At 63.2% G+C, this 52,392-nt stretch carries 46 protein-coding genes (1 of these 46 cut by a window edge); 27 read left to right on the top strand and 19 right to left on the bottom strand.

All coding sequences use genetic code 11. The features are described 5' to 3' along the window. Both J5M71_RS12160 and J5M71_RS12165 read left to right on the top strand, forming a co-directional pair. On the top strand, positions 1 to 376 hold the 3' portion of the coding sequence (locus J5M71_RS12160) for an MBL fold metallo-hydrolase (RefSeq protein ID WP_063911253.1). It extends 269 nt beyond the left edge of the window; 376 of the gene's 645 nt are visible here — the last part of the coding sequence; its start codon lies beyond the left edge, outside the window; it ends in the stop codon at positions 374 to 376. 108 nt (positions 377 to 484) lie between these two features. Beyond that, a complete protein-coding gene (locus J5M71_RS12165) occupies positions 485 to 1,204 on the top strand; it encodes an OmpA family protein (protein WP_087503383.1) in 720 nt (239 codons plus the stop codon). Positions 1,205 to 1,329: 125 nt separating this feature from the next. Here the strand turns inward: J5M71_RS12165 and pta are convergent, their stop codons facing one another. Together pta and J5M71_RS12175 are read right to left on the bottom strand one after the other, a co-directional pair. Beyond that, the gene (gene pta, locus J5M71_RS12170; protein ID WP_207832467.1) at positions 1,330 to 3,417 is read right to left on the bottom strand and encodes a phosphate acetyltransferase; all 2,088 of its coding nucleotides are present in this window, start codon (positions 3,415 to 3,417) and stop codon (positions 1,330 to 1,332) included. Between the two features lie 31 nt (positions 3,418 to 3,448). Next, positions 3,449 to 3,751 (bottom strand): DUF3565 domain-containing protein, encoded by a 303-nt coding sequence (locus J5M71_RS12175; protein ID WP_207832469.1) that lies wholly within the window; start codon positions 3,749 to 3,751, stop codon positions 3,449 to 3,451. On the opposite strand from J5M71_RS12175, the gene J5M71_RS12180 reads away from it, so the two are divergent. Further along, complete coding sequence (locus tag J5M71_RS12180; protein WP_003259610.1) at positions 3,750 to 4,235, top strand: peptidylprolyl isomerase; 486 nt, start codon at positions 3,750 to 3,752, stop codon at positions 4,233 to 4,235. The two genes, J5M71_RS12175 and J5M71_RS12180, sit on opposite strands and share 2 nt — an antisense overlap. Positions 4,236 to 4,379: 144 nt before the next feature. After that, positions 4,380 to 4,862 (top strand): glutathione peroxidase, encoded by a 483-nt coding sequence (locus J5M71_RS12185; protein ID WP_207832471.1) that lies wholly within the window; start codon positions 4,380 to 4,382, stop codon positions 4,860 to 4,862. 312 nt (positions 4,863 to 5,174) lie between these two features. Here J5M71_RS12185 and J5M71_RS12190 read toward each other — a convergent pair whose 3' ends face one another. Next, positions 5,175 to 6,365, bottom strand: a complete 1,191-nt coding sequence (locus J5M71_RS12190) for a glycosyltransferase family 1 protein (RefSeq protein ID WP_207832473.1) — start codon at positions 6,363 to 6,365, stop codon at positions 5,175 to 5,177. A gap of 177 nt (positions 6,366 to 6,542) precedes the next feature. Between J5M71_RS12190 and J5M71_RS12195 the strand changes: the two genes are divergently transcribed. From J5M71_RS12195 to J5M71_RS12205, 3 genes are all read left to right on the top strand, one after another. After that, positions 6,543 to 7,859, top strand: a complete 1,317-nt coding sequence (locus J5M71_RS12195) for a PAS domain-containing methyl-accepting chemotaxis protein (RefSeq protein WP_207832475.1) — start codon at positions 6,543 to 6,545, stop codon at positions 7,857 to 7,859. A 226-nt stretch (positions 7,860 to 8,085) separates the two neighbouring features. After that, positions 8,086 to 9,429, top strand: a complete 1,344-nt coding sequence (locus J5M71_RS12200) for a DUF6861 domain-containing protein (RefSeq protein WP_207832477.1) — start codon at positions 8,086 to 8,088, stop codon at positions 9,427 to 9,429. A gap of 18 nt (positions 9,430 to 9,447) precedes the next feature. Next, positions 9,448 to 10,065, top strand: a complete 618-nt coding sequence (locus J5M71_RS12205) for a GAD-like domain-containing protein (protein ID WP_039613812.1) — start codon at positions 9,448 to 9,450, stop codon at positions 10,063 to 10,065. 45 nt (positions 10,066 to 10,110) lie between these two features. On the opposite strand, the gene cysZ is transcribed toward J5M71_RS12205, so the two are convergent. Then, positions 10,111 to 10,839, bottom strand: coding sequence for a sulfate transporter CysZ (gene cysZ, locus J5M71_RS12210; protein WP_207832479.1), 729 nt, complete (start codon positions 10,837 to 10,839; stop codon positions 10,111 to 10,113). A 329-nt stretch (positions 10,840 to 11,168) separates the two neighbouring features. On the opposite strand from cysZ, the gene trxB reads away from it, so the two are divergent. Continuing rightward, positions 11,169 to 12,131, top strand: a complete 963-nt coding sequence (gene trxB / locus J5M71_RS12215; protein WP_025337720.1) for a thioredoxin-disulfide reductase — start codon at positions 11,169 to 11,171, stop codon at positions 12,129 to 12,131. A 176-nt stretch (positions 12,132 to 12,307) separates the two neighbouring features. Here trxB and nadC read toward each other — a convergent pair whose 3' ends face one another. Then, entirely contained in the window at positions 12,308 to 13,156 is an 849-nt protein-coding gene (nadC, locus tag J5M71_RS12220) for a carboxylating nicotinate-nucleotide diphosphorylase (RefSeq protein ID WP_025337721.1), read from the bottom strand. A 241-nt stretch (positions 13,157 to 13,397) separates the two neighbouring features. On the opposite strand from nadC, the gene J5M71_RS12225 reads away from it, so the two are divergent. The 3 genes from J5M71_RS12225 (at position 13,398) to ampE (ending at position 17,136) form a co-directional block, all read left to right on the top strand. Further along, positions 13,398 to 15,527, top strand: coding sequence for a DUF1631 domain-containing protein (locus J5M71_RS12225; RefSeq protein WP_207832481.1), 2,130 nt, complete (start codon positions 13,398 to 13,400; stop codon positions 15,525 to 15,527). Positions 15,528 to 15,736: 209 nt separating this feature from the next. Next, entirely contained in the window at positions 15,737 to 16,309 is a 573-nt protein-coding gene (gene ampD / locus J5M71_RS12230; RefSeq protein ID WP_207832483.1) for a 1,6-anhydro-N-acetylmuramyl-L-alanine amidase AmpD, read from the top strand. After that, positions 16,306 to 17,136 carry a regulatory signaling modulator protein AmpE gene (gene ampE / locus J5M71_RS12235; protein WP_207832484.1) on the top strand — a complete coding sequence of 277 codons (831 nt, stop codon included), beginning with the start codon at positions 16,306 to 16,308 and terminating at the stop codon, positions 17,134 to 17,136. Before ampD ends, ampE begins: the two co-directional genes overlap by 4 nt. A gap of 153 nt (positions 17,137 to 17,289) precedes the next feature. On the opposite strand, the gene J5M71_RS12240 is transcribed toward ampE, so the two are convergent. After that, on the bottom strand, positions 17,290 to 18,066 hold the full coding sequence (locus tag J5M71_RS12240) for a TatD family hydrolase (RefSeq protein WP_207832486.1): 777 nt from the start codon (positions 18,064 to 18,066) through the stop codon (positions 17,290 to 17,292). 2 nt (positions 18,067 to 18,068) lie between these two features. Beyond that, positions 18,069 to 19,064: a catabolite repressor/activator gene (gene cra / locus J5M71_RS12245; protein WP_207832488.1), complete on the bottom strand. Its 996-nt coding sequence runs from the start codon at positions 19,062 to 19,064 to the stop codon at positions 18,069 to 18,071. Between the two features lie 284 nt (positions 19,065 to 19,348). Between cra and ptsP the strand changes: the two genes are divergently transcribed. The 3 genes from ptsP to J5M71_RS12260 are packed head-to-tail and all read left to right on the top strand — an operon-like array spanning position 19,349 to position 24,885. Continuing rightward, a complete protein-coding gene (ptsP, locus tag J5M71_RS12250; protein WP_207832490.1) occupies positions 19,349 to 22,201 on the top strand; it encodes a phosphoenolpyruvate--protein phosphotransferase in 2,853 nt (950 codons plus the stop codon). Continuing rightward, positions 22,202 to 23,149: a 1-phosphofructokinase gene (pfkB, locus tag J5M71_RS12255; RefSeq protein WP_207832492.1), complete on the top strand. Its 948-nt coding sequence runs from the start codon at positions 22,202 to 22,204 to the stop codon at positions 23,147 to 23,149. It abuts the gene before it with no gap. After that, positions 23,146 to 24,885, top strand: coding sequence for a PTS fructose-like transporter subunit IIB (locus tag J5M71_RS12260; protein WP_207832494.1), 1,740 nt, complete (start codon positions 23,146 to 23,148; stop codon positions 24,883 to 24,885). The genes pfkB and J5M71_RS12260 overlap by 4 nt, the downstream gene beginning before the upstream one ends. 121 nt (positions 24,886 to 25,006) lie before the next feature. Here J5M71_RS12260 and J5M71_RS12265 read toward each other — a convergent pair whose 3' ends face one another. Then, on the bottom strand, positions 25,007 to 25,228 hold the full coding sequence (locus J5M71_RS12265; RefSeq protein WP_015268980.1) for a DUF3820 family protein: 222 nt from the start codon (positions 25,226 to 25,228) through the stop codon (positions 25,007 to 25,009). 203 nt (positions 25,229 to 25,431) lie between these two features. Here J5M71_RS12265 and J5M71_RS12270 point away from each other — a divergent pair, with 203 nt between their 5' ends. Continuing rightward, a complete protein-coding gene (locus J5M71_RS12270) occupies positions 25,432 to 25,908 on the top strand; it encodes a PA2169 family four-helix-bundle protein (protein ID WP_207832496.1) in 477 nt (158 codons plus the stop codon). Here the strand turns inward: J5M71_RS12270 and J5M71_RS12275 are convergent. The 11 genes from J5M71_RS12275 to norR form a co-directional block, all read right to left on the bottom strand. Next, entirely contained in the window at positions 25,905 to 27,395 is a 1,491-nt protein-coding gene (locus J5M71_RS12275; protein ID WP_207832497.1) for a GGDEF domain-containing protein, read from the bottom strand. The two genes, J5M71_RS12270 and J5M71_RS12275, sit on opposite strands and share 4 nt — an antisense overlap. Positions 27,396 to 27,630: 235 nt before the next feature. Then, positions 27,631 to 28,965 carry an OprD family porin gene (locus tag J5M71_RS12280; protein WP_207832499.1) on the bottom strand — a complete coding sequence of 445 codons (1,335 nt, stop codon included), beginning with the start codon at positions 28,963 to 28,965 and terminating at the stop codon, positions 27,631 to 27,633. 205 nt (positions 28,966 to 29,170) lie between these two features. After that, positions 29,171 to 29,395 carry a hypothetical protein gene (locus J5M71_RS12285; protein ID WP_207832502.1) on the bottom strand — a complete coding sequence of 75 codons (225 nt, stop codon included), beginning with the start codon at positions 29,393 to 29,395 and terminating at the stop codon, positions 29,171 to 29,173. A 202-nt stretch (positions 29,396 to 29,597) separates the two neighbouring features. Then, on the bottom strand, positions 29,598 to 30,986 hold the full coding sequence (locus tag J5M71_RS12290; RefSeq protein ID WP_207832504.1) for a heavy metal sensor histidine kinase: 1,389 nt from the start codon (positions 30,984 to 30,986) through the stop codon (positions 29,598 to 29,600). Beyond that, on the bottom strand, positions 30,961 to 31,635 hold the full coding sequence (locus J5M71_RS12295) for a heavy metal response regulator transcription factor (RefSeq protein ID WP_063911272.1): 675 nt from the start codon (positions 31,633 to 31,635) through the stop codon (positions 30,961 to 30,963). The genes J5M71_RS12290 and J5M71_RS12295 overlap by 26 nt, the downstream gene beginning before the upstream one ends. Before the next feature lie 9 nt (positions 31,636 to 31,644). Next, complete coding sequence (locus J5M71_RS12300) at positions 31,645 to 34,737, bottom strand: multidrug efflux RND transporter permease subunit (RefSeq protein WP_207832506.1); 3,093 nt, start codon at positions 34,735 to 34,737, stop codon at positions 31,645 to 31,647. Then, a complete protein-coding gene (locus J5M71_RS12305) occupies positions 34,734 to 35,897 on the bottom strand; it encodes an efflux RND transporter periplasmic adaptor subunit (RefSeq protein ID WP_207832508.1) in 1,164 nt (387 codons plus the stop codon). The genes J5M71_RS12300 and J5M71_RS12305 overlap by 4 nt, the downstream gene beginning before the upstream one ends. Before the next feature lie 440 nt (positions 35,898 to 36,337). Beyond that, positions 36,338 to 37,072 carry a YkgJ family cysteine cluster protein gene (locus J5M71_RS12310; protein WP_207832510.1) on the bottom strand — a complete coding sequence of 245 codons (735 nt, stop codon included), beginning with the start codon at positions 37,070 to 37,072 and terminating at the stop codon, positions 36,338 to 36,340. After that, the gene (locus J5M71_RS12315) at positions 37,069 to 37,380 is read right to left on the bottom strand and encodes a hypothetical protein (protein ID WP_025337739.1); all 312 of its coding nucleotides are present in this window, start codon (positions 37,378 to 37,380) and stop codon (positions 37,069 to 37,071) included. Before J5M71_RS12315 ends, J5M71_RS12310 begins: the two co-directional genes overlap by 4 nt. Before the next feature lie 88 nt (positions 37,381 to 37,468). Beyond that, positions 37,469 to 38,368: a chemotaxis protein gene (locus J5M71_RS12320; protein ID WP_207832512.1), complete on the bottom strand. Its 900-nt coding sequence runs from the start codon at positions 38,366 to 38,368 to the stop codon at positions 37,469 to 37,471. 272 nt (positions 38,369 to 38,640) lie between these two features. After that, positions 38,641 to 40,194: a nitric oxide reductase transcriptional regulator NorR gene (gene norR, locus J5M71_RS12325; RefSeq protein ID WP_207832514.1), complete on the bottom strand. Its 1,554-nt coding sequence runs from the start codon at positions 40,192 to 40,194 to the stop codon at positions 38,641 to 38,643. Positions 40,195 to 40,348: 154 nt separating this feature from the next. On the opposite strand from norR, the gene hmpA reads away from it, so the two are divergent. From hmpA to J5M71_RS12385, 12 genes are all read left to right on the top strand, one after another. Continuing rightward, a complete protein-coding gene (gene hmpA, locus J5M71_RS12330) occupies positions 40,349 to 41,527 on the top strand; it encodes an NO-inducible flavohemoprotein (RefSeq protein WP_207832516.1) in 1,179 nt (392 codons plus the stop codon). Between the two features lie 456 nt (positions 41,528 to 41,983). Further along, a complete protein-coding gene (locus J5M71_RS12335) occupies positions 41,984 to 42,490 on the top strand; it encodes a disulfide bond formation protein B (protein WP_207832518.1) in 507 nt (168 codons plus the stop codon). 559 nt (positions 42,491 to 43,049) lie between these two features. Beyond that, positions 43,050 to 43,994, top strand: coding sequence for a ubiquinol oxidase subunit II (gene cyoA, locus J5M71_RS12340; protein WP_015268993.1), 945 nt, complete (start codon positions 43,050 to 43,052; stop codon positions 43,992 to 43,994). A 3-nt stretch (positions 43,995 to 43,997) separates the two neighbouring features. Then, positions 43,998 to 46,016, top strand: coding sequence for a cytochrome o ubiquinol oxidase subunit I (gene cyoB, locus J5M71_RS12345; RefSeq protein WP_207832521.1), 2,019 nt, complete (start codon positions 43,998 to 44,000; stop codon positions 46,014 to 46,016). Positions 46,017 to 46,019: 3 nt separating this feature from the next. After that, positions 46,020 to 46,643, top strand: coding sequence for a cytochrome o ubiquinol oxidase subunit III (gene cyoC, locus J5M71_RS12350; protein WP_063911281.1), 624 nt, complete (start codon positions 46,020 to 46,022; stop codon positions 46,641 to 46,643). Then, the gene (gene cyoD, locus J5M71_RS12355; protein WP_025337746.1) at positions 46,643 to 46,975 is read left to right on the top strand and encodes a cytochrome o ubiquinol oxidase subunit IV; all 333 of its coding nucleotides are present in this window, start codon (positions 46,643 to 46,645) and stop codon (positions 46,973 to 46,975) included. The genes cyoC and cyoD overlap by 1 nt, the downstream gene beginning before the upstream one ends. Before the next feature lie 11 nt (positions 46,976 to 46,986). Continuing rightward, positions 46,987 to 47,874, top strand: a complete 888-nt coding sequence (gene cyoE / locus J5M71_RS12360) for a heme o synthase (RefSeq protein ID WP_016484944.1) — start codon at positions 46,987 to 46,989, stop codon at positions 47,872 to 47,874. Between the two features lie 335 nt (positions 47,875 to 48,209). Continuing rightward, entirely contained in the window at positions 48,210 to 49,418 is a 1,209-nt protein-coding gene (alaC, locus tag J5M71_RS12365) for an alanine transaminase (RefSeq protein ID WP_087503060.1), read from the top strand. Positions 49,419 to 49,633: 215 nt separating this feature from the next. Beyond that, the gene (locus J5M71_RS12370) at positions 49,634 to 50,761 is read left to right on the top strand and encodes a hypothetical protein (RefSeq protein ID WP_207832523.1); all 1,128 of its coding nucleotides are present in this window, start codon (positions 49,634 to 49,636) and stop codon (positions 50,759 to 50,761) included. Between the two features lie 159 nt (positions 50,762 to 50,920). Then, a complete protein-coding gene (locus tag J5M71_RS12375) occupies positions 50,921 to 51,304 on the top strand; it encodes a YkgJ family cysteine cluster protein (RefSeq protein ID WP_063911285.1) in 384 nt (127 codons plus the stop codon). Positions 51,305 to 51,541: 237 nt separating this feature from the next. Next, complete coding sequence (locus J5M71_RS12380; RefSeq protein ID WP_207832528.1) at positions 51,542 to 51,763, top strand: hypothetical protein; 222 nt, start codon at positions 51,542 to 51,544, stop codon at positions 51,761 to 51,763. Next, a complete protein-coding gene (locus J5M71_RS12385) occupies positions 51,760 to 52,011 on the top strand; it encodes a DUF3077 domain-containing protein (RefSeq protein WP_207832525.1) in 252 nt (83 codons plus the stop codon). Before J5M71_RS12380 ends, J5M71_RS12385 begins: the two co-directional genes overlap by 4 nt. Positions 52,012 to 52,392: the final 381 nt, after the last annotated feature.

Here is a 52,392-nt window from a genome sequence, read left to right on the forward strand (position 1 = left end):
GGCGCTATGGGACAACCTGGAAATGCAATGCCAGATGTTCGGCGTGCCGTACACCCCGGTACCTGCGCCAGACCGTTGGCTGGGGGATGACGAGGAGCTGGCCTGCGGCTGTGGCGTGGCCCTGCATACGCCAGGCCACACGCCGGGCTCGATGAGCTTCTGGTTTGCCGATGCGAAGCTGCTGATCGCCGGCGATACCCTGTTCCGCCGTGGCATTGGCCGTACCGATCTGTGGGGCGGCGACCAGCGGGCTATCGTACGTTCCATCAAGGAGCGGCTGTACCGGCTGGACGAGGAGGCCATCGTGGTGACCGGCCACGGGCCCGATACCCGCCTGGGCGACGAAATGCGCGAAAACCCCTTCGTGCGTGCCTGATGGCACATGAAGGCACTTTCATGGAATTTTTCGTTGCCGATGCAATCCAAGGCTGGCATAGATCCCGTTATGATCTGCCGCATTCATGAATTCAGTAGGAGCTTGTCCATGTTCACCATGCGTCGTCTGATTATCGTCGCAACCGCCGCTGCCCTGATGACCGGCTGTGCCGGCCAGAACCCTTATGACAGCCAGGGCCAGGCGCAGGGCTCCACGGGGATGAGCAAGACCGCCAAGTACGGCGGCCTGGGCGCGCTGGCCGGTGCTATCGCCGGTGCCGCCATCGACCACAACAACCGTGGCAAGGGTGCACTGATCGGCGCCGCCGCCGTAGGTGCCGCTGCAGCCGGTTATGGCTACTACGCCGACAAGCAGGAAGCCGAGCTGCGCGCACAGATGGCCAACACCGGTGTGGAAGTGCAGCGCCAGGGTGACCAGATCAAGCTGATCATGCCGGGCAACATCACCTTCGCCACCGATTCGGCCAACATCGCGCCAAGCTTCTACTCGCCGCTGAACAACCTGGCCGGCTCGTTCAAGCAGTTCAACCAGAACACCATCGAAGTGGTTGGCTTCACCGACAGCACTGGCAGCCGCCAGCACAACATGGACCTGTCCCAGCGCCGTGCGCAGGCGGTCAGCACCTACCTGACCTCGCAGGGTGTGGATGCCTCGCGTATCTCGGTACGTGGCATGGGCCCGGATCAGCCGATCGCCAGCAACGCTGACGCCAATGGCCGCGCGCAGAACCGTCGTGTGGAAGTGAACCTGAAGCCGATCCCGGGGCAGCAGTATGACCAGCAAGGTCAGGTTCAGCAGTATCCCTGATCGATCAGAGTGACCCTGTGGGAGCGGGTTCACCCGCGAACACCGGCGTAGCCGGTGCCAAACACCGCGTCGCATTCTTCGCGGGTGAACCCGCTCCCACAGGGGCTGCAAGGCAGCCCCTGTTTTTAGCCCGCCACGCTCGCCTGAATCGCCGTCAGGGCAATGGTATGCACGATATCGTCAACCTGCGCCCCGCGCGGCAAGTCGTTCACCGGCTTGCGCAACCCTTGCAGCATCGGCCCCAGGCTGACCCCGTCGGTGCTGCGCTGCACCGCCTTGTGGGTCGTGTTGCCGGTATTCAGGTCCGGGAACACGAACACCGTTGCACGCCCGGCCACCGGGCTGTTCGGCGCCAGTTCTCGTGCAATCGCCGGGTTGGCCGCCGCGTCATACTGCAATGGCCCGTCGATCAGCAGCTCCTGCGCCGCACCCTGTGCCAGGCGGGTTGCTTCACGCACTTTCCCGACCTCTTCATCGCTGGCCGAATCGCTTGAGTAACTGATCATCGCCACCCGCGGCGCGATGCCGAAGGCCTGCGCAGATTCGGCACTCTGCCGGGCGATCTCGGCCAGTTCGGCAGCGCTCGGGTGCGGGTTCATCACGCAGTCGCCGTACACCAGCACCTGCTCGGGGAACAGCATGAAGAATACCGACGACACCAGGCTTGAGCCCGGTGCGGTCTTGATCAGCTGCAGGGCCGGGCGGATGGTGTTGGCAGTGGAGTGCACCAGGCCCGAGACCAGGCCGTCCACTTCGTCCAGGGCCAGCATCATGGTGCCGATCACCACCGGGTCTTCCAGTTGCTGCTCGGCCATTGGCGCGTTGAGGTTCTTGCTCTTGCGCAGCTCGACCATCGGCTCCACATAGCGCCCGCGAATCAGCTCGGGGTCGAGAATCTCCAGGCCCGGCGGCAAGGTGATGCCTTGGGCGCGGGCCACGGCGTCGACATCCTCGGGCTTGGCCAGTAGCACGCAGCGGGCAATGCCGCGGGCCTGGCAGATGGCCGCAGCCTGCACCAGCAGCGGCTCGGCGCCTTCCGGCAGGACGATGCGCTTGTTGGCCTGCTGTGCCCGCTGGATCAGCTGGTAGCGGAACACTGCCGGCGACAGGCGCAGTTCGCGTGGGGTGCCGCAACGCTGGTGCAGCCAGGCGGCGTCGAGGTGGCTGGCGACGAAGTCGGTGATGAATTCGGCGCGCTCGCGGTCGTCCACCGGGATTTCGCGGTTCAGCGAATTGAGCTGGTTGGCGGTGTCGTACGAGCCGGTACTGACCGACAGGATCGGCAGGCCGGCCTGCAGGGCACCACGGCACAGACCAAGGATGCGTGCGTCAGGTTTGCTGTCGCTGGTCAGCAGCAGGCCGGCCAGTGGGACGCCGTTGATCGCTGCGAGGCTGACGGCGAGGATGATGTCGTCGCGGTCGCCCGGGGTCACCACCAGCGTGCCCGAGGTGAGCAGTGGCACCGTGTTGGCCACGGTGCGCGCGCAGATGATGATCTTGCTCATGCGCCGCTGCTCGTAGTCACCGGCATTGAGCACCTGGGCACCGAGCAGGTCGGCCACGTCGCGGGTGCGCGGGGCGTTCAGTTCGGGCTGGTAGGGGATGCAGCCGAGCAGGCGGAAGTCGTTGCCGCGCAGCAGTGGCGAGTGCTCGCGCAGGCGGGTGGAAAAGTCCGCCATGCTTTCGTCGGTGCGCACTTTGTTGAGGATGACCCCGAGCACCTTCGGGTCGCGTGGGCCGCCGAACAGCTGGGCCTGCAGTTCGACCCGCCCGGACAGTTCACTGAGCACTTCGTTTTCCGGTGCCGACACCAGGATCACCTCGGCATCCAGGCTCTTGGCCAGGTGCAGGTTGACCCGCGCGGCGTAGCTGGCATGGCGCGTGGGCACCATGCCCTCGACCACCACCACGTCGTTACCGATGCAGGCTTGCTGGTAAAGACGGATGATTTCTTCGAGCAACTCGTCCAGCTGGCCATCGCCAAGCATGCGCTCGACGTGGGCCAGGCTCAGCGGCACGGGGGGCTTGATGCCGTGGGTGCGGGCGACCAGCTCGGTGGAGCGCTCGGGGCCGGTGTCACCCGGGTGGGGCTGGGCGATCGGCTTGAAGAAACCGACCTTCAGTCCGGCGCGCTCCAGGGTGCGCACCAGGCCCAGGCTGATGGAGGTCAGGCCGACACCGAAGTCGGTCGGCGCAATGAAAAATGTCTGCATGCGTGCTTCTCGAAATAAGCGGTGCAAGAAATTAACGGCCAAGGGTAGCGCTATCGGCCCCCTGTGCGCACCAGCCGCAAGCGAAAGGCTGGCCGATGCGCTGCGCGCGCCGGGCCGGGTCGAGCACCCAGGGGCGTGTCTGCCACGGCGGCTGGTGGCGCAGGTGCTGGGTGTGGCCGCAGGACAGTTCGGCCACCCAGTGGCCCTCTTCGTCCTGGTGGAAGCCGGTGATCCGACTGATGGGCCGTTGCTCGTCCGCGGTGCGTTCGCATTCGGGCGATGGCTTGGTTACACTTGTCCGCTCTACATACTTTTGCAAAAGGTCTTGCCCCATGCTGATCGCCGCCAACAAGGCTGTCTCCATCGACTATACCCTGACCAACGACGCCGGGGAGACCATCGACAGCTCCGCTGGCGGTGCACCGCTGGTTTACCTGCACGGTGCCGGCAACATCATCCCGGGCCTGGAAAAAGCCCTGGAAGGCAAGCAGGCCGGTGACGAGCTGAACGTTTCCATCGAGCCGGAAGATGCCTACGGCGAATACCTGGCCGAGCTGGTCAGCACCCTGAACCGCAGCCTGTTCGAAGGCGTCGACGAGCTGGAAGTGGGCATGCAGTTCCACGCTTCGGCACCGGATGGCCAGATGCAGATCGTCACCATCCGCGACATCGACGGCGACGACGTGACTGTTGACGGCAACCACCCGCTGGCCGGTCAGCGCCTGACCTTCCAGGTCAAGGTAGTCAACGTGCGTGACGCCAGCGACGAAGAAATCGCTCACCGCCACATCCACGGTGAAGGTGGCCATCACCACTGATTTTCTGCGCTAAGCTCAGAAAGTCGCCAGGCGCTCGGGCAAGCCGATTTGCCTTCCTACGGGAGGTGGACGGTTTGGACGAGCGCCTTTTTAGTGGGCGGATTTCGCCTGCGCGGCAACCGGGAACCTGAGAGGGGATTCATCATGAGTGCATTTCACGACCTGAAACTGGACGCGTTGAACGGCGGGGAGCTGCCCCTCGCACCGTTCAAGGGCCAAGTGGTGCTGGTGGTCAACGTTGCCTCCAAGTGTGGGCTCACGCCGCAATACAAGGCCCTGGAAAACCTCTACCAGGTTTACAAGGACAAGGGCTTCAACGTGCTTGGCCTGCCGTGCAACCAGTTTGCCGGCCAGGAGCCGGGCAGCGAAAAGGAAATCCGGGAGTTCTGCAGCCTCAACTACGGGGTGAGCTTCCCGCTGGGTGCCAAGCTGGAGGTCAACGGGCCGGGGCGTCACTCGCTGTACCGCCTGCTGGCGGGCGAGGGGGCAGAGTTTCCGGGTGACATAACCTGGAACTTCGAGAAGTTTCTGGTCGGCAAGGACGGGCGGGTGCTGGCGCGTTTCTCGCCGCGCACGGCGCCGGATGATCCGGCGGTGGTGCAGGCTATCGAGAAGGCGTTGGGCTGAGTAGCTGGGGACGTATCAAGGCTGCCAGGTGATTGTCGCAATATGTGCAGCGCCTGTGAAATCGAGCGCCGCCCGCGCGGCGCTTCGCGGGACAAGCCCGCTCCCACATTTGTTGCAACGTGCCGAACCTGTCAAGCCATGGTTGCCTGTCTTGGTGCATGTCTTGAGACTGGTGAGGTGGCGGTAGCGCCAGCCGAGAAATTGAGTCAGGCCAACTAAGGCTGACAACCATGGCCTAACAGACATGGCCACGTTGCAACAAATGTGGGAGCGGGCTTGTCCCGCGAAGCGCCGCGCGGGCGGCGCTCGGTCTTACAGGCGCTGCACATATTGCGTCGAACGCTCAGCCGCCCCCCCGGGATGTCGACAAGCGCTATACAGATACCCCTCAAACTGCTCGACAATCGCCGGCCAGCCCTGGCGGCTGGCATGCCGCCGCGCATTCAGGCGCACCCGGCGTAACGTCTCTTCTTCTTCCAGCAGCCAGCAGGCAGAGTCGATGAACGCTGCCTGATCCCCCGGCATGGCCAGTGCACCGCTATGGCCATGGCGAATATGCTGCGCAGCGGCCGCCTCGTCATACGCGACCACCGCCAGGCCCGAGGCCATGGCTTCGAGCACCACATTGCCAAAGGTTTCGGTCAGGCTCGGAAACAGGAACAGGTCACCGCTGGCATAGTGTTCGGCCAGCACCTCGCCACGCTGGGCACCGCAGAACACGGCATCCGGTACCTGCTGTTCCAGGGCGGTACGCTGCGGGCCGTCACCTACCATGATCAGGCGCAGGCGTTTGTGTGGATAAGTTTTCTGCAGGGCCTCCAGGCAGGGGCGCAGCAAGCCCAGGTTCTTTTCTGCCGCCAGCCGACCGACGTGCAGCACGGCGATGTCATCCGGGCCAAGCCCCCAGCTTTCCCGTAATGCAGGGCTGCGCCGGGCCGGGTTGAACAGGCAGGCATCGACCCCCCGGGCCAGCAGTTCCAGGCGTTCGAAGCCGCGGCGCTCAAGCTCCTGGCGCTGGCTGAGGCTGGGCACCAGGGTGATCGCCGTGCGCCGATGGAACCAGCGCAGGTAGTGGGTGAGCAGGCGCGTCAGCAGGCCCAGCCCGTATTGGCCGGAGTACTGCGGGAAGTTGGTATGGAAACCACTGACCACTGCCACCCCCAGGCGCCGGGCCGCGCGCAGTGCGCTGAGCCCCAGCGGCCCCTCGGTGGCGATGTACAGCACATCCGGGCGCTGCCGGCGCCAGCGGCGCAACAGCTTGTGCATCGACACCTCGCCCCACTGCAACCCCGGGTAACCAGGCAGGGGCCAGCCACGGCACAGCATCAGGTTCGGGTCGTTGTGCAGCGGGGCTTCACCGGCCTGGCGCGGGCGCACCACTTCGATCTCGTGGCCGCGTTGGCGCAACCCTTCGCTGAGGCGGCCAAGGGTATTGGCCACGCCGTTGATCTCGGGTGGGAAGGTTTCGCTGACCAAGGTAATGCGTAGGGCGGGTGTGTTCATGAAAAAAAGTTTCCGCCTGCTGGGTTGCGCCAATGTGACTGCCATGTGACGTACTGATGACGCCTGATTGCCGACGCTTTTCGCTTTGTGAATTTTTCCTTGCAGGCCGCTCAAGAGGGGGCACCGACAGCCGATGCAGATGCATTCGACTACCTGATGCGCTCCAGGAGAGCGGTGATGTTCAACAACAAGCTCAAGCAAGAAATCCGGCAGCTACGCGAAGACCTGATGTCCATCGAACAGGTCAAGAGTAGCCTCGACAGCGAGATGCTGGTACTGCAACTCGACCCTCAGGGACGGATCGAGATGGTCAACGGCAACTTCGAGAGCGAGATGCTCTACCGTGCCGAACAATTGCTTGGACGCAACATCGAGGACATCGTCCCTGCCCATGTGAAGACGCTGGATTTCTACCAGCGCATGAAGGGCGCCATCAGCCGCGGTGAACACCTGAACGGTGCATTCCGCCTGCTGCGCGGCAATGGCCAGGAAGCCTGGTTACGGTCGATCCTGCAGCCGGTCAAGAACAGCGAGGGGCGCATCAAGTATTTCACGCTGCACTCCAGCGATCTTACCCGCACCATCGAGACATCCCGCGAGCACGAAAGCCTGATCAAGGCCCTGATGCGCTCCACCGCCGTGATCGAATTCGACCTCGACGGCAACATCCTAACCGCCAACGATCGATTCCTGACCACCGTCGGTTACCGCCTGGAACAGATCCGTGGCAAGCATCACCGCATTTTCTGCGAGCCGGAGGAGGCAAATTCGGCCGGCTATCAGGCGTTCTGGGACAAGCTGCGCCGTGGCGAGTACGTTGCCGAGCGCTTCAAGCGTATCGATGCCCATGGCCGGGTGGTCTGGCTGGAAGCTTCGTACAACCCCATCTTCGATGCCCATGACGTGCTGTACAAGGTGGTCAAGTTCGCCACTGTCATCACCGAGCAGGTCAACCAGGAGCAGGCGGTGGCCGAGGCGGCGGATGTCGCCTACAACACCTCGCTGGGTACCGATGCCAGCGCCCGCAAGGCCACCGATGTGGTCACCCAGAGCGTCAGCGTGATGCGCGGGCTGGAAGCTTCGATGCAAGAGGCGGCAGAGGGCATCCAGGCGCTGGATACCCAGTCGCGGGTGATCGGCTCGATCATCAAGACCATCAGCGACATTGCCGGGCAGACCAACTTGCTGGCGCTGAACGCGGCCATCGAAGCGGCCCGCGCCGGCGAGCAGGGGCGGGGGTTTGCCGTGGTTGCCGATGAAGTGCGCCAGCTGGCCTCGCGCACCAGCACCGCCACCGAGGAAATCGCCCGGGTGGTGCAGCAGAACGAGCAACTGGCCCAGGCGGCAGTGGCGATCATCGACACCAGCAAGCGCCAGGCCGAGCAGGGGCTGGCACTGGCGGACGAGACCGGGAGCGTGATTGTCGAGATCCAGGACGGGGCAAAGCGGGTGGTGGATGTGGTGGGGCAGTTTTCCAGCCGGTTGAGTCTTTGATATGGCCTGGGGTTTGTAGCGCCTATGGAATCGAGCCCTCGCCCGGGTGGGGCTCGATCTCAGGAACGACAAAGAACCCCAGCCCTGTCCATGATGTCGGCTGAACAGCTCAACTTCGCTGAACCTGCTGTAAACGAAGTCGCATTTTCCTACAACTGACTCAGAAACCTCCGATCCGAATCCATGACGGGATTTCCCCCTGCACACGCTGTCAGGGAGACACCTCATGTACCTGGATTACCTCGTGCCCTCGTGGTTCGAGATCGAATCACGCATTACCGATGAAATGGGCTATCAGGGACGCGCCCAATTTCGTACCTACCTCAATGAACCGGCCGCCTCACTGGCCCTCAACCTGCGTCGGGTCAGGGCTGTCCAGTCGGCCTTCAACCAGGCCGAGTGGCAGGCCGGCAGTATCCTGCACCAACGCTTTGCCGACCTGGAAATCGCCAGCATCCTCAACGAACTGCTCAAGGTCGTGAGGGAGATGGCGATGATCGTCGTCGGCAGCACCCTCACCGGCGGCGCCATTGGCGCTGGCATCGGGGCATTTGGCGCAGGTGCAGGGGCCATTCCCTTGGCCGGCGCTGGCGCGGCGATGGGCCTCAAGGTCAGCGGCTGGATACTTGGCGTACTGGGACTTGCCTCCATTGCCGAGTTCTTTATCGAAGGCCTGCCCCGCATCGGCGAGTACTACCTCGATGGCATTCGCATAGCCTGGGAGGGCACGCGGGACGAAAGTGATGACCCGTTCGGGCGGGACGATCTGCATGCGATTTCCAGGGCTGCCCACCACATCGCCATGGGCCATGTGGAAGTGGTGGTGCTGCTGTTGGGGGCGATCGTCTCGTACCTCACCCGCGGGCGCGGCGATGCCCGGATGCTGGCGCAGGAGATGGCGGCCAGCCGCAAAGGTGTGCGGCTGGGGCAATGGATGCTCAAGCATGAAGAGGGGCTGAAGAAACGACCGGACCTGCAGGTGCCGGAGCGGCGCAAGGGGGCAGCGAATGAGCCGCAACCGGTGCAGCCGAATCGGCCGGCGGGAAAAGACAAGGAGCCCTCGACGGGGAAGCCCGGTAGCATGCCGTTGCATACGGTGGCGTGTTTCAAGGCAGACAAATTGCCAGTATCCAAGCATGGCGAGTTTGAACGGCAGTTGAAGGGACAGCAGGATGGGCTAAACCGGCTTACGGTTGAAGAGTTTCTTGAAAATCTTACTCATCCAGTCAAGCGGGATCCGAACATTGCCAGGAAAGCAAGGAAGAAACTGTATGATAAATTGAAAGATAGAACTCAGAAAAATTTGATGAAAAGTATGAGCCCTATTGAAGCTAAAAAACTTTCAGTGAGGCAAGCAAAGGAAACCATGTCATCGCTTGCGGCATTGCATAATCCAGATTTGAGCGCGGGTGGTAGGGACGCTATTTCTGACTTCGGCGACAGACAAGTCAACTCTACTATAGGTCCGCAGTGGAAAAATAGAGTGGGAGGATTAAAGCAAGCTGCTGAAGAGCTATCCAGGTCGGGTGGTGCATCAAGCCTTTTGAATGTCAGGTTGCATAAATGCTAATAGTTAGAGGTTTTTAATATGGATGAATTCTTTTCAATTTTTATAGAGGAAATGGGTAATCCTGTATTCCGGCAAGAGGTTCCGCCTTCGAGCATACAGCGTTATAGTGGAAAATTGCCGGAAAAATTATTGGAATATTGGGCTGAGCACGGATGGTGTGGATACGGCGACGGGATATTCTGGACTGTCAACCCACAGGATTACGAGGGGGTGGTCGCTTCATTCATTGAAGGTACTGCATTAGAGGGGCGTGATACGTATCATCTAGTCGCTCGCGGTGCCTTTGGTGATCTCTATCTATGGGGTGAAAATTCCGGGTTTTCATTGGACATCATAGCCTACGCGTCACGTTATTCTGGCAATGACCATGAATTAGCGACAGCTGATATCGATAGGGAAGTCCAAGGTTTTTTCCTGGGCATGGAGAAGGAATCCAATGATTTCGGCGACCTATTCGAGCCAGCAAAGAGAAAATTAGGCATGCTAAAGCACGATGAAATGTATGGTTTTGTTCCGGCCTTGGCGTTCGGTGGGCCAAGTGAACTTGCTAATATCGAAAAGGTTAAGGCAGTGGAACATTTGATATTGCTTTCTCAGATTTCTACTCTAGAACCCTACAGCTTCTCTGACTTCTAGAAACGCAATCTGCGGAAAGGGGCTGGCCTGCAGCCCCTCGCTCCCTCAGTTCCGCTCCCGCACCCAGAACAACGTAGCCCCGGCCACCGCCGCCGGCATCATCAGCACGTTCACCAGCGGAATCATCAGAGCCAGGTAGGTGATGCCACCAAACCCCAACGACTGCCAGCGCTTCTGCCGCAGCCAGGCCAGCATGTCCTGCCAGCTCATCTTGTTGTTGTCCGCCGGGTAGTCGATGTACTGGATAGCCATCATCCACACCCCGAAGATCAGCCATAGCGGCGCCGCCACCACGTTGACCACCGGGATCAGCGACAGGATGAACAGACCGATGGCCCGCGGCAGGAAGTAGCCCAGCTTGCGCATTTCACGGCCGAATGTACGTGGCACCATGGCCACCAGTTCGCCCCAGCTGAACGCCGGGAAGTTGTCCTGGCCACGCACCACCACCTCGACCTTTTCCGCCAGAAAGCCATTGAACGGCGCGGCAATGATGTTGGCCACCAGGGTGAAGGTGAAGAACACCATCAGCACCACCAGGGCGACGAACAGCGGCCAGAGGATGTAGGTGAGAAAGCTCAGCCAGCTCGGCAAGGTTGGCATCAGGGCGTCCACCCACAGGCTGAACTGGTGGCCGGCGAAGTAGATCAGGCCGCCAAACAGCAGCAGGTTGACCGCCAGCGGCAGCAGCACGAACAACCGCAGATTGGGGCTCAGCACCAGTTTCAGGCCTTCGCGCAGGTATTGGGGGCCAGAGAGTACAGGGGCTTGCATCGAGAGACTCCGCAGAGAAGGAAAACGCGCTGACCTTACCGAGTTTGCTGCGCCGACGAAAGGCGGGCAGCGGGCGGGAAACGGGCTGTAACAAAAGCAGCAGGGCTTGGCTATCGATGAATTCGCTGAATAGACGATGGCTATGAGGTGGATTGTCGAAGGATATTTCCTTAATCTTTGCGACCTCGCTACAGTGCGCTCAACTTTCCGCTTTATGGGCCTGCGCGTTGTAGCCTTCCCCAAGTGCTGCGTGGGTCCTTTTTAATTTTCCAGCTGGCGCAGCCGGTATACCGAAGCCGGCCCTGCGGCCCGCTCGACAGGAGTTCGACATGTCTGAAGTACGTCATTCGCGCGTCATCATTCTCGGTTCCGGCCCTGCCGGTTACAGCGCCGCGGTGTATGCCGCCCGTGCCAACCTCAAGCCGCTGCTGATCACCGGCATGCAGGCCGGCGGCCAGCTGACCACCACCACCGAAGTCGACAACTGGCCGGGCGACCCCCACGGCCTGACCGGCCCGGCCCTGATGCAGCGCATGCAGGAGCACGCCGAGCGTTTCGAAACCGAAATCGTCTTCGACCACATCAACGCCGTCGACCTGGCCAACAAGCCGTTCACCCTGCAGGGTGACAGCGGCAAGTACACCTGCGACGCGCTGATCATCGCCACTGGCGCCAGCGCCCGCTACCTGGGCCTGCCGTCGGAAGAAACCTTCATGGGCAAGGGCGTTTCGGCCTGCGCTACCTGCGACGGTTTCTTCTACCGCAACAAGCCGGTTGCCGTGGTTGGCGGCGGCAACACTGCCGTGGAAGAGGCGCTGTACCTGGCCAACATCGCCAGCAAGGTGACCCTGGTGCACCGTCGCGATACCTTCCGCGCCGAGAAGATCCTGGTCGACAAGCTGCACGCCCGTGTGGCCGAAGGCAAGATCGAGCTCAAGCTCAACGCCACCCTGGACGAAGTGCTGGGTGACAACATGGGTGTGACCGGTGCGCGCCTGAAGAACAACGACGGCAGCAGCGACGAAATCAAGGTTGACGGCGTGTTCATCGCCATTGGCCACACTCCTAACACCTCGCTGTTCGAAGGCCAGCTGACCCTCAAGGACGGCTACCTGGTGGTCAACGGCGGCCGTGAGGGCAATGCCACCGCCACCAACGTCGAGGGCGTGTTCGCCGCCGGTGACGTGGCTGACCACGTTTACCGCCAGGCCATTACCTCGGCCGGTGCCGGCTGCATGGCGGCATTGGATGTGGAGCGTTACCTGGACGGGCTGGCCAACGCCTCGTTCTGATTGCCAGCCGGGGGCTGCTTCGGGGCCCTTTCGCCGGCAAGCCGGCTCCCACCTCGACCGCATCGACTTCAAGTCATGTGCAGTACCTGTGGGAACTGGCTTGCCGGCGATAGGGCCATAAGCCACCCCACAAAAAAACCGGCTCGATGGCCGGTTTTTTTGTGTCCGCAATCAGCTCACAGGCTCAAGCGCATCGACAGGTCCACCGCCTTCACATCCTTGGTCATCGCACCAATCGAGATGTAGTCCACCCCAGTCTCGGCAATCACTCGCAAGGTTGTCTCGTTAACCCCGCCACTGGCTTCCAGCTTGGCCTTGCCCGCGGTAATGCGCACTGCTTCGCGCATCTCTTCCAGGTTCAGTTCGTCGAGCATGATGATGTCGGCACCAGCAGCCAGTGCCTGGCGCAGCTCATCCAGGCTTTCCACTTCGATTTCCACCGGCTTGCCCGGCGCAATGCGGTGCGCCGCCGCCACGGCCTCGGCCACGCCGCCGCTTGCGGCGATGTGGTTTTCCTTGATCAGGAAGGCGTCGTACAGGCCGATGCGGTGGTTGTCGCAACCGCCGCAAGTCACAGCATACTTCTGCGCCAGGCGCAGGCCCGGCAGGGTCTTGCGGGTGTCCAGCAGGCGCACCTGGGTGCCTTCCACCAGGTCGGCCAGGAAGCGCGCACGGGTGGCCACACCTGACAGCATCTGCAGGAAGTTCAGCGCACTGCGCTCACCACTGAGCAGCGAACGCGCGGGGCCCTCCAGATGAAACAGCGGCTGGTTGGCCGTGGCGCGCTCGCCATCGGCCACCTGCCAGTGCACGGCCACGCGCGGGTCGAGTTGGCGGAACACGGCATCGACCCAGGCGGTGCCGGCGATCACGCAGTCTTCGCGGGTGATGATGGTCGCCTTGGCCAGGCGCTCGGCCGGGATCAGCTGCGCAGTGATATCGCCACTGCCGATGTCCTCCAACAGCGCGCGGCGCACGTTGGCTTCGATTTCAGCGGTCAGGTCGGCAAGGCGTAGGTTCGGCATGGTCGGCTCCACAAGCTAGATGCCCGCGATTATAGGGCAGGGGGCCAGCGTGTACAGCCGCCTTGGCGATGACCTTTGGTCGGCCGGTGTGAGCAACCGGGGTAAACCCGGGTCACTAGCCAGCCTGTGAAACGACGCTGGCAGCGATGCGGATTTTTACCGATAATGTGACCAGTATTTGGCGTCATGAGTTTGACGATCTTCAGCCCCTTCGGGCGAGACACCCTGCAAGGAGTCCAGGATGCAAAAAGAAGGCAAGGTGGTGCCCTTGGCGGCAGCCATCGACCGAGGCGGGCGTACGCCTCTGCCTTGCCTTCCGGTATTGCTCCTGCAGGTACGCGACAAGGCCGCCTTGCAGTTGCGTCAGTGTTTGCAGGACTTGTTCGACAACGCCGACGACACCCTCTTCGAGATGGCCGACAAGGCGTTCGATCGCAGTGACCAGAACCTGTACTTCGAGGCCATGCGCGACCTGCGCCTGAAGCGCAAGAGCATCGAGCGCGGTTTTCTCGACACGTTCCATGATGCCTTTGCCCGTATCGGCCAGATTGACTTGCTGGCGCACCTGCTCGAGCCGGGCAACCTGCGCAGCAAAGCCCAGATGGAGCGGGCCGCCGCGATCGAAGGCATGGTCGCGCAGGTGCTGTCACGCGACGGCGTTGCCCTGCAGCAACTGGGCCTGCGCTTGCAAGCACTGCTCGACCGCCCCCTGCACGAGCAGCACAACCCGCTGGGGCCCGCTGCGCTGTGCGGTTACTTCCTCGACGCTGGCCGCAACCTGGGGGTTGGCCTGCGGGTCAAACTGGTCCTGCTCAAACTGTTCGAGCGCTATGTGCTGCGTGATGCCGAAGTGATCTATGGTGAAGCCAACCAGTTGCTGGCTGCCGCCGGTGTGCTGCCCGAGTTGCCGCCGGCACCGCGCCGGCGCGCCGAAGATCGGCGCATGAGCGCACGACGTGGACCGGCGAACCTGGGACATGAGGTAGGCGCGGACGCAGCAGGGCAGGTTTTCTTTGCCTCGTTGCAAACACTGCTGGCCCCGGCGCGTGGGCAGTTCGCGCCTCGTTTGCAGGCGATGGCCGCCGCCCAGCCAATCAGTACCGCCGACCTGCTGCGCCTGCTTTCGCATTTGCAGCACTACGTGCCTGCCACCCACGAGGCTGACGATTTCGAGCTTGGCCAACAGCTTGAACAATTGCTGCTGCGGGTCAGCGTGCGCAGCGGCACACGCCGGCGCATCGATGTGGCCGACGAGGACATGATCAACCTGATCGGCCTGCTGTTCGCCTTCATCCAGAACGACGACAACTTGCCGGCCAGCCTGCGCGCGCTGATCGCCCGTCTGCATATTCCGCTGCTGAAAGTGGCCCTGCTGGACAAGGGGCTGTTCAGTCGGGCCAGCCACCCGGCCCGCCGGCTGCTCAACGAGATCGCCGGCGCGGCCATTGGCTGGGAATGCGGCGGCGATGGCCTGCGTGACAGCCTGCACCTGCGGGTGGAGCGTATCGTCCAGCGCCTGCTCAATGATTTTGCCGAAGATATCAGCCTGTTCGCCGAACTGCTCGAAGACTTCCTCGTTTTCAACCAGGACGAACGGCGGCGCAACGAGCTGCTTGAACAACGCACCCGCGACGCCGAAGAAGGGCGTGCCCGGGCCCAGCAGGCCAGGCAGCAGGTGCAGCACGCACTTAACCAGCGTCTGCGTGGCCGGGTATTGCCGCAGGTGGTGGTACAGATGCTGGTGCAGGCCTGGAGCCAGGTGCTGCTGCTGGCCTGGCTCAAGCAGGGCGAGGCATCCCAGGCCTGGCGGGATGCATTGCAGACGATGGACATGTTGCTGGCCAGCATCACCCCGCCACATGAGCCGCAAGCCTTGCTGCAGCAGGTGCCGGGCCTGCTCAAGGCACTGCGCGATGGCCTGGCCGGCGTGGCCCTGGACTCGGCCGCGACCCGCGAATTCTTCCTGCAGCTGGAGCAGTTGCACCTGCGTGCCTGTGCAGGTGGCGCGGGCCAGCCCCAGGGCGACGTACTGGTGGCCGAGGACATCGTGCTGGCGATTGCCGAAGAGCCCGCTTGCGCACCGTTGCAGGTTGCCGACGGGCAGGCTGTGGCGCTGCGCCAGGTGCAGCGCTTGCGTATCGGTACCTGGGTCGAGGTGCTGGACGAGGACGAACCGCTGCGCTGCAAACTGGTGGCGCGCATCGACAGCAGCGACCGGTTGGTGTTCGCCAACCGCACCGGCATGAAAGTGCGCGAATGGAACGGTGCCAGCCTGGCCCAGGCACTGCACCGGGGCGACGTGCGGGTGCTGGATGACGGGCTGTTGTTCGAGCGGGCGCTGGAGGCGGTGCTCGACGGGCTGCGGCGGTAGGCGCAACTGTCTTGCGCAATATCTGCAAGCAGACGCGATCCTGGTGGGAGCGGGCGTGCCCGCGAAACAAGCGCCGCGGTGGATGGCACCGGCTGCGCCGGTGTTCGCGGGCACGCCCGCTCCTACAGCATTACAATGATTCACATGCAAACGCCGTTGGCCGCAGGGCATACTGTCAGCCTGTTCACGGCGCTTTCAGGATCTGCCCCATGCAATTGGACCGTGCCACTGGCTGGTTCCACGGAATCGGAATCACCCACTGCCCCTCGCCGAACTTCAATGCCCGCCCCGAAGGCGAATCGATTTCACTGCTGGTGATCCACAACATCAGCCTGCCGCCGGCCTGTTTCGGCACCGGCAAGGTCCAGCAGTTCTTCCAGAACCGCCTGGACCCCGACGAACACCCGTACTTCGCCAGCATCAACCACCTGACCGTGTCGGCGCACCTGTTCGTCGAGCGTGACGGTGCGGTGACCCAGTTCGTGTCGTTGCTCGACCGCGCCTGGCACGCCGGTGTGTCGTGCTTCGACGGGCGTGAAGGCTGTAACGATTTCTCCATCGGCATCGAACTCGAAGGCACCGACGACCTGCCCTATACCGATGCCCAGTACGCGGTGCTGGAGCAGCTTACCCGGCATATTCGCGGTGCCTGGCCGGCCATCGGCCTGGACCGCATCCAGGGCCATAGCGACATTGCCCCGCAGCGCAAGACCGACCCAGGCCCGGCCTTCGACTGGTCGCGCTATCGCCAAGCGCTGCAGCAAAACGAGGACAAGGCATGAGTTTTCTGGTGTTGTTGCTGGCGCTGTGGGTCGAGAAGTTCTCGGCCCTGCGCCATCAGGTGCAACGTGATGGGTTCTTCCTGGGCGAACTGGTACGCCTGGAGCGCAGCGGCAAGGTGCACCCCTGGTGGACGCTGGCCATCCTGGTGTTGGCACCGGTAGCGCTGCTGGTATTGCTGCTGCATGTGCTGGACCCGGTGGCGTACGGCTTGCTGGCGTTGCCGGTGCACCTGCTGGTGCTGATCTACAGCCTGGGCCGCGGCGATGCCAAGGCATCGCTGGGGCCGTTCCGCGATGCCTGGCGGCGCGGTGATGACCAGGCTGCGCTGCACGTGGCCGAACGCGACCTGGCGCTGGCGGCCGACGAACCGCACAGCCTGTTGGTTCAGGTGCAGGGCAACCTGCTGTGGCAGGTGTACCAGGGCTTTTTCGCGGTGATCTTCTGGTACTTCGTGCTCGGCCCGGGCGCAGCCCTGGCCTATCGACTGCTGGCGCTGTGTGGCGAACACAGCAAGCAACCGACGTTGAAGGCTCGTGCCGAGCAGCTGAGGCATATCATGGACTGGCTCCCGGTGCGGGTGCTGGCCTTGAGTTTTGCCCTGGTTGGCAACTTCCTCGCGGTCACGCGGGTGATGCTGCACGAGGTGCTCAACTGGCACATCAGCGCCGCCCACCTGGTGGCGCGGGTCGGGCGCATTGCCGATGACATTCCCGAGGAAGAAGACAGCCAGCGCGGGCTGGGACGGCTGGACAGCCTGTGGGAGCTGCTGCTGCGCTGTGCGGTGCTGTGGTATGCCGGGTTTGCGCTGTGGACGGTGCTTGTCTAAAGCCAGGCGCATTCTTTTGTGGGAGCGGCCTTGTGTCGCGAAAGGGCCGCAAAGCGGCCCCAGCAATTCGTGCGGTGTTGAAAGTCCGGGGCTGCTACGCAGCCCTTTCGCGACACAAGGCCGCTCCCACAAAAATCACGGTCACCTTGAAACTTACCAGCCAAACAACTCGCAAGCATTGCGGGTGCTGGCTTCAGCCAGCTCCGCGACATCCACACCCATCACCTGCGCCAGCGCCCCGGCAATCTCCGGCAGGTGCTCCGGGCTGTTCCTCATCCCTGGGTACATGACCGGCGCCATGTCCGGCGCATCGGTCTCCAGCACCACGCTGTCCAGCGGCAACCGCGCCAGGGTCTTGCGCAGCCGCAGCGCCTGTGGCCAGGTAGCCGCACCGCCAAGCCCAAGCCGGAAGCCCAGCTTGATGTACTCGCGGGCCTCTTCATAACTGCCGGCAAACGCATGTATCACCCCCGCCCGCGCCGGCTTGTAGCGCTTGAGCGTGGCGATCACCTGGGCATGGCTGCGGCGCACGTGCAGCAGGGCGGGCAGTTCGAAGTCGCAGGCCATCTGCAGTTGCGCTTCGAACAGGTCCTGCTGGCGGGCCTTGTCCAGGTCTTCGAGGTAGTAGTCCAGGCCAAACTCGCCCACGGCACATAGCCGTGGGTTGCCATGCAGGCGCTCCAGCCATTCGCGCAACTGCACCAGGTGCTCCGGGCGATGCTGGTCAAGGTAGATCGGGTGCAGGCCGAGTGCGGCGAACAGGCGCTGGTCGGCGCAGGCCAGGTCCCACACCCGCTGGAAATTCGCCTGGTACACCCCCAGCACCACCATCCGCTCCACCCCGCGCTCCGCCGCGTTGGCCAGCAGGCGCGGGCGGTCGGCGTCGAAGTCGGGGAAGTCCAGGTGAGTGTGGGTGTCGATCAGGCGCATGTTCAGGCCACTGTAATGCGTTGCTTGAACGTTCGACCGACGGCATGTACACCAGGTTCGTAGCGTTTGTCCTCGATCGCGGCCAGTGCCAGTTCCAGCGCGGTGGCGGCAATCAGGCCATGCTGCTGGGCCATGGCATTCACCGGCAGCGGCAGGAAGTCGAGCAACTGGTTGTCGCCAAAGGTACCCAGCTGCAGCTGGCGCGAGTCGGCAGGGCGGGCCTGCAGGGTGTCGAACACTCCTTGCAGCAGCACATAGGAGGTGGTAACCAGGGCATCCGGCAGGCCGCCGAAGTCTTCGATCAGCTGCTGCATCAAGCGCTGGCCGCACTCACGGCTGAACGCTTCGCCCTGATAGCGGCGAACTTCGCCGGCATAGCCTTGCAGGGCTTCGTCGAAGCCGCCGGCACGTGCCTGGCTGACCGACAGCTCGGGGCGTGCGCCGATCAGCGCGATGCTGCGCGGGGCGGCGCTCAGCAAGCTGGCGGCCAGTTGGCGGCTGGCGTCGCGGTCGTCGCTGATCACCGAGCAGAAGTGCGCAGGGTCCAGGCGGCGGTCGATGGCAATCACCGGCAGGCCTTTGTCCTGCAGTTCGCGGTAGCTGTCATCTTCCGGTGGCAGGCAGCTGGCGACGAACAGCGCGTCGCACCGGCGGGCGCGGAACAGCTGCTGCAACTGGCGCTCGCTGTCGGGCTGGTCGTCGCTGCTGGCGATCAGCAACTGGTAGCCACGGGCGCGGGCACCTTGTTCGAGTTGCTTGGCGATGCGGGCGTAGCTGGGGTTCTCCAGATCCGGGAGAATGAAGCCCAGGGTGCGGGTATGCCGGCTGCGCAGGCCAGCGGCCTGCGGGTTGGGGGTGAAGCCGTGGGCCTCGACCACCGCGCGTACCCGCTCGACAGTGCTGTTGCTGATGCGCTGCTGTTCGGCCTTGCCATTGATGACGTAGCTGGCGGTGGTCACGGACACACCGGCCAGACGGGCGATATCGCTGAGTTTCACCGAATTTTCCTTGTTATTACCGGGGCTGGCTGTGAGGCCTGACCGGGAAGTTTGACCCGGCGGGGGCGCCACGCGCAGACGACCATTGTCGCAATTGTCCGACAGGATGGGGCTTTTTCCTCGGCAGATTATCGAGTAACGTGGCCGCCTGGTCAGATTAATCGTTTCAGCTGCCGAATTTTCTGCCTCGGCTGCCATCCGTGCAAGGCTGTTGAACTGGCCGTTCATGTGAATTTCACAACAATACTCCAGTACCCGACCGGGAACTGCAAAAGGAGAAGGTCATGCTCGAGCTCGCCAAGGAGCAGATAGCCATGGGCCAGAAGGCCGCCGACAAGGCCGAGGCATTGCGCCTGCTGGCCGACCGGCTGGTCACTGACGGCCTGGTCGCCGAGGGTTACCTGCAAGGGCTGCAGGCCCGAGAGACACAAGGCTCCACCTTCCTTGGGCAGGGCATTGCCATCCCCCATGGCACGCCGCAGACCCGAGACCTGGTGTACGCCACCGGCGTGCGCCTGTTGCAGTTCCCCGAGGGTGTGGACTGGGGCGATGGCCAGATGGTCTACCTTGCCATTGGCATCGCCGCCCGTTCCGACGAGCACCTGCGCCTGCTGCAACTGCTGACCCGCGCGCTGGGCGAGACCGACCTGGCCGAAGCATTGCGCCGCGCCGGCTCCGCCGAGGCGTTGCTGAAACTGTTGCAGGGCGCGCCACAGGAACTGGCGCTGGATGCACAACTGGTCGGCCTGAACCTGCCGGCCGAAGACTTCGATGAACTGGCCTGGCGCGGCGCCCGCCTGTTGCAGCGCGCCGACTGCGTCGACAGCGGTTTTGCCGCCGTGCTGCAGCAGGCCGAGCCGCTGCCGCTGGGCGAGGGCCTGTGGTGGCTGCACAGCGAGCGCCAGGTGCGCCAACCGGGCCTGGCCTTCATTACCCCGCAGCAGCCGTTGCGTTACCGCGACCAGCCGCTCAACGGCCTGTTCTGCCTCGCCAGCCTTGGTGCTGCTCACCAGGCCTTGCTCGAGCGCCTGTGCGAAGTGTTGATCGAAGGCCGCGGGCAAATGCTCTACCAGGCCACCAGCAGCCGCGCGGTACTGGAAGTGCTGGGCGGTGAGGCGCCGGCAGACTGGCCCAGCGCGCGTGTCGTGCTGGCCAACCCGCACGGTTTGCATGCCCGCCCGGCAAAGGTATTGGCGCAACTGGCCAAAGGTTTCGAGGGGGAAATCCGTGTACGCCTGCTCGACAGCGCGCAGCCGGCGGTGTCGGTAAAGAGCCTGAGCAAGCTGCTCAGCCTCGGCGCCCGACGTGGCCAGGTGCTGGAGCTGGTGGCTGAGCCAGGCATCGCCGCCGATGCCTTGCCGGTGCTACTGGCCGCCATCGAACAAGGCCTGGGCGAGGAGGTGGAGCCGTTGCCGCAGAGCGCGGCGCCCGTCGCCAGCGCAGCGGCCGAAGTGCTGCAAGCGCCCGAAGCCGGTAGCCGCATCCACGGCGTGGGTGCTGCGCCCGGTATTGCCAGTGGCCCGGCGCATGTGTGTGTCGAGCGTGAATTCGACTACCCCCTGCGCGGCGAGTCGTGCGCCCAGGAGCGGCAGAAGCTGCGTGAGGCCGTGGCGACCGTGAATGGCGAGCTGCAGGCCTTGGTCCAGCGCAGCGACAAGGCCATTGGTGAAATCTTCGTCACCCATCAGGAAATGCTCGCCGACCCGGCCCTGACCGACGATGTCGAGCAGCGCCTGGGCCAGGGCGAAAGCGCCGCAGCCGCCTGGATGGCGGTGATCGAGGCGGCGGCGCGCCAGCAGGAGTCGCTGCACGATGCCTTGCTCGCCGAACGTGCTGCCGACCTGCGTGACATCGGCCGCCGCGTGCTGGCGCAGTTGTGTGGCGTGCAGGCCCAGGCTGAACCCGAGCAACCCTACGTGCTGGTGATGACCGAAGTCGGCCCGTCCGATGTCGCCCGGCTGGACCCGAGCCGCGTCGCCGGTATTGTCACCGCCCAGGGCGGCGCCACCGCCCACAGCGCCATTGTCGCCCGTGCCCTGGGCATCCCGGCGGTAGTGGGCGCGGGGGCGTCGATACTGCTGCTGGACAATGGCACGCCGCTGCTGCTCGATGGCCAGCGTGGCGTGGTCAGTGTGGCGCCGCCGGCGGATGAACTGCAACGGGCCCTGGCCGAGCGCGACCTGCGCGAGCAACGCTTGCAGGCCGCCTGGGCCAACCGCTTCGAGCCGGCGGTCACCCGCGATGGCCACGCCGTCGAGGTGTTCGCCAACATCGGCGAGAGCAACGGCATCGCCAAGGTGGTGGAGCAGGGGGCCGAAGGCGTGGGCCTGCTGCGCACCGAGCTGATTTTCATGGCCCACCCCCAGGCCCCGGACGTGGCCACCCAGGAAGCCGAGTACCGCCGCGTGCTCGATGGCCTCGACGGGCGCCCGCTGGTAGTGCGTACCCTCGATGTCGGCGGCGACAAACCGCTGCCGTACTGGCCGATCGCTGCCGAGGAAAACCCGTTCCTCGGCGTGCGCGGCGTACGCCTGACCCTGCAGCGCCCGCAGGTGATGGAAGACCAGTTGCGCGCCTTGCTGCGGGCGGCCGACCAGCGCCCGCTGCGCATCATGTTCCCGATGGTCGGCCAGGTGCACGAATGGCGTGAGGCGCGGGCCATGGTCGAGCGCCTGCGTGCCGAGATCCCGGTAGCCGACCTGCAACTGGGCATCATGGTCGAAGTGCCCTCGGCAGCGCTGCTGGCACCACAACTGGCGCGCGAAGTGGACTTCTTCAGCATCGGTACCAACGACCTGACCCAGTACACCCTGGCCATCGACCGTGGCCACCCCAGCCTCTCGGCCCAGGCCGACGGCCTGCACCCGGCGGTGCTCAACCTGATCGACATGACCGTGCGCGCCGCCCATGACCATGGCAAGTGGGTGGGCGTGTGCGGCGAGCTGGCGGCCGACCCGCAGGCGGTAGCCGTGCTGCTGGGCCTGGACGTGGACGAACTCAGCGTCGCCGCGCGCAGCATTGCCGAAGTCAAGGCCCTGGTCCGCCAGGCCGATCACCAGACGGCCCGCGCCCTGGCGCGCGAGGCCCTGCAACAGGACAGCGCCGCAGCGGTTCGCGCGCTGGTGGAGCGTTACTGAATGGCCAAGATCCTCACCCTCACCCTGAACCCGGCGCTGGATATCACCATCGGCCTGGATACCTTGCGCCCGGGGCAGGTCAACCGCAGCCAGGTACAGCACAGCCACGCCGCGGGCAAAGGGCTGAACGTTGGCCAGGTTCTGGCCGACCTGGGGCACAGCGTCACGGTTGGCGGCTTCCTCGGGCGCGATAACCTGCAGCCGTTCGAGGCGCTGATCGACTGGCGCGGCTTCGCCGACTGCTTTGTCCGCGTGCCGGGCGAAACCCGCAGCAACATCAAGCTGGTCGAGGCCGATGGCCGTGTCACCGACATCAATGGCCAAGGTCCGGAAGTTGACGAAGCGGCACGAAGTGCATTGCTGCGCCGCCTGGCGCAGATCGCCCCGGGCCACGATGCGGTGGTGGTGGCTGGCAGCCTGCCGCGCGGGATCAGCCCCGAGTGGTTCCGCCAGTTGCTCGAACAGCTCAAGGCGCAAGGCCTCAAGGTAGCCCTGGACAGCAGCGGCGAAGCCCTGCGTGCCGGCCTGCAGAGCTCGCCCTGGCTGGTCAAGCCCAATACCGATGAGCTGGGCGAGGTACTCGGCCTGGCTGTGGATAACCCGGCGCAGCAGCGCGCCGCTGCCGAGCACCTGCTGGCCAGTGGCGTCGAACACGTGGTGGTGTCGGCGGGCGAGCAGGGCGTCAGCTGGTTCGCCCGCGACCTGGCCGTGCATGCTTGCCCGCCCAAGGTGCAGGTCGCCAGCACGGTGGGCGCAGGTGATTCGCTGGTGGCCGGCATGGTCCACGGTCTGCTGCTGGGCGAAGCCCCAGCGCAAACCTTGACCCGTGCCACCGCGATCGCCGCCCAGGCTGTTACCCAGGTTGGTTTCGGCATCCGTGACCGCGAGCAACTGGCGCGCCTGGAAGCCGGTGTGCAACTGACAGAACAACAAGAGGGTTGCCGATGAACATTGCCATTGTCACTGCCTGCCCCAATGGCCAGGTGTCGAGCGTGCTGAGCGCGCGCTTGCTGTCCGCCGCAGCCCAGCGGCGCGGCTGGAGTACCAGCGTCGAAGTGCAGGATGCCGGCCACCCCGAGCGGCGACTGAGCACCACGCAGATTGCCGAGGCCGACTGGGTGCTGGTGGTCAGCACCGGCCCGGTGGACCTGGCCCGTTTCGTCGGCAAGCGCGTGTACCAGAGCACGCCGTCCCAGGCTTTGGCCGACCGTGAAGGCTTCCTCGATGAAGCGGCGGCCAACGCCCAGCTGCTGGCCACAGTGCCAGGCAGCCCGGCCGAAGCAGGCAGCGCTGGCGCACGCATCGTCGCCGTCACGGCTTGCCCGACTGGCGTCGCGCATACATTCATGGCTGCGGAAGCCTTGCAACAGGCTGCGCAGCAACTGGGCTACCAGTTAACCGTCGAGACCCAGGGCTCGGTCGGTGCGCGCAACCCTTTGTCTGCCGAAGCCATCGCCGCAGCTGATGTAGTGCTGCTGGCCGCCGACATCGAAGTGCCCACCGCACGTTTCGCCGGCAAGCGCATCTACCGTTGTGGCACCGGTATCGCCCTCAAACAGGCCCGTGCCACCTTGGAAAAGGCCCTGGCCGAAGCCAGGGTGGAAAACAGCAGCGATGCCGCAGCAGTGACCACGCCAGTGAGGGGCGAGAAGACCGGGGTATACAAGCATCTGCTCACCGGCGTGTCGTTCATGCTGCCGATGGTGGTGGCTGGCGGCTTGTTGATTGCCCTGTCGTTCGTGTTCGGTATCGAGGCTTATAAAGAAGCGGGCACCTTGCCGGCCGCGTTGATGCAGATCGGCGGCGAGGCTGCGTTCAAGTTGATGGTACCGCTGCTGGCGGGATATATCGCCTGGTCCATCGCCGACCGCCCGGGGCTGGCACCCGGCATGATCGGCGGCCTGTTGGCCAGTACCCTTGGCGCCGGTTTCATCGGTGGTATCGTCGCCGGCTTCCTCGCCGGTTACAGCGCCAAGGCGATTGCCCGCTGGGCGCGCCTGCCCAGCAGTCTGGAGGCACTCAAGCCGATCCTGATCATTCCGCTGCTGGCCAGCCTGTTCACCGGCCTGGTGATGATCTATGTGGTCGGCCAGCCGGTGGCGGCGATGCTGGAAGGCCTTACGCATTTTCTCGACAGCATGGGCACCACCAATGCCATCCTGCTGGGCCTGTTGCTGGGCGGCATGATGTGCGTCGACCTGGGCGGGCCGATCAACAAGGCTGCCTATGCCTTCTCGGTGGGGCTGTTGGCCTCGTCGAGCTATGCACCGATGGCGGCGACCATGGCCGCCGGCATGGTGCCACCGATTGGCCTGGGTATCGCCAGCTTCCTGGCCCGACGCAAGTTCGCCCAGAGCGAGCGCGAGGCGGGCAAGGCGGCCCTGGCGCTGGGGCTGTGCTTCATCTCTGAAGGGGCGATCCCGTTTGCCGCCAAGGACCCGCTGCGGGTAATTCCGGCCAGCGTGGCCGGCGGGGCGTTGACCGGGGCATTGTCGATGTACTTCGGCTGCAAGCTGATGGCGCCGCATGGCGGCCTGTTCGTGCTGCTGATCCCCAATGCGATCAACCATGCGCTGTTGTACTTGTTGGCGATCGTGGCGGGTAGCCTGCTGACGGCGGTGGTGTATGCGGTGATCAAGAAAAGCGAGCGGGTGGAGTTGGCGGTGGTGCCGGTGAAGGGCTAGAGACTTCTGTAGGCATTAGTGGCCTCTTCGCGGGCACGCCCGCTCCCACAGGTACTGCATGATCTTGAAGCTTGCAGTGAGCCTGTGGGAGCGGGCGTGCCCGCGAAGAGGCCGGAGCAGGTCAACGCCCGTGCTTCTGCCGCAACGGCACAAGCAGATCGCCCAGCCCGTTGTGGTCGATCTCATGCATCAACGCCAATAGCCCACCCAGTTCCCCCGCCGGGAAACCCTTGCGTGCAAACCAGGCCAGGTAATCACCTGGCAGGTCGGCAATGATTCGTCCCTGGTACTTGCCAAATGGCATGGTGCGGGTCACCAGCAGTTCGAGGGTTTCCGGCTTCATCATCGGCGCACCTGGCTGTTGAAAAGCGCCGACCATACTGCAATCTGCACGAAGGCCCAAGCGGCAATCATGCAGAACGCCGGTTTCAGCATTTACTCTTGTCATCATATCTATTTGATTTAAAAGTATTTTGTTGAGAGCACAAGGTTGGCACGAACGCTGCTCCCTTACAGATGACTATCACCTGCCAAGGAGTTCGTACCATGAGCAATCCCAACAAAGACGTGATCGATGTGCTCAACGACCTGATCGAGTACAGCAAGGATGGCGAGAAAGGCTTCAAAGCCTCGGCCGATGATGTGAAGAACCCCGAACTGAAAGCGTTCTTCGTTCAACGTGCCGGTGAGTGTGCCAATGCTGCCGGTGAACTGCAGAGCGAGGTGCGCCGCCTGGGGGGCGACCCGGAAACCTCCACCAGCATCAGCGGTGACCTGCATCGGGGTTGGGTCAACCTCAAGGCGATGGTGACCGGCAAGGATGAGGAAGCGGTGCTGAACGAGGTGGAGCGGGGCGAGGACCATGCCCTCAAGGCCTACAAGGAAGCCCGTGAGAAACTGGTGAAGCTGGGCCGCGGCGCCAGCGACCAGACCTACACCCTGGTGGAAAAACAGCTGCAAGGCGTGCAGCGCAACCATGACCAGGTCAGGGCCCTGCGCAACGCCGCGCGCGCCCGCGCCTAGTCGGCAGGCCCCTCTACCCGGTTGCGACCTTTGGCCTTGGCCCGGTAGAGCGCTTCGTCCGCAGCACCCAGCACCCTCGCCAGGTCGTGCTGGGTGCCCGAAAGGCCGATGCCGATACTCACGGTGACCGAGTGGGCATCGTCGGCAAACGGCGCCAGCGCCTCGACGCTGGCGCGGATGCGCTCGGCCAGCAGTCTCGCACCGGCCAGGTCGGTTTCCGGCAGCACTACCTGGAACTCCTCACCGCCATAGCGCGCCGCCAGATCGGCCGGGCGACGGATGCACGCCTCGATGGCCTTGGCCACTTCGCGCAAGGCATGGTCGCCACCGGCGTGGCCATGGCGCTGGTTGAAGGCCTTGAAGTGGTCAACATCCACCATCAGCACCGCCAACGGCGTGCGGTTGCGCTGGGCGCGGGCCCATTCCTGGCGCAGTACCTGATCCAGGTGGCGGCGGTTGGCCAGGCCGGTCAGGCTGTCGGTAGCGGCAAGGGTCGCCAGGCACTGTTCGGCCTCCTGGCGGCGGCGCAATTCGCGCCCCAGCAACAGTGTCAGCCAGAGGATTCCTACGCACAGTACGCCGGTGGCGGCGCTGACGACGATCGCCGTGCGGCGCCAGGACTGGAACACCTCCTCGGCGGAGTGAGCCACCAGCACGATCAGCGGCAGCTGCGGGACTCGGGCAAAGGTGTACATGCGCAGCGTGGCACTACTGCCGGAGCGGGCGGTGAAACTACCGCTCTGTTCGTTGAGTATGCGCTTGAAATTGGCGCGATTGGCGTAGTTGGTGCCTATAAGCGGATCTTGTGGCCGTGATGGCTGGCGGGCGAGCAGCTGTCCGTCGGCGTTGAACAGGCTGATGTTGCTGTCATCACCGATATCCAGGCGCCGGAACAGGTCGCTGAAGTAAGACAGGCGCAGCGCACCCGCTGCCAGACCAGCGAACTCGCCATTGGGGCCGGGGATGCGCCTGCTGAAACTGATGCACCAGTCCTGGTCACCCAGCGTGGCCTTGAACGGTGGGCCCACCAGCAGGCCGAGGTTGGGGTTGTGCAGGTGTGCCTGGAACACCCCGGTGTCGCCGAAGTTGGCTTTGCGTGGCACGCTGCTGGTGGAATCGCCCACCACGTTGCCTTGCTTGTCCAGCCACAGCACGTCACCGCGCTTGCGGTCGACGAAGGCTTCATTGAAGAGCAGGCGTTGGCGCACCGGGGCGGGAATTTCCGGCAGCTCCTTGCGCCCGACCGCCCAGATCAGGCCCTGCAGTGACTGGTCGTAGAGTTCGACGTTGCGCAGGATGTCGCTTTCGATCAGCTGGACGATATTGTTGGACGAGCGGATCGCCGACAGCTCGACATTGTCGCGCTCACGCGCCAGCAGGTAGCTGACGATGGCTACAATGGCGAGCACGGCAAGGCAACTGCCCAGGTTGAGGATCAGCTCGGGGTGCGATCTGTAGAGTGCGAAACGCGGTGGTCGGGGGGTCATGCTCGCTACTGCGTGGGCAGGGCCATTCGCGGCGGCGACATTCTAGGGAAGCGGGGATTGTCGAACAACATTTGTCCGACGGAATCACGGTATACCTTGTTTTGGACTGTCCACAAGCCCTGTGGTAGCGGGTTCACCCGCGAAGAAACCAACGCGGTGTCTGGCACCGGCTTCGCCGGTGTTCGCGGGTGAACCCGCTCCCACAGGGGTTATGTGTGCGTCCCGTAAACCAGGATCAGAACACGTTCAACGGGTAATCCACGATCACGCGCAGTTCATCGTTGTCGCTGTTGCTGTCGATCGATGCATAGCCCTGGCTACCACGGTGGGTGGCATAGCGCACCAGCACCGACAGGTCCTTCAGATCACCCTCCTGGAACACATACTTCACGTCCAGGTCGCGCTCCCAGTGCATGGCGTTCTTGCCATCGGCACGGTAGTAGTCGTAGTGGGTGGTGTCCTGGGTAGCCTTGGTCAGGTCCGCTTCACCGCGCGAGTACGACAGCACCGTGGTCAGACCAGGGATGCCCACACCGGCGAAGTCATAGTTGTACTGCAGCTTCCACGAACGCTCGTTTGGCGCGTTGAAATCCGAGTACATGCGCGAGTTGTCCAGGTAGATGCTGTCGCCCAGGTTGATGTAGTCGAACGGCGTGTTGCCATTGACCCGCTGGTAGGCGGCAGTGACGCTGTGGAACCCGGCGTTGACGGTGAAGTGTACGCTGTAGGTGTTGTTGTCGATCTTGCCCAGCAGGGCCTGGCCGGTGTCCTGGGTGTGATAGAAGTGCACGCCCGGATTCAGGCTGACCAGGTCGTTGACCACGTAGGTGTAGTCGAAGTCGGCGTAGTACTGGTTCCAGATGTCCTTCAGCTCGGCTGCATACAGGTTGGCGGTAACGTTCGGGGTACCGCTCCACGACGCGCCGGCCCAGTTCAGGTGCTTGCTCTTGTCATGCTCGTCCAGCGAGCCGTAGTAGGTGTCGATGCGGCGGTGGCCGCTCTGGTTGTACGGCTTGGTGAAGCTGACCTGGCCGCCTTCGAGCAGCAGGCCGTCGATGCTGGTGTTGGTCAGGCTAACCCCACGGAAGGTCTGCGGCAGCATGCGGGATTCGCCGCCGGCGATCACCGGGTTGGTCAGGAACAGGTCACCGGCTTTCAGCTCGGTGCCGAAGGCCTTGAGTTTGACTGCGGCACCGGCAGTGGAGAACGAATGCGGGGCAGCACCCAGTTCGTCTTCGTTCTTCTGGTGGGTTGGCAGGATGCTGGTGCCAGCATGGCCGCCACCGCCGTCCAGTTTCAGGCCCAGCATGGCATGGGCATCCAGACCAAAGCCGATCACGCCCGGGGTGTAGCCCGACTCGAAGCGCGCAACCGCGCCCTGGCCCCACTCGCGGGTGTCGCGCACGCCGGCGTTGCGGTTGTCGCGGTTGAAGTAGGCATTACGGAAATGCAGGTTGAAGGACGAGCCTTCGATGAAGCCATCAGCCTTGTCTTCATCTGCCTGGGCGGCGAAAGGGATCGTTGCAGTCAACGCAATGAACAGCGGGGTAAAACGAAACGCGGAAGGCACCGGTACTAGCTCCTTTGGTCTGACGGTGGGGCAGTTTTTATTTTCGAATGTGCGTCTTTTTTATAGGTGAACGTTACAGCTGGGCTGATAGTTAAAGCACATAAAAAAAGCCGCTGATCGGCAGCGGCTTTAAAAGGCTAACATATCGGCACCGGTGGTGCCCATGGCGTAGCCAAGGGAAAACGGGAGCAGCGACAGCGCTTGATCAGCTGTCGGCATTGGCATCGATAGAAACCTTGGAAGCGGTCTGTTTTGCGTCTTTGGCTGAATCGGCCTGCTGTGCGGCTACGGCTTCGCGGAACTCTTGGTGGACTGCGGCAAACTCAGCGTTACGGGTGACGAACGCTTGGGATTCTTCGGCCATGGCCAGGGGCGACAACAACAGGGAAGACAGGACGAAGACGCTGGCAATACCCATACTGTTGGACATTTGAAACTACCTTCTTGCGGTGCAAGTGCTAATGAGGACGGGGGTAAAGTTAGTCCTTTCAATACACTTGAAACAGAGCGAAGTGCGATAAGCACTGTTGCGCAAAAGGTAATTATCGCAGGAAAAAGCAATAGGACTTTCGCCGCAAAGCCGCATGCTAGAGAGCCTGCGCGGTCTTTACTTTTGTGGGAGCGGCCTCCTGTCAGGCATGGGTGGGCAGCCTGATACCAAAGGTATTGGCCCCAGCCGCACTACGCACAAACACCTCCCCACCATGCATCAGCGCAATCGCCTTGACGATCGCCAGGCCCAACCCGTGGTTTCCCCCGCCGCTGTTGCTGCGTGCTGCATCCACCCGGTAGAAGCGTTCGAACAGCAACGGCAGGTGCTCATCGTCGATCGCCGGCCCCGGGTTGCTCACGGCGATGCTGACCTGCTCCGGCCCGGCAGCGATCTGCACCTCGATCACCTGGTGCGGTGCAGTGTGCTGCACGGCGTTGTTCAGCAGGTTGATCAGTGCCCGGCGCAGCTGCGCCTTTTCGATGGGCACCTGGGCATCGCCGCTCACGCTCACGCTGACCTGCGCGTCTTCAAGGATGTAGTCCAGGTAGTCGAGGGTGGTCGCCACTTCTTCGGCCAGCGAGGCCTGGGTCAGGGCGGTGGCCTTGCTGCCCTGGTCGGCGCTGGCCAGGAACAGCATGTCGTTGATGATGCTGCGCAGGCGCTCCAGCTCCTCTAGGTTCGATTGCAGCACTTCGAAGTAGTGCTCGGCGCTGCGCCCGCGGGTCAGTGCCACCTGGGTCTGGCCGATCAGGTTGGTCAGCGGCGAGCGCAATTCGTGGGCGACGTCGGCATTGAACGCCTCCAGCCGCGAATAGGCCTGGCTTACCCGGTCGAGCGCAGCGTTGAAGGCGCCAGCGAACTGCGCCAGCTCCGGGGCCAGGGCGTGGGTCTGCAGGCGCCCGTCCAGGCGCGGAGGGGCCAGCGCCTGGGCCTCAACGGACAATGCCAGCAGCGGGCGCAGGCCGATGCGCGCCACCCAGTAGCCCAGCAGCGAGGCCAGCAGCACGCCAAGCACCGCCAGCCCGACAATCGCCACCAGCAGGCTGTGCTGGGCCTGCCAGAAGGTTTCGGTGTCGATGCCGATCAGAAAGCGCAGCGGCGGTCGCTCACCCAGGGCCGGCAGCTCGCTGACCAGCACCTTGTAAGGGTAGGGCCGGTCGGGCAGGCGCAGGTCGCGCATGCCCTGTGCCCCTTCGGCGAAGGCGCGGACCAGCTCGCTGGGGTGGCCGTATTCGTAGGCCGGGTTGCTGCTGACTACCCAGAAGCGAATGCGCTTGTCCTCTTCACTGAGCAGGTTGAGCTTGTTGTTGATCTTGACCCAGTGTTCCGGGCTGCCGAAGCGGTTGAGGGTGGATTCGAGCACGCTGAAACGTGCATCCAGCTCTGCCTGCGGCAGCAGGTCGAGGCTGCGGTCGACCTGGCGGTACAGCGCCGAGCCGATCAGCAGGAACACGCCCAGCGCCACCAGGATGAACAGTGCCGACAGGCGCAGCGCGATGGAATTACCCGGCACGGTTTTCCAGGACATAGCCCATGCCTCGGATGGTGTGCAGCAACTTGTTGTCAAAAGGCCCGTCGAGCTTGGCGCGCAGGCGCTTGATCGCCACTTCGACGACGTTGGCATCGCTGTCGAAATTGATGTCCCAGACCAGCTCGGCAATCGCCGTCTTCGACAGGATTTCGCCTTGCCGGCGGGCCAGCACGCTGAGCAGCGAGAACTCCTTGGCCGTCAGCTCCAGGCGCTGGCCGGCGCGCGTGACCTTGCGCGCCATCAGGTCGATCCACAGGTCACCCACCTGCACCTGCAGGGGTTCATGGTTGCTGCTACGGCGGGTCAGGGCTTGCAGGCGGGCGACCAGTTCGAGGAAGGAGAACGGCTTGCCCAGGTAGTCGTCGGCACCCTCGCGCAGGCCATGGATACGGTCTTCGACCCGTTCGCGGGCGGTCAGCATGATCACCGGCGTCTGCTTGCGCGCGCGCAGGGCGCGCAGCACGCCATAACCGTCCAGGCCCGGCAGCATCACATCCAGCACGATCACTGCATAGTCACCTTCCAGGGCCAGGTGCAGGCCGTCGATGCCGTCCCGCGCCAGGTCGACGGTAAACCCCTGCTCGCTGAGGCCGCGATGCAGGTAGTCGGCGGTTTTTTCTTCGTCTTCGATGATCAGTACACGCATGAGCTTGTCCTAACTGGCACTGGGCGCCGCCGCACGGGCGGCCCGGCGGCGGTGGAACAGGCGCTCCAGGGCCAAGTATATGACCGGGGTGGTGAACAGCGTCAGCGCCTGGCTCACCAGCAGGCCGCCAACCACGGCGATGCCCAGTGGCTGGCGCAGTTCGGCGCCGGTGCCGAAGCCGAACATCAGCGGCACCGCACCGAGCAGGGCGGCAAGGGTGGTCATGATGATCGGCCGGAAGCGCGTCAGGCAGGCCTGGTGGATCGCCTGCTCCGGCGTCAGGCCATGGCGGCGTTGGGCTTCGAGGGCGAAGTCGATCAGCAGGATGCCGTTTTTCTTGACGATGCCGATCAGCAGCACCACGCCGATCAGCCCCATGATGCTGAAGTCCTGGCCCATGGCCCACAGCAGTATCAGCGCGCCGAGGCCGGCCGAGGGCAGGGTGGAGATGATCGTCAATGGGTGGACGAAGCTTTCGTACAGCACACCGAGGATGATGTACACCGCCACCAGTGCTGCCAGGATCAGCCATGGCTGGCTGGACAGCGAACTCTGGAAGGCCTGGGCCGCGCCCTGGAAGTTGCCGCTGATGGAATCGGGCATGCCCAGCTCGCGCTGGGTGCGTTCAAGGATGGCCACCGCATCGCCCAGGGCCACGCCAGGGGCCAGGTTGAACGACAGGTTGGTCGCCGGGAACAGGCCGTCGTGGCTGATCGACAGCGGCCCGGTACCGGGCGGCGCCACATGAGCCACTGCCGACAGCGGCACCATCTCGTTGGTCAGCGGCGAGCGCAGGTAGAAGTAGTTGAGGCTTTCGGCCTTGCCACGCTGGCGGGCATCCAGTTCGAGGATCACCTTGTACTGGTTGGTCTCGGTCTGGAACTCACTGATCTGCCGCTGGCCGAAGGCGTCGTACAACGCCTGGTCGACATCGGTGGTGGTCAGGCCGAAACGTGCCGCGGCCTGGCGGTCGATATCGATGCGGGTGACGCTGGCGCCCAGTTGCAGGTCGTTGGACAGGTCGCGCAACGCCGGGTTTTCCCGCAGGCGCTCGGTCAGGCGCTGGGTCCACAGGTTCAGCGCCATGCCGTCGTTGCTCTTGAGCACGTACTGGTACTGGGTGCGCGACGGGCCGGAGCTGAGGTTGATGTCCTGGCCGGCGCGCATGTACAGGACGATGCCCGGCACCTGGGCCAGCTTGGGCCGCAGCCGGTCGATCAGTGCGCTGGCCGACACATCGCGCTCGCCACGCGGCTTGAGGGCGATCCAGAAGCGGCCGTTGGCGATGGTCTGGTTGCTGCCGGTAACGCCCACCGAGTGGGAGAACGCGCGCACCGCCGGGTCGGCCTCGATGATCTTGGCCAGCGCCTGGTGCTTCTCGATCATCGATGGGTACGACACATCCGCCGCCGCCTCGCTGGTGCCGAGGATGAAGCCGGTGTCCTGCAGCGGGAAAAAGCCCTTGGGGATACCTACGTAACCTGCCACCGCCAGGGCCAGGGTCAGGCCGAACACGCCGAGGGTCAGGCGCTGGTGGGCGAGGGCGTGGTCCAGGCCCTTTTCGTACCACCTGACCAGGCGCTCGCCGAAGCCGCCCTTGTGCTCGCCGGGCGGGCGGCGCATGAACAGCGCACACAGGGTTGGCGCCAGGGTCAGCGAAACCACCACCGAAATCAGGATGGTGGCGGTGGCGGTAAGGGCGAACTCCTTGAACAGCCTGCCGACCACACCGCCCATGAACAGCAGCGGGATGAACGCGGCAATCAGCGAGAAACTGATCGACACCACGGTAAAGCCGATTTCCCCCGCGCCCTTGAGCGCCGCCGTGCGGCTGTCGTCGCCGGCCTCCAGGTGGCGGTGGATGTTCTCCACCACGACGATGGCATCGTCGACCACGAAGCCCACCGAGATGACGATGGCCACCAGGGTCAGGTTGTTCAGGCTGAAGCCGAAGATGTACATCAGCGCACAACTGGCAATCAGCGATACGCCGAGCACGCTGGACACCACCAGGGTCGCTGACCACTGGCGCAGGAACAGCGCCATCACCCCGATCACCAGGGCCACGGCGATCATCAGGGTCAGCTCCACTTCGTGCAGCGAGGCGCGGATGGTCTGGGTGCGGTCCTGCAGCACCGACACCTCGACCGAGGCCGGCAGCATCTCCTGCAGCTTGGGCAGCGCGGCCATTACACGGTCCACGGTATCGACAATGTTGGCGCCGGGCTGGCGGAAGATCACCAGGTTCAGCCCCGGCTGGTCGCCGGACCAGGCTTTGACGTAGGCGTTCTCGGCGCCGTTGATCACCTTGGCCACGTCCTTCAGGTGCACCGGAGCACCGTCACGGTACGAGACGATCAGCTGGGCGTAGTCGTCGGGGTGGAACAACTGGTCGTTGGCGGCGATGGTCGACACGCTGTGCTCGCCGTACAGCGCGCCCTTGGCCAGGTTCAGGCTGGTCTGCTGGATGGCCTGGCGCAGGTCGGCCAGGGTCAGGCCGATGGCCGCCAGCTTCTCGGGTTGCGCCTGCACGCGGATCGCCGGGCGCAGTTGCCCGGTGATGTTGATCAGGCCCACCCCTTCGATCTGGCTCAGCTGGCGCGCCAGCAGGGTTTCGGCGTAGTCGCTGAGTTCGTTGCCGGGCATCTGGCTGGAGCTGACGGTCATCACCAGCACCGGGCTGTCGGCGGGGTTGACCTTGCGCCAGGTCGGCGGGTTGGGCAGGTCTTGTGGCAGGCGCGCAGTGGCGGTGTTGATCGCCGCCTGCACTTCCTGGGCGGCAGTGTCGATGTTCTTGTCGAGCGTGAACTGCAGGATCAGGGTGGTCGAGCCCAGCGCGCTGCTGCTGGTCATCTGGGTCATGCCAGGGATGGCGCTGAACTGCACTTCCAGCGGCGTGGCCACCGACGAGGCCATGGTTTCCGGGCTGGCGCCGGGCAGCTGGGCGGTCACCTGAATGGTCGGGAAGTCTGCCTCAGGTAGCGGCGCTACCGGCAGGCGCGGGAAGGCGATGGCCCCCAGCAGCACCAGGGCGAAGGTCAGCAACAAGGTGGCGATGGGGTGGTCGATGCACCAGGCCGAAACACCGTTGCGCGTGTTCATGGCTGGCTCCGGCGGTCAGCCATTTCCGAGGGGGCGGGGGCGTCGGGGGCCACTTCGACCCGCGAACCGGGCTTGAGCCGTGACTGGCCGTCGAGCACCAGGCGCTCGCCCGGCTTGACCCCGGCAATGATGTTCAGCCCGCTGTCCTGGTACAGCACCTTGACCGGCACACTGGTGACCCTGTCACCGTCCAGGCGGTAGACGAAGTGCCCGTCGACGCCGCGTTGCACCACCGGCGGCGGCACTACCAGGGCGTTTTCTTCCACTGCGGTGCGCAGGCGAATGGTGACCAGCTGGCCCGGCCACAGGCGGCCGTCCTTGTTGTCGAACTCGGCTTTTACCCGCACGGTGCCGGTGGTGGTGGAAATCTGGTTGTCGATCAGCGCCAGGTGGCCTTCACCGAGCAGGCTGCGTTCGCCGTCGGCGTCCATATAGGCCTGCACCAGCGCCGGGGTGGGCGCCTTCAGCAGGCTCTGCAGGGTCGGCAGCATTTGCTGTGGCAGGGCGAACTCGACGGCGATCGGGTCGATCTGGGTGACGCTGAACAGGCTGCGGGTATCGCTGGTGCGCACCAGGTTGCCGGGGTCGACGTTACGAATACCCACCCGGCCGGTCACCGGCGAGCGGACCTGTGTGTACGACAGCTGCACCTCGGCATTGGCGATGGCTGCCTGGTTGCCCTTGACCGTGGCCTGCAGGCGGTTGACCAGGGCCTGCTGCTGGTCGAGGGTCTGCTTCGATACGCCATTGTCGGTACTCAGCAGGCGGTAGCGCTGCAGGTCGACATTGGCGACCTGGATCTGCGCCTGGCTCTGGCCCAGTTCGGCACGGGCCTGGTCGAGGCTGGCGCGGATGGCACGGTCGTCGAGGGTGGCCAGCAGGTCGCCTTCCTTCACCCACTGGCCTTCCTTGACCAGCACCTGGGTCAGTACCCCCTCCACTTGCGGGCGCACTTCGACGCTGTGCAGCGACAGCACCGAACCGATGGCGCTGGCATAGCGCGGCACGTTCTGCTGGACGACACTGACCACGCGCACCGGCACGGCGGTTTGCGCGCGGGTGGCAGGTGCGGGCTGGCGCTGGCCGAACCAGAGACCCGCTACCGCCAGGACGAGGAGCGCCAGGGTGGCGAGGAGGACAGGGCGGGACGGACGTCGCATCGGTGCGGGCACCTTGGCCGGAGGGGAGGGAAGGGAGCTGTATTCAATCTTATAGCCCCCGAACCGGGTCGGCAGCGTGACCGCTGGCTGACAGCGCTGTCAGTTTGAGGCGTTTGCAGGTGTATATCTTGAGTTTTCTCGTGGCTGTGAGATCGAGCGCCGCCCGCGCGGCGCTTCGCGGGACAAGCCCGCTCCCACATCTGTTGCAACGTGCCGAACCTGTCAGGCCATGGTTGCCTGCCTTGGTGGCGGTCTTGAGACAGGTGGGGCGGCATCAATGCCCACCTAGAAGTCCACTCATGCGAGCAAGGCTGACAACCATGGCCTAACAGACATGGTCACGTTGCAACAGATGTGGGAGCGGGCTTGTCCCGCGAAGCGCCGCGCGGGCGGCGCTCGATCTCACAGGCACCTAAGTTCTCAAGGCAAGTCATGACTGGCTAAAAACCTATAAAGGCGTAATACACCGGTGGCTCGCTGGTGGTGCGCAAACCATGTTCCTGCAAGCTCGCCACCAGCGCCGCGTCCTCCACGTGCAGGGTCCACTGTGCCAGGCCAGCCTCCGGTACCTGCTCCAGACCCGCGCGGAAGGCCCCCATGTCAGGCAGGTAGGCAGTAAATCCGTTGCCCTTGAGTGCACTGGTGGTCATCCCCAGCGCCTGGCACACCGCCACCTTCGCGGCGATGTCATCGCGGTCGGCCTGGCGCGAGGCCTGCACCAGCGCCTCCAGTTCGGCATCGACCAGTTGCGTGCCGTGAATCAGATCCGGCCCCTGCTGCCAGGCTTCCGGCGGGCAGTCCTTGCTGTCCGGCCGCAGCGGGATATGCGGGTTGATTTCCACCGGATAGATGCGACAGACCAGCGGCCGCTGGTCATAGATGGTACACAGGTCGTTGTCGTCGAGGTTGCGGCAGCGGCCGGGATTGAACGCGGCAAAGGTCACCGATACGCGTGCCTCGCTGTCGCCGCAGGGCACGGGATGGGAGCGACGCAGCACATGATCACGCTGTTCTACCGGCATGCCAGGGCCGTCCGCCACAAAGGCTTCGATCAGTACCACCACCTGGCCGGCGTTGTCCGCCCAGCGGCGTGCTTCGGCCAGGGTCAAGGGCACGTGGTGGCCGGTGCAGCACTTGCCGCAGCCGGTACAGGCGAAACGCAGGTTGTCGGTCACTTGGCTTCCGGGCTCCATTCGCTGACAAAGGCGCGCTGGTGCTGGCGGTCGTACAGGCACAACTCGGTGCCGGTACGCTGCTGCATGTGCTTCTGGGGGTAGACGCCTTCGATCAGCAGGGCACTCATGCCCACCTGGTCATCGAACTCGGCAGGCTTGCTGCGGGCGTGTGCGTCCTTGAACTGGCTGGCGGCCAGGCAGGCCTTGAGCATCTGCTGGCGCTGCTCGTTCCAGGCCTGGCTGCTGGAAGCCTGGGCAATACCGCTGAAGAGGGCGCAACTGATCAGGATAGAGCTGAGAAACTTCATACACGATTCCGGCAAGTTACCTGCGAGGGGCGCGAATTATGCCCGACTCGTCCCCGGCGGCAAGCCGGGGAGTTTGTCTCCGAATATATCAACGCTCGGCGAACACCACGGCGCGCGCCGCCACCACCAGACAATCGGTCAGCTCCGGCGAGGAGAACTTGGTGAGGATGGCATTGGCCCCGGCCTGGGTCGCCTTTTCGCTGCTCATGGCGCTGTCCAGCGAGGTATGCAGCAATATGTACAGGTGCTGGAAGTCGGGGGTTTCGCGCAGGGTGCGGGTGAAGGCGTAGCCGTCCATTTCGCTCATTTCGATGTCGGAGACGATCACGTTGATTTCCTGCGCGGTGCCTTGCAGGTCCAGCAACACGTTGATGGCGTCCTTGGCGCTGCGCGCGGTGTGGCATTCGACGCCGAGGTTGCGCAGGGTGTGCACCGACTGCTGCAGGGCCACCTGGCTGTCATCCACCACCAGGATATTGGCTGCGGCCAGCAGGCTGGCGTCTTCCTCGCTCAAGGTGCGCTGAGGCGGCTCAGGCGTCGGCGGGGCGATGGCATGGATGACTTTTTCGATGTCCAGCACCTGTACCAGGGTGTTGTCGACCCGGGTCACGCCGGTGATGAACGATCGGCTGCCTGAGCCATAGGGTGGTGGTTTGATGTCGGTGCTCAGGCAATGCACGATGCGGCTGACCGCCTGCACATGCAGGCCCTGACGCGAGCGGCTGATCTCGGTAACGATCAGACAGCCACCGTCCGGGTCGGCCAGCGGCCGTTCGCCAATGGCGCGGGACAGGTCGATGACCGACAGCGGGTTGCCGCGCAGGGTCGCCACGCCTTTCACGTGGGGGTGCGATTCGGGCAGCTTGGTCAGCGCCGGGCAAGGGATGATCTCGCTGACCTTGAGCAGGTTGATTGCCATCAACTTGCCGCTGCGCAGGGTGAACAGCAGCAGGGACAGCGAGTCCGCGCGGGCATTTTGCGTGGCCATGGTGACCTTCATGGGGAACAGGGAGTAACCGGTTATCGGCCTGTTCGGGCTTGGCTTTAGTCATTTTGCTCCGAGCCAAGGAATGCTCGGGCCCCTGTGGGAGCGGCTTTAGCCGTGAACACCGGCGCAGCCGGTGCCATGCACCGCGTTGGATTCTTCGCGGCTAAAGCCGCTCCCACAGGGTACGCGGATTGCTTGCAAGTTCAGCTATTCATGCGACAGCGCAGGCCAAAGGGCCGGGCCACCTCCCACAGGTACCGCGCTGGTTTCAATCAGCGCAGCCCCAGCCGACGGGCCAGGCGGCTAAGGTTGGCCCGGTCCAGGCCGAGTTCCCGGGCAGCCGCTGCCCAGTTTCCTTCGTGCCGCTGCAGACAGGCATCGATCACCTGGCGCTGGTAGGCGTCGACGGCTTCGCGCAGCCCCCCCTCGGGTAGCGGTGCTGCCTGCAAGGACGCGGCAGGGGAGGGCGGGATGCCGGGCGTTGCCGTTGCGCGCAGGTCCAGGTCGATGGCTTCCAGGGTAAGGATGCGTGGCCTGTCAGGGTGTTGGCCCAGCGCCTTGAGCGCCGAGCGACCGATCAGGTGTTCCAGTTCACGCACGTTGCCTGGCCAGTCGTAGGCCAGCAGCGCGGCCTGGGCTTCGCTGCTCAGGCGCAGGCTGTTCAGGCCCAGGCGCGAACGGTTCTGTTCGAGGAAGTAGCCGGCCAACAGCAGCACATCTCGCCCACGTTCGCGCAACGGTGGCACGTGCAGCGGGTACACGCTGAGGCGATGATAGAAGTCGGCGCGGAAGTTGCCAGTGCGTACTTCTGCTGCCAGGTCGCGGTTGGTGGCTGCGATCAGGCGCACATCCACCCGGTGCTCGCGGTCCGAGCCCAGGCGCTGCAACTGGCCGCTCTGCAGCACACGCAGCAGCTTGGCTTGCACCGTCAGCGGCAGTTCACCGACTTCGTCGAGGAACAGTGTGCCGCCATTGGCCAGTTCGAACTTGCCACGGCGCTCGCCATGGGCACCGGTGAAGGCACCGCGCACATGGCCGAACAGTTCGCTTTCCACCAGGGTGTCGGGCAGGGCGGCACAGTTGAGGCTGACCAGCGGTTTGTCGGCGCGGTTGCTGGCCTGGTGCAGGGCCTGGGCCACCAATTCCTTGCCAACGCCGGTCTCACCGGTGATCAGCACGGTCAGGTCGCTGCCACCGACCAGGCGGATTTCCTCCACCAGGCGCTTGTGCGCAGGGCTCTGGCCAATCAGCTCTTTATCCTGGCCGCTGGCCTGGCGGTAGATCTCGGCGCGGTGGTGCTCGTCTTCCGCGCGCAGGGCCAGGTGCTCGATGCGCTCGGCCACGGTGACCGTGGCGGCGGCCAGGCTGGCGAAGGCCTGCAGGGCGCCCAGCTCCAGGCTCTGGAACTGCCCCGGGGTGAGGGCGTCGAGGGTAACCAGGCCCCAAGGGCGTTCGTCAACCATCAACGGGCAGCCCATGCAGTCATGTACTTCCAGGTTGGCATCGGGGGTGTTGACCAGGCCGTCGTAAGGGTCGGGCAGCTCGGAGTCACTGGCAAAGCGAGTGGGTTCCGGGCTGCTGAGCAGAACCTGGAAGCGTGGGTGCTCGCTGACCCGGAAGCGCCGGCCCAGTGTATCGGGGCTCAGGCCGTCCACTGCCAGCGGCACCAGCCACTCGCCGTCCAGGCGCAGCAGCGCGGCGGCATCGCAGGGCAGCAACCCACGCATGGCCTGCAGCAGGCGGCGATAGCGTTCCTGGTCGGGCAGGTCGCGGGACAGGTCGCTGACCAAGGGCAGCAGGGTGGTGAGCAGCGGCTTTGTGGTCATATTGACTCCTGTAAGTCGATATGACTATACGCCGGGGTGGGTCGTTTTGACATGATCGGTGTCAACTGCCTGATTTTGCTGGAGATAAAAGTTGGCACGGTTGATGTAATGACCGAGGCAGTCATTCGAAGCCACAGGCTCAGGAGTTGTTGCAATGCTCAATGCCGAACAACGTGCAATCATCAAGGCCACTGTCCCCCTGCTGGAAAGCGGCGGCGAAGCGCTGACCACCCACTTCTACAAGATGATGCTCAGCGAGTACCCGCAAGTGCGTCCGCTGTTCAACCAGGCCCACCAGGCCAGTGGTGACCAGCCGCGCGCCCTGGCCAACGGCGTGCTGATGTATGCCCGCCACATCGACCAGCTGGAGCAGCTTGGCGGCCTGGTCGGCCAGATCATCAACAAGCACGTTGCCTTGCAGATTCTGCCCGAGCACTACCCGATCGTCGGCAGCTGCCTGCTGCGCGCCATCGAAGAAGTGCTGGGCAAGGAAATCGCCACCCCCGCCGTGATAGATGCCTGGGGCGCGGCCTATGGCCAGCTGGCCGACATCCTGATCGGTGCCGAAGAGAATCTCTATAAACAGAAGGAAGAGGCCGAAGGTGGCTGGCGCGGTACCCGCGAATTCCGCCTGGTACGCCGTGAGCAGGAAAGCAGCGAAATCGTATCGTTCTACTTTGCCCCGGTGGATGGCAAGCCGGTGCTCAAGGCCGAGCCTGGCCAGTACATCGGCCTGAAGCTGGACATCGACGGTGCCGAGCAGCGCCGTAACTATTCCCTGTCGGCATTGTGCGACGGCAAGGAATACCGCATCAGCGTCAAGCGCGAGGCGGGCGGCAAGGTCTCCAACTACCTGCACGACGTACTGGCGGTGGGCGATACCCTGCAGCTGTTCCCGCCGGCTGGCGATTTCACCCTGGTTGCCAGCGACAAGCCGCTGGTGCTGATCAGCGGTGGCGTGGGGATTACCCCGACCCTGCCAATGCTGCAGGCGGCACTGCAAACCCAGCGTGAGGTGCATTTCATTCACTGCGCGCGCAACGGTGCCGTGCATGCCTTCCGCGACTGGATCGACGAGCTGGCCGCGCGTCACCCGCAGCTCAAGCGCTTCTACTGCTATGCCGAACCGCAGGGTGGCGCCGCAGCTGATGCCTTAGGCCTGCTGAGCGAGGACCTGCTGGCCGAGTGGCTGCCGCAGGAGCGTGACGTGGATGCCTACTTCCTCGGGCCCAAGGGTTTCATGGCGGCGGTCAAGCGCCAGCTGAAGGGCCTGGGTGTGCCAGAGCAGCAGAGCCGCTACGAGTTCTTCGGGCCGGCGGCTGCGCTGGAGTGATGTAGCGCCTGTACCGGCCCTTTCGCGGGTGAACCCGCTCCCACAGTGATCGCACAGGTTTTGAACCTTGTGGGGGCCCTGTGGGAGCGGGTTTACCCGCGAAGAGGCCGGTACAGGCTTACAGAATATTTATCCCGGCCGCTGGGCCGCACCTCACCTTCCTGCCTATATAAAGGAGAGATGAAAGCGCCAGTGCAGCTTTCATCGTTAATCGTCCTTTAATCACGGTATCCTTCACTCCCGGGTGTCGAGGGGCTTGCTCCTGCGCGGCACCCGGCAGCCGTTTTTTGCCGCCCGACGTTGAACCGACGTCGTTGCGGCCGGTCTCAGCCACACCGGATAGCCCAGCAGCGCCATCACGCCGCTTCCTCGGCACGCTCAAAGGCCCTGCCCAGCGTGTAGACTTGCGCCCAGGCAGGCGGACCACGCTGCCACTATCCATCGAAGGAACCGGCAATGAACGAACAAACATCGCGCCTGAATCGGGAACGGCGCTTTCTGGTGCTGTTGGGCCTGATCTGCATTTCGCTGATCGGTGGCGCCCTCTACATGCAGATAGTCCTGGGCGAGGCACCCTGCCCATTGTGCATCCTGCAGCGTTATGCGCTGCTGTTCATTGCCGTGTTCGCCTTCCTCGCCGCGGCGATGCCCGGGCGCCGCAGCCTGACCTTCTTCGAGGCACTGGTGGTGCTCAGCGCCATTGGCGGAATCGTTGCGGCCGGCAACCATGTGTATATACTCGCCAACCCCATGGTCAGTTGCGGCATCGACACCCTGCAACCGATCGTGGACGACCTGCCGCTGGCCAAGCTCTGGCCGCTGGTGTTCCAGGTCGACGGCTTCTGCAGCACGCCGTACCCGCCGATCCTCGGTTTGTCTCTGGCGCAATGGGCGCTGGTTGCGTTCGTCCTGACGGCCGTCCTGGTTCCGCTCGGGATCTATCGCAACCGACGCCGGGCTTAGACAAAAGTCCCGAATTGCATGGGGTCTTTTGCGCCGCATGAGAAGAGGGGAAATTTGCTCCCCGCTTGATCCAGATCAACCCGGAGGCCTTGCAGAATGCGGCTTTGGGGCCTAGCAAGCGGGGTGCGACAAACTGTCGCGAAGTTGAGTTTTTGAGCAGTATTGTTGCAGATTCTGTAAAAGACTGTTGCTCAATAAGTCATAGTCAAGGGTTGGCGACCTATCTACAATCGCCCCCAATTTCCGTTCGGCACTGCTTGCAAGTCGCAGGATTGAAGGAAGCCCCAGCGCTCCTTTTTGCTGACTTCGTCAAGTTTCGCCCAACGGCGATACCGGGCGGACCCCCCTCCGCGTTTTCCCGCACCAAATGGACTTGGTCTGAAGTACAGGCCTGTTGCCTACGAAACCATAAGCACCGCTAACTCGCTTCACGCCTAGGTCCTGCAGTCAGACCCCGGGCAGGAGCGAGTACGGGCGTGAAATGCCTCACTTGGCAGGACGAAGTGTTGGCTACCAAAACACAAATTGCATTGAAGCAAGCTGATCTAGAGGTCGTGAGATGAGTAAAAAGCGTTACCCCAGACTGTTTGGCATATTGCCCTTTTTAGGCATGCTTTTACTCAGTGGGTGCAACTGGACCCTGCTCGACCCGAAGGGCCAGGTCGGCATTGAGCAAAAGAACCTGATCCTGATCGCTACCGGCCTGATGCTGCTGGTGGTGATTCCGGTCATTATCATGACCGTGGTTTTCGCCTGGAAGTACCGTGCTTCCAACAAGGCTGCCACCTACACCCCCGACTGGTCGCACTCGACCAAGATCGAAGCCGCGGTGTGGATCATCCCGATCCTGATCATCATCGCCCTGGGCTACTTCACCTACCACTCCACCCACAAGCTGGACCCGTACCGTCCGCTGGATTCCGATGTGAAGCCAGTGCAGATCGACGTGGTCGCGCTGGACTGGAAGTGGCTGTTCATCTACCCGGAGCAGGGCATTGCCACGGTCAACAAGATCGTCTTCCCGGCTAACACCCCGGTCAACTTCCGCGTCACTTCCGATGCCGTGATGAACTCGTTCTTCATCCCGGGCCTGGGCGGCCAGATCTACGCCATGGCCGGCATGACCACCAAGCTGCACCTGATCGCCAACGAAAACGGCGAGTTCGACGGTATCAGCGCCAACTACAGCGGTGCTGGCTTCACCGGCATGAAATTCAAGGCTACTGCCACCTCCCAGGAAGACTTCGACAAGTGGGTCGCCGAGGTCAAGCAGTCGCCGAAGAAGCTGGACAAGGCCGAATACGACGCCTTGGCCAAACCAAGCGAAAACAACCCAGTCGCGCTGTATAGCGAGGCTTCGCCTGACCAGTTCCAGCTGATCGTCGACAAGTACGAAGGCATGAACCGCGGTCGTCCGAGCCACGAAGAAGCAGGCAGCAAAGATCTGGCCACTACCAAGGGTGTGGAATCGAGTATGCAACCAGCTGCCGGTGCAGAGGAGTAAGAGATGTTCGGTAAACTAAGCCTGGAGGCGATACCCTATCACGAGCCGATAGTCATGGTGACGCTTGCCATGATCGCGCTCGGTGGTATCGCTGTCGTCGGTGCTATCACCTACTTCCGCAAGTGGACCTACTTGTGGACCGAGTGGTTGACGACTGTCGACCACAAGAAGATCGGGGTGATGTACATCATCGTCGCGATGGTCATGCTGCTGCGCGGCTTTGCCGACGCCATCATGATGCGTACCCAGCTGGCTGCCGCTACCGGTGGCTCCGAAGGCTACCTGCCGCCTGAACACTATGACCAGATCTTCACCGCTCACGGTGTGATCATGATCATCTTCATGGCGATGCCGTTCTTCACCGGCCTGATGAACCTGGCGGTTCCTCTGCAGATCGGTGCACGTGACGTTGCCTTCCCGTTCCTGAACTCCCTGAGCTTCTACCTGCTGCTGGCAGGCGTGCTGCTGGTCAACATCTCGCTGGGCGTTGGTGAATTCGCCAAGACCGGCTGGGTTGCCTATCCGCCGCTCGCGGGCATTCAGTACAGCCCTGGGGTGGGTGTCGACTACTACATCTGGGCGCTACAGCTCTCAGGCCTGGGTACGACGCTTACCGGCGTGAACTTCCTCGTCACCGTGATGAAGATGCGCGCCCCTGGCATGAAGCTGATGGACATGCCGATCTTCACCTGGACCTGCACCTGGGCCAACGTGCTGATCGTGGCTTCCTTCCCGATCCTGACCGCTGCACTCGCTCTGCTGACTGTTGACCGTTATCTGGACTTCCACATCTTCACCAACGAGCTTGGTGGGAACCCGATGATGTACGTCAACCTGTTCTGGGCGTGGGGTCACCCTGAGGTCTACATCCTGATCCTGCCGGCCTTCGGCGTGTTCTCGGAAGTTACCTCCACCTTCGCAGGCAAGCGTCTGTTCGGCCACCACTCGATGATCTACGCATCGGGCGCCATCGCCGTGCTGGGCTTCGCTGTATGGCTGCACCACTTCTTCACCATGGGTGCCGGCGCCAGCGTCAACACCTTCTTCGGCCTGGCGACGATGCTGATCTCCATTCCGACCGGTGTGAAGCTGTTCAACTGGCTGTTCACCATCTACCAGGGCCGTCTGCGCTTCACCGCGCCGATCATGTGGACCCTGGGCTTCATGATCACCTTCTCCATCGGTGGCATGACTGGTGTTCTGCTGGCTGTTCCAGGTGCTGACTTCGTGCTGCACAACAGCCTGTTCGTAATTGCTCACTTCCACAACGTGATCATCGGTGGTGCGGTATTCGGCTACATCGCCGGCTTCGCCTACTGGTTCCCGAAAGCCTTCGGTTTCACCCTGAACGAGAAGTGGGGCAAGGCTGCCTTCTGGTTCTGGATCTCGGGCTTCTACGTTGCGTTCATGCCGCTGTACGCCCTGGGCTTCATGGGCATGACCCGTCGTCTGAACCACTCCGACAACCCACTGTGGGAACCCTACCTGTACGTAGCCGTTGTCGGCGCCGTGCTGATCCTGTTCGGTATCGCCTGCCAGCTGATCCAGCTGTACGTATCGGTTCGCGACCGCAACCAGAACCTGGACGTGACCGGCGACCCATGGGGCGGCCGCACCCTGGAATGGTCGACTTCGTCGCCACCTCCGTTCTACAACTTCGCCCACATGCCTGAGAAGGTTGGCCTGGACGCCTGGCATGAAGCCAAGGAAGCCGGTGTCGCCTACAAGCCTGCGGCCAAGTACGAAGCGATCCACATGCCGAGCAACACCTCCACCGGTTTGTTCATGGGCCTGTTCCTGACCGTCTTCGGCTTCGCCTTCATCTGGCACATCTGGTGGCTGGTTGGCGCGAGCCTGGTTGCAACCATCGCTGTCTTCGTTCGCCACGCTGCGCGTGACGACCAGGGCTACATGGTTCCGGCCGAAGAAGTGGCGCGCATCGAAGGCGAGCGCATGAAAGCGCTGGCCAAAGCAGGTGCTCTGCCTGCCGGCGCACGTGTCGAATCGTTTGAGCGGGTGTAATCAATGTCCAGTCAAGTAATGCACGGTGCTGCTCATGGTCACGACCATGGGCATGACGACCACCACCACGACTCGGGCCAGATGACCGTACTCGGTTTCTGGCTGTACCTGATGACCGACTGCATCCTGTTTGCGTCGCTCTTCGCCACCTACGCGGTGCTGTCCGGCAGTTTTGCCGGCGGCCCGTCGGGTCATGACATCTTCCAGCTCGATTTCGTAGCTGTTGAAACGCTGTTCCTGCTGCTGTCCTCGATCACCTTCGGCTTCGCCATGCTGAAGATGTTCGATGGCAAGAAAGCTGGCGTACTGGGCTGGTTGGCTGTGACCTTCCTGTTCGGTGCAGGCTTCATCGCGATGGAAATCTATGAATTCCATCACCTGATCGGCGAAGGCTTCGGCCCGAACCGCAGTGGCTTCCTGTCGGGCTTCTTCGCCCTGGTAGGTACCCACGGCCTGCACGTGACCGCCGGCCTGATCTGGATGGCAGTCATGATGTACCAGATCAACAAGCACGGCATCACGCCGACCGCCAAGACCCGCATGAGCTGCCTGAGCCTGTTCTGGCACTTCCTGGACGTGGTCTGGATCTGCGTATTCACCGTCGTCTACCTGCTGGGAGTTCTGTAATGGCTAACGCACACGACACTCATCACGAAGGTAACCACGGCAGCGTCAAGTCGTACATGATCGGCTTCATCCTGTCGATCATCCTGACTGCGATCCCGTTCGGCCTGGCCATGTCGCCAAGCCTGCCGAAGAACCTGACCGTTCTGATCATTGTTGCCATGGCCGTGATCCAGGTAGTCGTACACCTCGTGTACTTCCTGCACATGGACCGCTCGAAAGAGCAACGTAGCAACGTGTCGACGTTCCTGTTCACCGCTCTGGTGATCGCTCTGCTTGTCGGCCTGTCGCTGTGGATCATGTTCAGCATCCACTTCGAAATGTTGGCCAAGTGAGGTAAGACTGCATGTCCGTTAAGCACTTTATCCAAATCACCAAACCGGGGATCATTTTCGGTAACGTGCTTTCCGTGGCAGGCGGTTTCTTCCTTGCCTCGAAGGGCCATGTGGATTTCGCCCTGTTCCTGGCGGTGGTGATCGGTACTTCGCTGGTGGTTGCGTCCGGATGCGTGTTCAACAACTGCATCGACCGTGACATCGACCACAAGATGGAGCGCACCAAGAACCGCGTCATGGTCCAGGGCGGCATGTCGCTGCCCCTCGCGCTGATCTACGCCACCCTGCTCGGGGTGGCGGGTTTCAGCCTGCTGTATGTCCAGGCCAACCCGCTGTCGGCGTTCTGCGCTGCTGTAGGCTTCATCGTCTACGTCGGTTTCTACAGCCTGTGGCTGAAGCGTAAATCGGTGCACGGCACCTTGGTCGGCAGCCTGTCTGGTGCCATGCCTCCGGTGATCGGCTATTGCGCCGTGAGCAACAGCTTCGACCTGGCTGCAGTCACCCTGCTGGTGATGTTCAGCCTGTGGCAGATGCCGCACAGCTTCGCCATCGCGATCTTCCGCTTCAAGGATTACAGCGCTGCCAACATTCCGGTCCTGCCGGTGGCTCGCGGCATCCTCGCGGCGAAGAAGCAGATCGTGCTGTACGTGCTGGCCTTCGTGCTCGCAACCCTGATGCTTACCCTCGGCGGTTACGCCGGCCTCGGCTACCTGGCCGTGGCAGCAGCCATGGGCCTGTACTGGCTGTACATGGCCTGGGGTGGCTACAAGGCCGAGGACGACAGCAAGTGGGCCCGCAAGGTGTTCGGCTTCTCCATCCTCACCGTCACTGCCCTGAGCGTGATGATGGGTGTGGACAGCCAGACCGCTGCGGACGTGCTGATGACTTACGCACGCTGATACTGCTGCCTGTTACACGAAAGCCCCGGCCATTGTGCCGGGGTTTTTTTATGGGTTTTTTCCTGTGCTGGCCCTTTCGCGGGTGAACCCGCTCCCACAGGTTCGTGCACAGGATTTGAGCTTGGTGCGTCCCCTGTGGGAGCGGGTTTACCCGCGAAGAGGCCGGACCTGAAATATAAATTTGAAATTTTCAAAAAATACATCTGAAAAATTCTAACAAAACAGGAAATTGTCCTTTACAGTCATACTGTTTCGGCACTATCTTCTGATCCAGGCCGCCACATCGGCCAACGTCGCTCGGACGGTTCCGGGCGCTTACGTACTCAGAGGAAGCCATGGCCAACCCAGGTTCGCCGCGCCGCTTTGCGCGCATCGATCGTCTCCCCCCTTACGTCTTCAACATCACTGCCGAGCTCAAGATGGCTGCCCGCCGCCGTGGCGAGGACATCATCGACCTGAGCATGGGCAACCCCGATGGCGCCACCCCGCCGCACATCGTCGAGAAACTGGTGCAGGTCGCCCAGCGTGAAGACACCCACGGCTATTCCACCTCCCGCGGTATCCCACGCCTGCGTCGGGCCATATCCAACTGGTACAAGGAACGCTACGAGGTCGACATCGACCCGGAAAGCGAAGCCATCGTCACCATCGGCTCGAAGGAAGGCCTGGCGCACCTGATGCTGGCCACCCTTGACCAGGGCGACACGGTGCTGGTGCCCAACCCCAGCTACCCGATCCATATCTACGGGGCAGTGATCGCCGGTGCCCAGGTGCGTTCGGTGCCGCTGGTGCCGGGTGTGGACTTCTTCAACGAACTCGAGCGGGCCATCCGCGAGTCGATTCCCAAGCCGAAGATGATGATCCTCGGCTTCCCGTCCAACCCCACCGCCCAGTGCGTGGAGCTGGACTTCTTCGAGCGCGTGGTGGCTTTGGCCAAGCAGTACAACGTGCTGGTGGTACATGACCTGGCCTATGCCGACATCGTCTACGACGGCTGGAAAGCCCCGTCGATCATGCAGGTGCCGGGGGCCAAGGACATCGCGGTGGAGTTCTTCACCCTGTCCAAGAGCTACAACATGGCCGGCTGGCGGATCGGCTTCATGGTCGGCAACCCCGAGCTGGTCAGCGCCCTGGCGCGGATCAAGAGCTACCACGACTACGGCACCTTCACCCCGCTGCAGGTGGCTGCCATTGCCGCACTGGAAGGCGATCAGCAGTGCGTGCGCGACATTGCCGAGCAATACCGCCAGCGCCGCAACCTGCTGGTGAAAGGGCTGCACGAGCTGGGCTGGATGGTCGAGAACCCCAAGGCCTCGATGTACGTATGGGCGAAGATCCCGCCGGAGTATGCGCACTTGGGTTCGCTGGAGTTTTCCAAGAAGCTGCTGGCCGAGGCCAAGGTATGCGTGTCGCCGGGGATCGGCTTTGGTGATTATGGTGATGACCATGTTCGCTTTGCCCTGATCGAGAACCAGGACCGTATTCGCCAGGCGATTCGCGGGATCCGGCAGATGTTCCGGGCTGATGGTTTGACCCGCAAGTAAGTTATTGGGGCCGCTTTGCGGCCCATCGCGACACAAGGCCGCTCCCACAGGTACAGCGCAGCATTTGAAAATTGCGGCGTAGCTGTGGGAGCGGCCTTGTGTCGCGAAAGGGCTGCAAAGCAGCCCCGACTGATACTAAGGCGAGTTTTCCACCTGCATCCCACTGATTTATCTACCTACCTTCAGCACTCATTTCTCACCACAGAGACCCACAAATGAGTGTCTTCACTGCCTATTTCTGCGGCACCGGTTCCCACCGCTTCGACGACGCCAACCCCAACTTCTGGAATGGCGAGCTGGTCTCGACCCTGGCCAGCAATGACCAGGGCCGCGAATTCGCCCACTGGATCGCCGTTGACGGCCCCGGCAGCGGCAACCTCCAGGACGACAACCTGTTCGTCGAGCCCGGCGGCTACTTCAACTGGACCGGCCAGTTGTTCGGCCGCGGCTGGGAAGAGAACGTCAACCATGTGCTGCAGGTGATCAAGGGTGAAAGCAGCTGGCAGCGCACCAAGCTGAGCGAAGAGGAGTACCAGCGCCTGAAGGACGCCGGCGTACCCATTCCGGATGTGTCTTCCACTGCCTCCTGGTTCTGGCGTACCTACGACTACGGCGAGCGCCATCCAACACCGCAGGAGTTGCAGGAGCGCATCATCAGCATGTTCCGCAAACCACGCTTGCCGACCCAGGTGAACCTGGTGGGCTGGAGCAGGGGAGGGATCAGTTGCCACATGCTGGCTAACGCCATGGCGCAGGACCCTGTGTTGCGGGACATACCCGTCAATATCTTCGCCATCGACCCGGTGCCGGGCATCGGCAACCTGCAAAGCCAGCGGGTAATCCTGGCGGGCAATGTTCGCGAGTACGTGGGTTTCTATTCGCGGGACGAGCGATCGAAAGGCTTTGCCTGTGTGATCCCCTCGGTCGAACCGGATACGCGGATCTGCATCTACCCCATGCCAGGCCGCCATGCCACCCTGGTGGGCAATGCCTCGGTCGACGGTGCGGGTGGCGGTGAGGTACAGGTGGAGCCAGGGTTGATCGTTCGCCATTTTGCCGAGGTCTGCCTGACCCGCTGGGGTGTGGGGCTGGACAAGCGCCTGTGCCTGAGCGACAACCAGTTGATGCAATACCACAGGGTCATGGCTGCTGCCGAAGGGCAGTACAAGGCCATGCGCAGCGAGTCGTATACCGTACTGACCGAGGGCGAAAAGGACGACCGGCTGGTGCATTGCGGCGAGGCTCGCACACACTTCAGCAAGGTGTGTGGTGATGGCTATGACCCGACCGAAGGCCTTGGCTTGCAGCGCTGGGATGTCACTTCCTACAAGGCATTACGCTAACTTGAACGGGCGGCCGGCGAAGGCGCTGGTCGTCCATGCTCAATTGCCGGATCAGCGGCAAATATTTTTGCATTCCCCCTCTATCCAGGCGCCCCGGCTTGGATTGAAAATGGCGCTGCGGGCCAGCCCCGATAACAACAACCTTCCCTCCGTGCCATCATGTCCGAATACAACCCTTGCCTTGACTGCGGCGCCTGCTGCGGGTACTTCCGTGTGTCCTTTTTCTGGGGCGAATGCCAGTCTGCCGGGGGCCTTGTGCCGGACGACCTGGTGGTACAGATCAACCCCACCCGTGTTGCCATGATCGGCACCGATGCCAAACCCTGCCGTTGCATCAGCCTGCAGGGCGAGATCGGCCAGGAGGTGGCGTGTACCATCTACGCCAACCGTTCCAGCCCCTGCCGCGAGTTCGAGGCGTCGTGGGTGGGTGGGGTGCATAACCCCAGCTGCGACGATGCACGGGCGGCCTATGGGCTGCCACCGCTGACCCCGCCGGGGGCCAATGAGCCGCATTGGCCGGATGATGGGGCTGAGGTGGCCTGATTCTTCCAAGGATGCCTGTGCCCGCGAAGAGGCCATCAGCTGTAAGAAGAATCTGAACCTGAAACCAAATGCTTCAGGTGGCCGGGCATTGGGAATTATCCTACGAGCTCAGTCGGATGCCGTCTGATAGGCAAGTACATACCTCGGAGATAACGTTGCAGCGTCGTCGAAACTGGCGACCGGGTGTGAGAAGCCCGAAATTCTGGGGTTGCCTCTTAGACTACTTCCGAGATGACTATGACTAACCTCGTACCTGATCCATCTGCTACAGACCTTACCTACCAAGCCGCCAAGTCCCAGGCCACCCAGGTCATGGACATTCTCTCCAACACCATCCTTCTATACCTCGACGCCGAAGTCCCGGCCTTGCGTTCCAACCGCCTAGAAGAAATGTCGAGCCAAACCGGGCTGCTGCACGCTCTGTTGGCTCACATAGAAGCGCAGGAGGCTAAGGCATGAGCGACCATCTCAAATCCCGCACCACCGCTGGCGTGGAAAAATTTCTCGAGCTGTACCGGGTAGAGTCGGGCGTTCCGCTCGATCTGGCATTCGATGAATTGTCGGTCCTGATCGGCTGCATCAAGCATCTGAACGAAGAGGCCGAGATGGAGGGCGACAAGATTGCCGGCAGCGCTGCGCGGATTCTCAGTGCCATGGCCAAGGCGCTGATCAATGACATGGAAGTGGGGTTGAACCGGGGCGATTGAGTATTGGCCGGATGTGTATGTCGGGCTGGCCAGTAGCGGCTGACAGGTGCATGCCGAAAGGTTTGCGGTGGTTTTGAGATCGAGCGCCGCCCGCGCGGCGCTTCGCGGGACAAGCCCGCTCCCACATTTGTTGCAACGTGGCCATGCCTGTGGGAGAGGCGTTGTCAGCCCTGGTGCAGGACTTGAGGCAGGTGGGGCGGCAGCAATGCAAATCCAGAAATCCAGTTGCCCCACCATGGCTGGCAACCATGGCCTGACAGGTTCGGCACGTTGCAACAAATGTGGGAGCGGGCTTGTCCCGCGAAGCGCCGCGCGGGCGGCGCTCGATTTCCGCACCCCACCAAACCCAAGGCAGGCACCTCTCAAATACAACCCCAAACC

It is taken from the genome of Pseudomonas sp. 43(2021) (assembly GCF_017490805.1).
Classification (GTDB): Bacteria; Pseudomonadota; Gammaproteobacteria; order Pseudomonadales; family Pseudomonadaceae; genus Aquipseudomonas.

Excerpts from the sequence above, each read along its gene's own strand:
- J5M71_RS12165 (WP_087503383.1), top strand. The coding sequence starts at position 485 with ATGTTCACCATGCGTCGTCTGATTATCGTCGCAACCGCCGCTGCCCTG.
- pta (WP_207832467.1), bottom strand. The coding sequence starts at position 3,417 with ATGCAGACATTTTTCATTGCGCCGACCGACTTCGGTGTCGGCCTGACC.
- J5M71_RS12180 (WP_003259610.1), top strand. The coding sequence starts at position 3,750 with ATGCTGATCGCCGCCAACAAGGCTGTCTCCATCGACTATACCCTGACC.
- J5M71_RS12175 (WP_207832469.1), bottom strand. The coding sequence starts at position 3,751 with ATGGGGCAAGACCTTTTGCAAAAGTATGTAGAGCGGACAAGTGTAACC.
- J5M71_RS12185 (WP_207832471.1), top strand. The coding sequence starts at position 4,380 with ATGAGTGCATTTCACGACCTGAAACTGGACGCGTTGAACGGCGGGGAG.
- J5M71_RS12190 (WP_207832473.1), bottom strand. The coding sequence starts at position 6,365 with ATGAACACACCCGCCCTACGCATTACCTTGGTCAGCGAAACCTTCCCA.
- J5M71_RS12195 (WP_207832475.1), top strand. The coding sequence starts at position 6,543 with ATGTTCAACAACAAGCTCAAGCAAGAAATCCGGCAGCTACGCGAAGAC.
- J5M71_RS12200 (WP_207832477.1), top strand. The coding sequence starts at position 8,086 with ATGTACCTGGATTACCTCGTGCCCTCGTGGTTCGAGATCGAATCACGC.
- J5M71_RS12205 (WP_039613812.1), top strand. The coding sequence starts at position 9,448 with ATGGATGAATTCTTTTCAATTTTTATAGAGGAAATGGGTAATCCTGTA.
- cysZ (WP_207832479.1), bottom strand. The coding sequence starts at position 10,839 with ATGCAAGCCCCTGTACTCTCTGGCCCCCAATACCTGCGCGAAGGCCTG.
- trxB (WP_025337720.1), top strand. The coding sequence starts at position 11,169 with ATGTCTGAAGTACGTCATTCGCGCGTCATCATTCTCGGTTCCGGCCCT.
- nadC (WP_025337721.1), bottom strand. The coding sequence starts at position 13,156 with ATGCCGAACCTACGCCTTGCCGACCTGACCGCTGAAATCGAAGCCAAC.
- J5M71_RS12225 (WP_207832481.1), top strand. The coding sequence starts at position 13,398 with ATGCAAAAAGAAGGCAAGGTGGTGCCCTTGGCGGCAGCCATCGACCGA.
- ampD (WP_207832483.1), top strand. The coding sequence starts at position 15,737 with ATGCAATTGGACCGTGCCACTGGCTGGTTCCACGGAATCGGAATCACC.
- ampE (WP_207832484.1), top strand. The coding sequence starts at position 16,306 with ATGAGTTTTCTGGTGTTGTTGCTGGCGCTGTGGGTCGAGAAGTTCTCG.
- J5M71_RS12240 (WP_207832486.1), bottom strand. The coding sequence starts at position 18,066 with ATGCGCCTGATCGACACCCACACTCACCTGGACTTCCCCGACTTCGAC.
- ptsP (WP_207832490.1), top strand. The coding sequence starts at position 19,349 with ATGCTCGAGCTCGCCAAGGAGCAGATAGCCATGGGCCAGAAGGCCGCC.
- pfkB (WP_207832492.1), top strand. The coding sequence starts at position 22,202 with ATGGCCAAGATCCTCACCCTCACCCTGAACCCGGCGCTGGATATCACC.
- J5M71_RS12260 (WP_207832494.1), top strand. The coding sequence starts at position 23,146 with ATGAACATTGCCATTGTCACTGCCTGCCCCAATGGCCAGGTGTCGAGC.
- J5M71_RS12265 (WP_015268980.1), bottom strand. The coding sequence starts at position 25,228 with ATGAAGCCGGAAACCCTCGAACTGCTGGTGACCCGCACCATGCCATTT.
- J5M71_RS12270 (WP_207832496.1), top strand. The coding sequence starts at position 25,432 with ATGAGCAATCCCAACAAAGACGTGATCGATGTGCTCAACGACCTGATC.
- J5M71_RS12275 (WP_207832497.1), bottom strand. The coding sequence starts at position 27,395 with ATGACCCCCCGACCACCGCGTTTCGCACTCTACAGATCGCACCCCGAG.
- J5M71_RS12285 (WP_207832502.1), bottom strand. The coding sequence starts at position 29,395 with ATGTCCAACAGTATGGGTATTGCCAGCGTCTTCGTCCTGTCTTCCCTG.
- J5M71_RS12290 (WP_207832504.1), bottom strand. The coding sequence starts at position 30,986 with ATGTCCTGGAAAACCGTGCCGGGTAATTCCATCGCGCTGCGCCTGTCG.
- J5M71_RS12295 (WP_063911272.1), bottom strand. The coding sequence starts at position 31,635 with ATGCGTGTACTGATCATCGAAGACGAAGAAAAAACCGCCGACTACCTG.
- J5M71_RS12300 (WP_207832506.1), bottom strand. The coding sequence starts at position 34,737 with ATGAACACGCGCAACGGTGTTTCGGCCTGGTGCATCGACCACCCCATC.
- J5M71_RS12305 (WP_207832508.1), bottom strand. The coding sequence starts at position 35,897 with ATGCGACGTCCGTCCCGCCCTGTCCTCCTCGCCACCCTGGCGCTCCTC.
- J5M71_RS12315 (WP_025337739.1), bottom strand. The coding sequence starts at position 37,380 with ATGAAGTTTCTCAGCTCTATCCTGATCAGTTGCGCCCTCTTCAGCGGT.
- J5M71_RS12320 (WP_207832512.1), bottom strand. The coding sequence starts at position 38,368 with ATGGCCACGCAAAATGCCCGCGCGGACTCGCTGTCCCTGCTGCTGTTC.
- norR (WP_207832514.1), bottom strand. The coding sequence starts at position 40,194 with ATGACCACAAAGCCGCTGCTCACCACCCTGCTGCCCTTGGTCAGCGAC.
- hmpA (WP_207832516.1), top strand. The coding sequence starts at position 40,349 with ATGCTCAATGCCGAACAACGTGCAATCATCAAGGCCACTGTCCCCCTG.
- J5M71_RS12335 (WP_207832518.1), top strand. The coding sequence starts at position 41,984 with ATGAACGAACAAACATCGCGCCTGAATCGGGAACGGCGCTTTCTGGTG.
- cyoA (WP_015268993.1), top strand. The coding sequence starts at position 43,050 with ATGAGTAAAAAGCGTTACCCCAGACTGTTTGGCATATTGCCCTTTTTA.
- cyoB (WP_207832521.1), top strand. The coding sequence starts at position 43,998 with ATGTTCGGTAAACTAAGCCTGGAGGCGATACCCTATCACGAGCCGATA.
- cyoC (WP_063911281.1), top strand. The coding sequence starts at position 46,020 with ATGTCCAGTCAAGTAATGCACGGTGCTGCTCATGGTCACGACCATGGG.
- cyoD (WP_025337746.1), top strand. The coding sequence starts at position 46,643 with ATGGCTAACGCACACGACACTCATCACGAAGGTAACCACGGCAGCGTC.
- cyoE (WP_016484944.1), top strand. The coding sequence starts at position 46,987 with ATGTCCGTTAAGCACTTTATCCAAATCACCAAACCGGGGATCATTTTC.
- alaC (WP_087503060.1), top strand. The coding sequence starts at position 48,210 with ATGGCCAACCCAGGTTCGCCGCGCCGCTTTGCGCGCATCGATCGTCTC.
- J5M71_RS12370 (WP_207832523.1), top strand. The coding sequence starts at position 49,634 with ATGAGTGTCTTCACTGCCTATTTCTGCGGCACCGGTTCCCACCGCTTC.
- J5M71_RS12375 (WP_063911285.1), top strand. The coding sequence starts at position 50,921 with ATGTCCGAATACAACCCTTGCCTTGACTGCGGCGCCTGCTGCGGGTAC.
- J5M71_RS12380 (WP_207832528.1), top strand. The coding sequence starts at position 51,542 with ATGACTAACCTCGTACCTGATCCATCTGCTACAGACCTTACCTACCAA.
- J5M71_RS12385 (WP_207832525.1), top strand. The coding sequence starts at position 51,760 with ATGAGCGACCATCTCAAATCCCGCACCACCGCTGGCGTGGAAAAATTT.